Source organism: Hamadaea tsunoensis DSM 44101 (assembly GCF_000428945.1).
Taxonomy (GTDB): Bacteria; Actinomycetota; Actinomycetes; order Mycobacteriales; family Micromonosporaceae; genus Hamadaea; species Hamadaea tsunoensis.
Genome location: NZ_AUAX01000024.1, coordinates 57,672 through 114,432, shown reverse-complemented (window position 1 = coordinate 114,432; position 56,761 = coordinate 57,672). Strand labels below are relative to the sequence as shown.

At 71.0% G+C, this 56,761-nt stretch carries 52 protein-coding genes and 1 pseudogene (2 of these 53 only partly in view); 26 read left to right on the top strand and 27 right to left on the bottom strand.

What is annotated here, in order from left to right:
• Positions 1-326, top strand: partial view of a hypothetical protein gene (locus G401_RS56250; protein WP_157546534.1) — the 3' portion only. It extends 127 nt beyond the left edge of the window; 326 of the gene's 453 nt are visible here — the last part of the coding sequence; its start codon lies off the left edge, out of view; it ends in the stop codon at positions 324-326.
• Between the two features lie 348 nt (positions 327-674).
• Here the strand turns inward: G401_RS56250 and G401_RS0129695 are convergent, their stop codons facing one another.
• The 6 genes from G401_RS0129695 to G401_RS49335 all read right to left on the bottom strand — a co-directional run bounded on the left by G401_RS0129695 (position 675) and on the right by G401_RS49335 (position 5,761).
• On the bottom strand, positions 675-1,163 hold the full coding sequence (locus G401_RS0129695; RefSeq protein ID WP_027345345.1) for a phage tail protein: 489 nt from the start codon (positions 1,161-1,163) through the stop codon (positions 675-677).
• Between the two features lie 2 nt (positions 1,164-1,165).
• A complete protein-coding gene (locus G401_RS0129690) occupies positions 1,166-2,392 on the bottom strand; it encodes a phage tail sheath family protein (protein WP_027345344.1) in 1,227 nt (408 codons plus the stop codon).
• A 71-nt stretch (positions 2,393-2,463) separates the two neighbouring features.
• Positions 2,464-3,198, bottom strand: a complete 735-nt coding sequence (locus G401_RS0129685) for a carboxypeptidase-like regulatory domain-containing protein (RefSeq protein WP_245601886.1) — start codon at positions 3,196-3,198, stop codon at positions 2,464-2,466.
• Positions 3,195-3,824 (bottom strand): hypothetical protein, encoded by a 630-nt coding sequence (locus G401_RS0129680; RefSeq protein ID WP_027345342.1) that lies wholly within the window; start codon positions 3,822-3,824, stop codon positions 3,195-3,197. Before G401_RS0129680 ends, G401_RS0129685 begins: the two co-directional genes overlap by 4 nt.
• Positions 3,821-4,609, bottom strand: a complete 789-nt coding sequence (locus G401_RS49340; protein ID WP_245601885.1) for an LppM family (lipo)protein — start codon at positions 4,607-4,609, stop codon at positions 3,821-3,823. Before G401_RS49340 ends, G401_RS0129680 begins: the two co-directional genes overlap by 4 nt.
• A gap of 117 nt (positions 4,610-4,726) precedes the next feature.
• Positions 4,727-5,761: a YihY/virulence factor BrkB family protein gene (locus G401_RS49335; protein WP_245601884.1), complete on the bottom strand. Its 1,035-nt coding sequence runs from the start codon at positions 5,759-5,761 to the stop codon at positions 4,727-4,729.
• A 206-nt stretch (positions 5,762-5,967) separates the two neighbouring features.
• Here G401_RS49335 and G401_RS0129665 point away from each other — a divergent pair, with 206 nt between their 5' ends.
• A complete protein-coding gene (locus G401_RS0129665; RefSeq protein ID WP_027345341.1) occupies positions 5,968-7,317 on the top strand; it encodes an HNH endonuclease signature motif containing protein in 1,350 nt (449 codons plus the stop codon).
• A 172-nt stretch (positions 7,318-7,489) separates the two neighbouring features.
• On the opposite strand, the gene G401_RS0129660 is transcribed toward G401_RS0129665, so the two are convergent.
• On the bottom strand, positions 7,490-8,407 hold the full coding sequence (locus tag G401_RS0129660) for a LysR family transcriptional regulator (RefSeq protein ID WP_027345340.1): 918 nt from the start codon (positions 8,405-8,407) through the stop codon (positions 7,490-7,492).
• Between the two features lie 87 nt (positions 8,408-8,494).
• Between G401_RS0129660 and G401_RS0129655 the strand changes: the two genes are divergently transcribed.
• From G401_RS0129655 to G401_RS0129645, 3 genes are all read left to right on the top strand, one after another.
• Positions 8,495-9,436, top strand: coding sequence for an EamA family transporter (locus tag G401_RS0129655; RefSeq protein ID WP_245601883.1), 942 nt, complete (start codon positions 8,495-8,497; stop codon positions 9,434-9,436).
• Positions 9,433-10,224 (top strand): imidazole glycerol phosphate synthase subunit HisF, encoded by a 792-nt coding sequence (hisF, locus tag G401_RS0129650; RefSeq protein WP_027345338.1) that lies wholly within the window; start codon positions 9,433-9,435, stop codon positions 10,222-10,224. Before G401_RS0129655 ends, hisF begins: the two co-directional genes overlap by 4 nt.
• Positions 10,225-10,345: 121 nt before the next feature.
• Complete coding sequence (locus tag G401_RS0129645; protein WP_157546531.1) at positions 10,346-11,122, top strand: hypothetical protein; 777 nt, start codon at positions 10,346-10,348, stop codon at positions 11,120-11,122.
• 101 nt (positions 11,123-11,223) lie between these two features.
• Here G401_RS0129645 and yczE read toward each other — a convergent pair whose 3' ends face one another.
• Positions 11,224-11,862, bottom strand: a complete 639-nt coding sequence (yczE, locus tag G401_RS0129640; protein ID WP_034593536.1) for a membrane protein YczE — start codon at positions 11,860-11,862, stop codon at positions 11,224-11,226.
• A gap of 60 nt (positions 11,863-11,922) precedes the next feature.
• Between yczE and yczR the strand changes: the two genes are divergently transcribed.
• On the top strand, positions 11,923-13,398 hold the full coding sequence (gene yczR / locus G401_RS0129635) for a MocR-like transcription factor YczR (protein WP_027345335.1): 1,476 nt from the start codon (positions 11,923-11,925) through the stop codon (positions 13,396-13,398).
• Between the two features lie 103 nt (positions 13,399-13,501).
• Here yczR and G401_RS0129630 read toward each other — a convergent pair whose 3' ends face one another.
• Together G401_RS0129630 and G401_RS0129625 are read right to left on the bottom strand one after the other, a co-directional pair.
• Positions 13,502-15,340: an AMP-dependent synthetase/ligase gene (locus G401_RS0129630; RefSeq protein WP_027345334.1), complete on the bottom strand. Its 1,839-nt coding sequence runs from the start codon at positions 15,338-15,340 to the stop codon at positions 13,502-13,504.
• A gap of 139 nt (positions 15,341-15,479) precedes the next feature.
• Complete coding sequence (locus G401_RS0129625) at positions 15,480-16,109, bottom strand: TIGR03085 family metal-binding protein (RefSeq protein ID WP_027345333.1); 630 nt, start codon at positions 16,107-16,109, stop codon at positions 15,480-15,482.
• A 472-nt stretch (positions 16,110-16,581) separates the two neighbouring features.
• On the opposite strand from G401_RS0129625, the pseudogene G401_RS49330 reads away from it, so the two are divergent.
• Together G401_RS49330 and G401_RS0129615 are read left to right on the top strand one after the other, a co-directional pair.
• Positions 16,582-18,483: pseudogene (locus G401_RS49330) on the top strand (ABC transporter ATP-binding protein); the annotation flags it as partial.
• A gap of 80 nt (positions 18,484-18,563) precedes the next feature.
• Positions 18,564-20,360 (top strand): ABC transporter ATP-binding protein, encoded by a 1,797-nt coding sequence (locus G401_RS0129615; RefSeq protein ID WP_027345332.1) that lies wholly within the window; start codon positions 18,564-18,566, stop codon positions 20,358-20,360.
• A gap of 263 nt (positions 20,361-20,623) precedes the next feature.
• On the opposite strand, the gene G401_RS0129610 is transcribed toward G401_RS0129615, so the two are convergent.
• From G401_RS0129610 to rpsD, 5 genes are all read right to left on the bottom strand, one after another.
• Positions 20,624-21,790 (bottom strand): ROK family transcriptional regulator, encoded by a 1,167-nt coding sequence (locus G401_RS0129610; protein ID WP_027345331.1) that lies wholly within the window; start codon positions 21,788-21,790, stop codon positions 20,624-20,626.
• A 40-nt stretch (positions 21,791-21,830) separates the two neighbouring features.
• Positions 21,831-23,099, bottom strand: a complete 1,269-nt coding sequence (locus G401_RS0129605; RefSeq protein WP_034593535.1) for a sugar ABC transporter permease — start codon at positions 23,097-23,099, stop codon at positions 21,831-21,833.
• Positions 23,096-23,881: an ATP-binding cassette domain-containing protein gene (locus G401_RS0129600; protein WP_027345329.1), complete on the bottom strand. Its 786-nt coding sequence runs from the start codon at positions 23,879-23,881 to the stop codon at positions 23,096-23,098. Before G401_RS0129600 ends, G401_RS0129605 begins: the two co-directional genes overlap by 4 nt.
• A gap of 235 nt (positions 23,882-24,116) precedes the next feature.
• Entirely contained in the window at positions 24,117-25,208 is a 1,092-nt protein-coding gene (locus G401_RS0129595) for a sugar ABC transporter substrate-binding protein (RefSeq protein WP_027345328.1), read from the bottom strand.
• A gap of 378 nt (positions 25,209-25,586) precedes the next feature.
• On the bottom strand, positions 25,587-26,195 hold the full coding sequence (rpsD, locus tag G401_RS0129590) for a 30S ribosomal protein S4 (RefSeq protein WP_027345327.1): 609 nt from the start codon (positions 26,193-26,195) through the stop codon (positions 25,587-25,589).
• A gap of 260 nt (positions 26,196-26,455) precedes the next feature.
• Between rpsD and G401_RS49325 the strand changes: the two genes are divergently transcribed.
• Positions 26,456-26,977 carry a hypothetical protein gene (locus tag G401_RS49325; RefSeq protein WP_051367334.1) on the top strand — a complete coding sequence of 174 codons (522 nt, stop codon included), beginning with the start codon at positions 26,456-26,458 and terminating at the stop codon, positions 26,975-26,977.
• A 202-nt stretch (positions 26,978-27,179) separates the two neighbouring features.
• Here the strand turns inward: G401_RS49325 and G401_RS0129580 are convergent, their stop codons facing one another.
• From G401_RS0129580 to G401_RS0129570, 3 genes are all read right to left on the bottom strand, one after another.
• A complete protein-coding gene (locus G401_RS0129580; RefSeq protein WP_407636956.1) occupies positions 27,180-27,791 on the bottom strand; it encodes a TetR/AcrR family transcriptional regulator in 612 nt (203 codons plus the stop codon).
• A gap of 132 nt (positions 27,792-27,923) precedes the next feature.
• Positions 27,924-28,652: an ABC transporter permease gene (locus G401_RS0129575; protein ID WP_027345325.1), complete on the bottom strand. Its 729-nt coding sequence runs from the start codon at positions 28,650-28,652 to the stop codon at positions 27,924-27,926.
• Positions 28,649-29,389 (bottom strand): ABC transporter ATP-binding protein, encoded by a 741-nt coding sequence (locus G401_RS0129570; protein WP_027345324.1) that lies wholly within the window; start codon positions 29,387-29,389, stop codon positions 28,649-28,651. Before G401_RS0129570 ends, G401_RS0129575 begins: the two co-directional genes overlap by 4 nt.
• A 308-nt stretch (positions 29,390-29,697) precedes the next feature.
• Between G401_RS0129570 and hisI the strand changes: the two genes are divergently transcribed.
• Genes hisI through G401_RS53510 form a run of 3 tightly spaced genes read left to right on the top strand, consistent with a single transcriptional unit; the run spans position 29,698 to position 32,311 of the window.
• Complete coding sequence (hisI, locus tag G401_RS49320) at positions 29,698-30,261, top strand: phosphoribosyl-AMP cyclohydrolase (protein WP_084557753.1); 564 nt, start codon at positions 29,698-29,700, stop codon at positions 30,259-30,261.
• 14 nt (positions 30,262-30,275) lie between these two features.
• Positions 30,276-31,802, top strand: coding sequence for an anthranilate synthase component I (locus G401_RS0129560; protein ID WP_027345323.1), 1,527 nt, complete (start codon positions 30,276-30,278; stop codon positions 31,800-31,802).
• Positions 31,799-32,311, top strand: coding sequence for a Trp biosynthesis-associated membrane protein (locus G401_RS53510; protein ID WP_051367333.1), 513 nt, complete (start codon positions 31,799-31,801; stop codon positions 32,309-32,311). The genes G401_RS0129560 and G401_RS53510 overlap by 4 nt, the downstream gene beginning before the upstream one ends.
• A 95-nt stretch (positions 32,312-32,406) precedes the next feature.
• On the opposite strand, the gene G401_RS0129550 is transcribed toward G401_RS53510, so the two are convergent.
• Entirely contained in the window at positions 32,407-32,685 is a 279-nt protein-coding gene (locus G401_RS0129550; protein ID WP_051367332.1) for a hypothetical protein, read from the bottom strand.
• Between the two features lie 403 nt (positions 32,686-33,088).
• On the opposite strand from G401_RS0129550, the gene trpC reads away from it, so the two are divergent.
• The 5 genes from trpC to G401_RS0129525 all read left to right on the top strand — a co-directional run bounded on the left by trpC (position 33,089) and on the right by G401_RS0129525 (position 37,918).
• Positions 33,089-33,931 (top strand): indole-3-glycerol phosphate synthase TrpC, encoded by an 843-nt coding sequence (trpC, locus tag G401_RS0129545; RefSeq protein WP_051367331.1) that lies wholly within the window; start codon positions 33,089-33,091, stop codon positions 33,929-33,931.
• Between the two features lie 99 nt (positions 33,932-34,030).
• Positions 34,031-35,242 (top strand): tryptophan synthase subunit beta, encoded by a 1,212-nt coding sequence (gene trpB, locus G401_RS0129540; RefSeq protein WP_027345320.1) that lies wholly within the window; start codon positions 34,031-34,033, stop codon positions 35,240-35,242.
• 13 nt (positions 35,243-35,255) lie between these two features.
• Positions 35,256-36,044 (top strand): tryptophan synthase subunit alpha, encoded by a 789-nt coding sequence (gene trpA, locus G401_RS0129535; protein WP_027345319.1) that lies wholly within the window; start codon positions 35,256-35,258, stop codon positions 36,042-36,044.
• A 298-nt stretch (positions 36,045-36,342) separates the two neighbouring features.
• Positions 36,343-37,191, top strand: coding sequence for a phosphotransferase (locus G401_RS56245; protein WP_211240877.1), 849 nt, complete (start codon positions 36,343-36,345; stop codon positions 37,189-37,191).
• A gap of 166 nt (positions 37,192-37,357) precedes the next feature.
• Positions 37,358-37,918 carry a dihydrofolate reductase family protein gene (locus tag G401_RS0129525; RefSeq protein ID WP_027345317.1) on the top strand — a complete coding sequence of 187 codons (561 nt, stop codon included), beginning with the start codon at positions 37,358-37,360 and terminating at the stop codon, positions 37,916-37,918.
• 98 nt (positions 37,919-38,016) lie between these two features.
• Here the strand turns inward: G401_RS0129525 and G401_RS0129520 are convergent, their stop codons facing one another.
• Complete coding sequence (locus G401_RS0129520) at positions 38,017-39,456, bottom strand: HNH endonuclease signature motif containing protein (RefSeq protein WP_157546528.1); 1,440 nt, start codon at positions 39,454-39,456, stop codon at positions 38,017-38,019.
• 127 nt (positions 39,457-39,583) lie between these two features.
• The gene (locus G401_RS49300) at positions 39,584-40,033 is read right to left on the bottom strand and encodes a MarR family winged helix-turn-helix transcriptional regulator (protein WP_034593533.1); all 450 of its coding nucleotides are present in this window, start codon (positions 40,031-40,033) and stop codon (positions 39,584-39,586) included.
• Positions 40,034-40,122: 89 nt separating this feature from the next.
• On the opposite strand from G401_RS49300, the gene G401_RS0129510 reads away from it, so the two are divergent.
• On the top strand, positions 40,123-41,055 hold the full coding sequence (locus G401_RS0129510) for an NAD-dependent epimerase/dehydratase family protein (RefSeq protein ID WP_027345315.1): 933 nt from the start codon (positions 40,123-40,125) through the stop codon (positions 41,053-41,055).
• A 63-nt stretch (positions 41,056-41,118) separates the two neighbouring features.
• Here the strand turns inward: G401_RS0129510 and G401_RS0129505 are convergent, their stop codons facing one another.
• On the bottom strand, positions 41,119-41,580 hold the full coding sequence (locus tag G401_RS0129505) for a flavodoxin family protein (protein ID WP_027345314.1): 462 nt from the start codon (positions 41,578-41,580) through the stop codon (positions 41,119-41,121).
• 70 nt (positions 41,581-41,650) lie between these two features.
• Between G401_RS0129505 and lgt the strand changes: the two genes are divergently transcribed.
• From lgt to G401_RS0129485, 4 genes are all read left to right on the top strand, one after another.
• The gene (lgt, locus tag G401_RS0129500; protein WP_051367330.1) at positions 41,651-42,784 is read left to right on the top strand and encodes a prolipoprotein diacylglyceryl transferase; all 1,134 of its coding nucleotides are present in this window, start codon (positions 41,651-41,653) and stop codon (positions 42,782-42,784) included.
• An 8-nt stretch (positions 42,785-42,792) separates the two neighbouring features.
• On the top strand, positions 42,793-44,001 hold the full coding sequence (locus G401_RS0129495) for an FAD-dependent monooxygenase (RefSeq protein WP_027345312.1): 1,209 nt from the start codon (positions 42,793-42,795) through the stop codon (positions 43,999-44,001).
• Between the two features lie 363 nt (positions 44,002-44,364).
• Positions 44,365-48,990, top strand: coding sequence for a glutamate synthase large subunit (gene gltB / locus G401_RS0129490; protein ID WP_211240876.1), 4,626 nt, complete (start codon positions 44,365-44,367; stop codon positions 48,988-48,990).
• Positions 48,983-50,473: a glutamate synthase subunit beta gene (locus tag G401_RS0129485; RefSeq protein ID WP_027345310.1), complete on the top strand. Its 1,491-nt coding sequence runs from the start codon at positions 48,983-48,985 to the stop codon at positions 50,471-50,473. The genes gltB and G401_RS0129485 overlap by 8 nt, the downstream gene beginning before the upstream one ends.
• A 23-nt stretch (positions 50,474-50,496) precedes the next feature.
• Here G401_RS0129485 and G401_RS0129480 read toward each other — a convergent pair whose 3' ends face one another.
• Complete coding sequence (locus G401_RS0129480) at positions 50,497-50,679, bottom strand: hypothetical protein (protein ID WP_027345309.1); 183 nt, start codon at positions 50,677-50,679, stop codon at positions 50,497-50,499.
• Positions 50,680-51,060: 381 nt separating this feature from the next.
• Between G401_RS0129480 and G401_RS53500 the strand changes: the two genes are divergently transcribed.
• Positions 51,061-51,654 carry a TetR/AcrR family transcriptional regulator gene (locus G401_RS53500; RefSeq protein WP_051367329.1) on the top strand — a complete coding sequence of 198 codons (594 nt, stop codon included), beginning with the start codon at positions 51,061-51,063 and terminating at the stop codon, positions 51,652-51,654.
• A gap of 105 nt (positions 51,655-51,759) precedes the next feature.
• Complete coding sequence (locus G401_RS49290) at positions 51,760-52,122, top strand: hypothetical protein (protein ID WP_051367328.1); 363 nt, start codon at positions 51,760-51,762, stop codon at positions 52,120-52,122.
• On the opposite strand, the gene G401_RS0129465 is transcribed toward G401_RS49290, so the two are convergent.
• From G401_RS0129465 to G401_RS56890, 4 genes are read right to left on the bottom strand one after another with little or no spacing between them, the layout of a single operon-like run.
• Positions 52,094-53,191 (bottom strand): hypothetical protein, encoded by a 1,098-nt coding sequence (locus G401_RS0129465; RefSeq protein ID WP_211240875.1) that lies wholly within the window; start codon positions 53,189-53,191, stop codon positions 52,094-52,096. The genes G401_RS49290 and G401_RS0129465 overlap by 29 nt on opposite strands.
• Before the next feature lie 44 nt (positions 53,192-53,235).
• Positions 53,236-53,970, bottom strand: a complete 735-nt coding sequence (locus tag G401_RS0129460; protein WP_027345307.1) for a WXG100 family type VII secretion target — start codon at positions 53,968-53,970, stop codon at positions 53,236-53,238.
• A gap of 1 nt (position 53,971) precedes the next feature.
• Positions 53,972-54,301, bottom strand: coding sequence for a hypothetical protein (locus G401_RS0129455; RefSeq protein ID WP_027345306.1), 330 nt, complete (start codon positions 54,299-54,301; stop codon positions 53,972-53,974).
• Positions 54,276-54,875: a hypothetical protein gene (locus G401_RS56890; RefSeq protein ID WP_027345305.1), complete on the bottom strand. Its 600-nt coding sequence runs from the start codon at positions 54,873-54,875 to the stop codon at positions 54,276-54,278. Before G401_RS56890 ends, G401_RS0129455 begins: the two co-directional genes overlap by 26 nt.
• A 96-nt stretch (positions 54,876-54,971) precedes the next feature.
• Here G401_RS56890 and G401_RS56885 point away from each other — a divergent pair, with 96 nt between their 5' ends.
• Positions 54,972-55,346 carry a YbaB/EbfC family nucleoid-associated protein gene (locus G401_RS56885; RefSeq protein WP_211240874.1) on the top strand — a complete coding sequence of 125 codons (375 nt, stop codon included), beginning with the start codon at positions 54,972-54,974 and terminating at the stop codon, positions 55,344-55,346.
• A gap of 261 nt (positions 55,347-55,607) precedes the next feature.
• Positions 55,608-56,761, top strand: the 5' portion of a protein-coding gene (pyk, locus tag G401_RS0129440; protein WP_084557744.1) for a pyruvate kinase. The gene runs 280 nt beyond the window's last position; only the first 1,154 of its 1,434 coding nucleotides appear in the window; its start codon is at positions 55,608-55,610; its stop codon lies off the right edge, out of view.

Below are 56,761 nucleotides of genomic sequence, written 5' to 3'. Positions count from 1 at the left end.
CCAGGAGGGCGTGCACGATCGGGCGCCGGGGCCGCGCGGGCTCCGGCTGCGCTTCGAAGGGCGCGGCACTCGTCGGTGTACTCGTCGGTGTGGTCGCTGGTGTGGTCGTCGGTGTTGTCGAAGGCCCGGCCGGGCCCGGCGTCCGTGCGTGCTCGTCAGCCGCCGTCGTGACCACCGGTTCGGGCGCGAGGCGGACAGGCTGGAACCCGCTCGGCACCGTCCTCGGCTGCGCCGCTGCCGGTGCCGGCACCACAGGACCAGCACCCACCGGTCCACCATCCACAGGGGACGGCGTCGCCGGAGCCGGCCTGCCGCCGCTCTCCTGAGCGCTCGGCGCGACTTGAGCCGCCGGCGGCCGGTACGCCTCCGTGGCGGGGTAGGCGACCGGCTGCTCCGGTCGCGCGTACTCCTGTGTGTGGTCGTAGGTAGGTAGCTCGTGCCGGTCGGCGAGGTCGTGCAGGTAACCGGGCGCGTGCTCGGCGACCAGCCGGAGCCAGTGCTCGGGCGGGCCGCCGGGGCGGGAGCGCGCGGACGGCGCGGATCCCTCCCCGGCGGTCGCGACGCCGTCATCCGTGCCGGTATCGGTGTCCAGAATGGACGCCGCGCGCCGGGCGGTGCGGGCGGCCCAGCCGCGCAGCGCACCGGCCCAGCCACGGCGGCGCGCGCGCGGCAGGTCAGGCCGGGCTGGCGGCGGCCGGCGCGGCACTGCCGGACTCCAGTTCCAGGCTCTCGTACGCGAGCGTGATCGATTCGATGGCGATCTCGTGGGCGAGGGTGTTGAGGTGGGCGCCCCGCCACTGCATCGGCCAGGCGCTGATGACGTTCCAGCGCAGGACCTCGGCGGTGCCGGCGGCGTCGAGCAGGACGATCGAGATGTTGCGCCGGTTGACCGTCCCCTTGGCGGCGCTGCTGACCCAGTCCCACAGCTCGCGGGAGGCGGTGACGCCGAAGTGCAGCGTGATCGGGCTGTACTCGACCTGGCCGGGGATGGCCCGGATCCGGTCGTTGCCGGCCTCCCGGTAGTCCACCTTCCGGATGTTGATCTCCAGCCCGCTGACCTCGGTGAAGTGCCCGTTGGTCACGTTGTTGATGAGCAGCTTGAAGTTGTACGCCCGGTACGGGTCCACCGGTGCGCCCGGCTGCGGCGTGGCTGCGGTCGCCATGGTCAGCTCCCCATCGTCTCGGTCTCGGAACCGCCGGCCCACTGGCTCAGCTTGAACACCACGAACTCGGCGGGCTTGACGATCGCGACGCCGATGTGCGCCACGACCATGCCCGCGTCACGGACGTCGGTGGGATTGGTCTCCTCGTCGCACTTGACGAAGAACGCCTCCTCGGGCGTGCGGCCCATGAGGGCGCCGTCGCGCCAGACGCGGGTCAGGAACGCGCCGATGTCGCGGCGGATCGAGCGCCACAGCGAGAAGTCGTTCGGCTCGAACACCATCCACGTGGTGCCCAGCGAGATCGACTGCTCCAGGAAGTTGGTGGTACGCCGGACGTTGAGGTAGCGCCACGGGCTGGCCTCGGCGGCGAGCGTACGCGCGCCCCAGACCCGGATGCCCTCGCCGGAGAAGAACCGGATGCAGTTGACCCCTGCGGGGTTCAGCACGTCCTGCTCCGACCGGGTGATGAGGTAGCTCAGGTCGACGGCGCCCCGGACGGGCTCGTTGGCCGGCGCCTTGTGCACCCCGCGCAGCGCGTCCGTACGCGCCCAGATCCCGGCGATGTGCCCGGACGGCGGGGTGGACGTCAGCTCGCCGGTCAGCGGGTCGCGCACGACGATCCAGGGGTAGTAGAACGCGCCGTAGTCCGATTGCCGCGGCCGGTGGCCCGCGTCCGGGGCCGGCGCGGCCGGGCCGTCGGCCGGCGGCTTGCCGTCCGCGGCCGGCTTGGGCGGCTTGCCGGCCGTCTCCACTTTGGTCAGTGTGGAGACGTCGTCCAGGTCCGGGGCCGGGTCGAGGATCGCGACCATCGTGCGCGACCGCTCGGCGAGGGTCAGCAGGGCCTCGTGGGCGACCGTGTCGTGGAAGCCGGGGGCCGCGATGATGGCGATCTCGTCGACCGTCTCCAGCACGTCCAGGCCCGACCGCTTGCGGCCGGTACCCGAGATCTGGCCCTTCGCGCCGACGTTGACGACCCAGCAACGCGTACCGCCGTTGTCCAGGAAGCCGAAGACGGCCCGGGCGAGCGGGGTGCTCGGCAGGTTGTCGCCGTCGGCGAAGATCCGCAGGAACTCGGACCAGTTGTTGATCGCGACCGCCTCGTCCACGCGCGCCGCGGCGTCCGGTGCGATCCCGACGAACCCCGCCGTGCTGGTGCCCACCGCGCCGATGGGGCGTGCTCCGCTGGGCACCTCCTCGACGTAGATGCCGGGGGAGTAGTAGTTGGGCATGGGAACTCCTCGATCGTTTCGCGGCGGCGAGGTTCGCCGCCGGGCGGCCGCGGGGCCGCCGTTCGGCTGCGTTACCGGGTCGGCAGGTCGCAGGTGATGACGAGGTCTTTCTCGGCGGGGTCCACCGAGGCGAGCAGGACGCGCCCGCGACCGGTCAGGCGCAGCTGCACCGTCGCGGCCTCGGGTACGCCCGGGACCGCGAAGCGGCCCATGGCGTCGGTCAGCGTGGAAAGGGGCGTTCCGACGACCTCCACACGCATCGCGGCCAGCGGTTCGTCCCCCGGCCCGAGCACCCGCCCGGCCAGGGTCAGCCGGGCGATGGCGCGCAGCTGCAGCGGATGCCGGACCGGCGGCGCGGTCCGCTCCTCGTACGCGATCTGCACCGGCACGTCGACGAAGAACGCCGGCCGGGGCGGCACGCCCAGCGCCCGCCAGAGTGCCGTGTCCCCGGCCTCCAGCACGATCTGCGGCTCCCCGGCGGCCACCGCGGCGGCCAGCACCCGGTCGAGCAGGCCGAGCGCGCCCTCACCCGACGCCGTGAGCAGGTAGCGCACGCCGAACCGGTAGGGCTCGCGCGCGCCGGTGCCCCGGGTCTGCCGCTGCGTACGCAGATCCAGCGGGGTCAGCGTGAGGTGCTCGCCGGTGCTCTCCCCGGCGTCGGGCGCGCCCAGCCGGGCCGGCTGCCCGGCCGCTCTGCCCAGCCAGGCCAGCAGGTCGGCCGTGGCGGCCTCGATCGGCCCGTGCGGTGTCGGCCCGTGCGGTGTCGGCCCGTGCGGTGTCGGCCCGTGCAGTGTCGGCCCGGTCATCGGGGCGGCGTCCCTTGGATCCGGTACGCGATCGCCTCGTTCCACACGTGCGGGTAGACCCCGATCTCGAAGTACCGCCCGAGCCGGTTGATCGGCGCGGCCGCGTGGTCGTGGTAGATCAGCCAGATCGGCGCGACCGTGAACAGCGCGTAGTTGCCGGCGACGAGGGGCAGGTAGAGCGGTCCGAGCAGGCGCGCCTGGAACACGTGCACGTCCTCGTGGCGCTGGATCGTCGGGTCGGCGCCGGCGCAGACCGGTCCGATCGTGGTCGCGTAGCGGGGCGAGAAGTTGCGGTCCACACTGATCCGGCACGCCCCGGCGGACGTGGTCCGGTCCAGGGAGTGCCCGGCCACGAGCTGCGCGAGGAGGAACAGCTCACCGGCGACGGTGTTCGGCATGCTCCATGTGTGGTCCACGAGGAACATCCAGATACGCCGCGGGGGTGACGAACTTCCGCCGTCCGCGTACGCCCCGGACGAGGCGGCCGCCCACCCGTACAGGATGCCGAGCAGCAGCCCGATCCCGCCCAGGATCAGCGCGCCCGTCACGCCGGCGGCCAGCGCCCCCAGCACCACCCCGTACGCCGTGTGCACGAGCGCACTCGCCACACCCGCCCCGGTTCTCATGGCGCGGTCGGCGTCGCGGGCGTCGCCTCGGGCTCGGGTGCGACCGGGGCCTTGGGCTTGCGGATCAGGAACAGCACGACCGCGGCGACGATCGCGAGCAGCACGACTCCGCCGACGACGAGCAGCCACGGGAACCCGCCGCTGCCTCCACCGGCGGCGGCCGCGGAGGCGCTCGGCGCGACCGACGTACCCGCGCTCGGCGGCGTGTTGTCCGGCGCCTCGGCCGTGGCGTGCAGGTCGGCGGGCTTGTCCTGGTTGGCGTCGACCTTCCAGCTGACGGTCTGCCCGATCTCGGTGCCGTTGCTGTCGAGGATCCGGCCCGGGAAGGTCACCTGGATCTCGAAGGACATCAGCTTCATGAAGGTCTGCTGCTGCTGCGGGTTCGAGCTGGCGAACTTCGCCCCGTACAGCTTCGGGTCCAGCGGCAGCGTGAAGCGGTAGGTGCCGTTGTTCTTGACGAGTTTGATGCTCTCGCTGTTGAACTGGCTCAGCGGGGTGCGGTCGTACTTGATCCGCACGCCGTAGTACTTCGGGTCGGTGTTGTACACCGACTCGTCGCCGGGTGGCATCGCCGGGATGTTCTGGCGCAGGTCGGCGAAGCCCTGTTCGACTGTCTTGCCGCCGTTGGTCAGCAGGGTCCGCTCGGCGGTCAGCAGCAGCTCGCCGCTGACCGTGTCGTCGCTGTTGACCGTCAGACCCATGTTGAGCTGCATGCAGCCGGCGAGGATCATCGCCATCGCCGCGAGGGCGGTGGTGCTCAGGATTATTTTGAGCCTGCGCGTCATGGATGAATTCTGTGTGACGGCGATCTCGATTTACAGTCGGCGATCTGTCACAGGGCTGTCGCCGATCTTACGACAGGGCGTTCACCTTTGGGTGATGAAACCACTACGCGAAGAGCACTACGCTGTAGGGTTCTCCTTCGGGCGGCCCGCTGAGCCGCCCGCCGAGTCGCCCGCGGTATCGACCGGCGCCGTCACGTGATCATCTCCGAGCAGCTGCGGCTCGTTCTGTTTCGGCACGTCCCGCAGGGGAAGGTAGGGCTCGGCGCGCTCCGGCAGGCCCGCCGCGATGGCCCGCGCCCGACTCAGTTCGGCATCGAATTCCGCCCCCAAAAGGACGGCGACATTCGTCAGCCAAAGCCATACGAGGAATATGATCACGCCGCCGAGAGTGCCGTATGTCCGATCGTATGAATTGAAGTGTGCAATGTAGACGGCAAAGCCCACCGAAACGGCTATCCAGATGACGACCGCCAGGATGCTTCCCGGCGTGACCCACCGGAACCCGCCGGTACGCGCGTTCGGCGCCGCCCAGTACAGCAGCGCGAGCATCATCGTCACGCCGACGATCAGCACGGGCCACTTCGCGATCCCGAACACATGGATCGTCGTGTCCTTGATGCCGAGGACGCGCCCGGCGTAGTCCGCGACGCGCCCGGTGAACAGGACGGCCAGCGCGGACGCCGCGAGGAAGACGCCGGTGAGCGCGGTGATGGCCAACTGCACCGGAATGGTCTTCCACAGCGGCCGTCCCTCGGGCACGTCGAAGATCCGGTTGGCCGCCCGCATGAACGCCCCGACGTACGCCGTCGCCGACCAGAACGCCACCGCCAGGCCGGCGATCGCGACCGCGCCGGCCGTGCCGTGATGCTCGCGCAGGTTGTCCAGCGCGTCGGCGACGATCTCATGAGCCGGCCCCGGCGCGAAGGACCGCAGATTCGCCTCCACCTCGGCAGCGGTCGACCGGCCGAGCAACCCGACCCCGGCGACCAGGACGAGCAGCCCCGGAAAGATCGACAGGATGCCGTAGTAGGTCAGCGCGGCGGCCATGTCGGTGAGATCATCCTCGATGAACTCCTTCACCGTCCGGGTGAACACCCGCAGCCAGGCGCGCCCGGCGAGATCACGCGGATGCCGCGGAGCGCGCCGCAGCAACCTGACCAGTCTGTCCCGGTGGAGCCGTCCCGGCTCACGCGATCCCGCCATGGCCCAGTCTTACCCGGATGGGTTGCACTTCGTAACTCCCTGCGCGCTTTCGTGTCACGGCGTGTTGATCGCCGCTGTCCGTTGTGGACGTTGCGCGTACGGTGACTGTGGTCTGGCCTGGGGTTTTGTCGTATGGGCGGTCTAGTCTTCGGGGTGTGAGCGAGGCGTTGGGTGTGGTGGTGGAGGAGTTGTTGGATGCTCCTTTGTCGTCGTTGCCTGACGATGTCTTGCTGGCTGAGTTGTCGGCGGTGTTCACCGCGACGCAGCGGTTGACGGCCCGGGTGGTGGCGCAGGTGGGTGAGGCCGCGTCGCGGGGTCTTCCGGCTCGGCAGGGTGCTGCGAGTGTGCGGGTGTGGTTGGCGGATCTCTTGGCGGTGTCGGTGCCTACCGCTGCGGGGCTGGCGCGGTTGGCGCAGGCGTTGCCGGGTCAGCCGGTGGTGGCGGCGGGGTTGGCGTCGGGGTCGTTGAGTCTGGAGCAGGCGCAGAAGATCTCCTCGCTGGTGGCCGGGCTGCCGTCGGAGGTGGGTCCGGCGGGTAAGGCGCGGGCGCAGCAGGTGTTGTCGGATCTGGCGGTGTCGCAGCGGTTGCGGCCGGAGGTCCTGGATGCGCATCGGCGGGCGGTGTGGGAGGCGGTGTCGCCGGAGGTCGCGGAGGAGCGTCTGCGGCGGGACTTGGAGCGGGCGAATCGGTCGGCGTTGCAGCGGCGGGCGTTCACGCTGACCCCGCATGGTGAGGGCGAGTACCGGCTGTCGGGGATTTTGGACAGTGCCGCGGCGGCGTATGTGCGGGCGGCGGTCGACCCGATCAGCGCACCAGGTTCGCTCTTGGGACGGCGTCCGCCCCATCCAGACACCAGCACATCGGTGCCCGGGGCGTTTGGTGATGAGCTTTCCGACCGGCTCGCGGACGCGTGGGACGATGCCGGCCGTGATACCCGCACCGCTGCCGCTCGCCGTGCCGATGCGTTGACCTATCTGTGCGCGCAGGCGTTGGCTGACGGCAGCCTGCCGGAGTCCGGTGGTGAGCGTCCGCAGCTGGTGGTGACGTTGTCGTGGGAACAGCTACGCACCAAGTACGGCTACGGGATCCTGGACACCGGTGATCTGCTCACGCCCGAGACCGTGCGTCGGCTGGCCTGCGACGCGAAGATCATCCCCGCGGTCCTCGGTGCTGAAGGGCAGGTCCTCGATGTCGGCCGCGCCCGACGTCTCATCGACGGGTCGCTGCGGCGTGCGCTCGTGTTGCGGGACCGCGGTTGCGCCTGGCCAGGCTGTGACCGCCCGCCTCGCTGGTGTGAAGGCCACCATGTGCGCTCGTGGCAGGACGGCGGACCGACCAGCCTCGACAACGCCGTCCTCCTCTGCGGATATCACCACCGCGAAATCCACCGCGGGGCGTGGGAAGTCCGCATCAACCCCCACGACCGGCACCCGGACTTCATCCCGCCCAAGCATCTTGACCCGCTACAACGCGCCCGCCGCAACAACATCCACCGGCGAACATGAAGATCAGGATCGAAGGATCAAGGTCAGGTTCCTCTCGACGGTGAGACTTGCGCTCCCCGCCAGGACAGCAGCCTGCCCAGCCGGCGACCTGCCCAGCCGGCGACCTGCCCAGCCGGCGACCTGCCCAGCCGGCGACCTGCCCAGCCGGCGACCTGCCCAGCCGGCGACCTGCTTAGCTGTGTCCTGGGGTGGCTGCGCTCGGCGTCGATCGCTGCGACCAGGCCGAGCGCAGCGCCGCGATCGTCGCCCCCAGCGCCGGGCGTACCTCGTTGGCCTTGCGCCAGGTCACGATCACCCGGCGGGTGGGGATCGGGTCGATCGGGACGATCGCGGTGCCGGGAACCGTGTGGGTGCGGGCGAGCCGCGGGATCAGCGCCACCCCCAACCCCGCCGCCACCAGCGTCAGCTGCGTCTCGAACTCGCCGACCAGGAAATCCGGCCGTACGCCGGGCAGCACCCGCAGCAGCCAGTCGTGGCAGATGGTGCCGGGCGGGGCCGCGATCCAGCGTTCGCCGGCGGCGCGGGCGAGCGGCCCGGGCGGTGCCCCGTCCAGGCTGTGTCCACGGGGGACGATCAGGTCGGCGCCGTCGTCGCCCAACACGGTGTGCGCGATGCCGCCCGGCAGGTCGAGGCCGATCTCCGGCCAGTCGTCGACGACCGCGATGTCGATGCGGCCGCGGGTGACGGCGTCCAGCGCCTCGTAGGGGTCGAGTTCGAGGATGCCGGTGTCGAGTTGCGGGTGGGCCGCGGCCAGTTCGGCGAGCGCGGCCGGGAGCAGGCCCCGGCAGGCGGTCGCGAACGCGCCGATCGCGACCCGTCCCGACACCTCCTCGTGGTACGCGGTGAGCGCCGCTCGGGCCTCGTCGACGGCGGTGAGCACCCGGGCCGCGTGGTCGGCGAGGAGCCGGCCGGCCGGGGTGAGGCGTACGCCGCGGCCGTCTCGCTCGAGCAGCGTCGTCCCGGTCTCCCGGTCGAGCTTCGTCAGTTGCTGGGAGACGGCCGACGGGGTGCAGTGCAGCGCTTCCGAGGCCGCGAGGACGCTGCCGTAGGTGGCGAGGGCGTCGAGTGCGCGTAGCCGGCCGAGATCCATGCAGCAATGCTAAACCCACGGTGTAGAACAATGTGCTGGTGCTGAAGTGTCGCCCGGCCGCAGACTCGGCACATGCAAGCTCAGCTCATGCGATCGCGTTACGTCATGCGGCCTGGCGACCTGCTCCTCGCCACTCTCGTCGCCGCGATCTGGGGGTTCAACTTCATCGCGGTCCATGTCGGCCTCGACGACCTGCCGCCCTTGCTGTTCTGCGGGCTGCGGCTGCTGGCGGCGGCCCTCCCGCTGGCGTTCCTGCGCCGGGGCCCCGGGGTCGCCTGGCGGTGGGTCCTGCTCTCGGCGGCCTGCCTCGGCGTGCTGCACTTCTCGCTGTTCTTCTGGGGCATGGCCGAGGGGATGCCGGCCGGCCTCACCTCGCTGGTGCTCCAGAGCCAGGCGATCTTCACTCTGCTGCTGGCCGTGCCGCTGCTGCGGGAGCGTCCGGGCGTACGCCGGATCGCGGGGACGGCGCTCGCGCTGGCCGGGATGGTCCTCGTCGGCGCCACCCTGCACGCCGGTACGCCGGCCTTCGCGTTCGCGCTCGTCGTGGCCTCGGCCGCGTTCTGGGGACTGAACAACATCGTGCTGCGCCGGGCCGCCCCGCTGGACCCGCTGCGCTACACGATGTGGCTGGCCGCGCTGGCCGCCCTGCCGATGCTCGGGCTGTCCCTGGTGATCGAGGGGCCGTCGGCCGACCTCGCCGCCCTGCGGGGCTTCGACCTCACCGCGCTGGCGGCGCTCGCGTACACGAGCGGGATCTCGACGATCGTCGGCTTCGGGCTGTGGGGCCGGCTCATCCACCGCTACGGGGCCGGGACCGTGGCGCCGTTCTCGATGCTGGTGCCGTTCTTCGGGATGACCGCCGCCGTCCTCGTCCTGCACGAAGCGTTACGCCTGCCCGACGTCCTCGGCGGTGTCCTGGTGATCGGCGGCATCCTGTTCGGCGCGACCCGGGCCCGCAGCCGGACGATCTCGCCCCCCGGGATCGTGCGGCGGGTCGAAGAGCAGGCCACGGTATCTTCGGGGGCATGACGGTTGCCGTGCGGGTCATCCCTTGTCTGGACGTCGACGCCGGGCGCGTCGTCAAGGGCGTCAACTTCGAGGGTCTGCGGGACGCGGGCGACCCGGTCGAGCTGGCGGCCGCGTACGACGCGCAGGGGGCCGACGAGCTGACGTTCCTCGACGTCAGCGCCAGTGCCGAGGGCCGGGGCACCATGCTCGAGGTGGTACGCCGGACCGCCGAGACCGTGTTCATTCCGCTGACCGTCGGCGGCGGCGTGCGTACGGTGTCGGACGTGGACACGTTGCTGCGGGCCGGCGCGGACAAGGTCGGCGTGAACACCGCCGCGATCGCACGCCCCGGGCTCATCGGCGAGATCGCGGAGCGGTTCGGCCGCCAGGTGCTGGTCCTGTCCCTCGACGTACGGCGGACCGCACCCCTGGCCGGCGGGAGCCTGATGGCCCACGCGCCCAGCGGCTTCGAGGTCACGACGCACGGCGGCCGCAAGCCGGCCGGGATCGACGCGATCGACTGGGCCCGGCGTGCCGCAGAGCTGGGCGCGGGGGAGATCCTGCTCAACTCGATGGACGCGGACGGCACCAAGGGCGGTTTCGACCTGGAGCTGATCGCGGCCGTCCGGGCGGCCGTGGACATTCCCGTGATCGCCAGCGGCGGCGCCGGAACGGCCGGCGACTTCCCGCCCGCGATCGACGCCGGGGCCGACGCCGTGCTCGCCGCGAGCGTGTTCCACTTCGGCGAGGTGAGCATCGCCGAGGTCAAGGACGCCCTCGCCGAGGCCGGCCACCCCGTCCGCAGATAGCCGACCGTACTTCCGGGCCGCCCACAGCATTTCCTGGCCGACACAGCATTTCCTGGCCGACACAGCACTCCCGAGTGGGAACGAGCGGCGTGCACGAGCGTCAATGCGGTAGTTTCCCCTCGTGATGCCGCCCATCCCAGCACCGGCGCCGGCCGCCGGCCCCGCTCCGCGCGGGCTGCGGCCGATCACCCTGCTGTGGGTCCTGCTCGGCTCGCTGCCCCTGCTCATCGCCCTCGGCGGCGGGGGCGGCGCCTGGATCGCGCACCGGCAGAACCTCCGCGACGAGGCCCGCACCGCGGCCCAGTCCCAGCTTCTGCCCTCGTCCCCGGCCTCCGCCGATCCGTCGCCCCGATCCAGCGGTACGCCGGTGCCGGCGCCCAGCTGGCTGACCGGGCGTACCGAGCCGCGGCTGGTGGACGCCCAGGAGAAGCCGGTGCTCGGACCCGTGTACGCCGCCCGCGACGCGACCTACACGGCGGCGTTCCAGGGCTGGCCGTTCGCGTTCCGCGTACCGCCGGCGTGGAACTGCGTCGACGGCGTGACCCTGCCGACCGCGCCGGACGCGTACCGGAAGGTGTGCGTGGACGAGTCGGTTCCGGGCAGCAACCGCAGTGTCGTGCTCGCGCTGCAGCACTGCGTCAACAACTGCACGGCCGCGAAGCTGAAGACGCAGGCCCTGGCCTGGCTCGCGAAGTCCGGAAAGGTCACCCAGTTCGACAACCGCACCTGGTACGCGGTCACCAACCCCGCGGCCAACGGCGATTACCTGCTCGAACTCGTGCACCGGTTCGTGGTCGACGACCGCCAGTACATCGTGGCCGTGTACGCGACCGCGCCCTACGGCGACCGCGCGGTGATCCAGAAGATCGTCAACAGCATCGTCAGCCAGGCCGGCTGAGCTGCGGCCCGGCTGAGCAGCGGCCCGGCTGAGCTGCCGGCGGGCTGAGCTGCGGGCGGCCTGAGTTGCCGGCCGGCTGAGCTGCCGGCCGGCTCATGTGCTCAGGCCGGTTGGGGAATCGGCTCAGGCGCGCGGCGTACAGCGAAGACCGGCAGGAAGATCTGGGCCAGCGGCCCGATGGCGACCGCGAACAGGATGGTTCCGGCGCCGAACGTGCCGCCCAGCAGGAAGCCGAGCGCGACCACGGTGATCTCGATGAGCGTGCGGGCGAGCCGGATGGACAGGCCGCGGCGCGCGAGGCCGGTCATGAGGCCGTCGCGCGGGCCGGGACCGAACTGGGCGCCGATGTAGAGGCCGGTCGCCACCGCGCAGAGCAGCACCCCCACCACCATGTACGAGATCCGCGGCAGCATCGCGTGCGGTTCGGGCAGGAAGCGGGCGGTGAGGTCGACGGACGGCCCGATGATCAGCATGTTGGCGATGGTGCCGAGGCCCGGCCACTGGCGCAGCGGGATCCAGCAGATCAGTACCAGGCCGGCGACGATGACGACGATGGTGCCGACGGTGAGCCCGGTGTGCCGCGCGATGCCCTGGTCCAGGACGCTCCACGGCTGGTTGCCGAGCCGTGAGGCGATCATGAACTGGATGCTGGCGCCGTAGAGGAGCAGGCCGACGAGCAGCCGGGCGAGCCGGCTGGCGAGTTTGTAGCGAAACGGGAGTGGCTTGCCTTGCTCCGTCATGAGTGCCATTCTGAAGGCCACTTGAGGGCACGGCAAAAGCCAATTTCCGGGAGGTGGCCCATGACTGGCATGGTACGCGGAAGCCAATTGGCACGCCTGCTCGGTCAGTGGCACGCCCTGCCGGCCCGTCGCCGCAGCCCCGACTACCTGGCGCTGGCGGCGTCCGTGCGTGGCCTGCTCACCGACGGCCGACTGGCGCTGGGAATGCGGCTGCCCGCCGAGCGCGACCTCGCCGAGGCGCTGGGCATCTCGCGGACCACCGTCTCGGCCGCGTACCGGGAGCTGCGCGACTCCGGCCACCTGTCGAGCCGGCGCGGTTCGGGCAGCTGGACGACGCTGCCGGACGGGATGCGCGTCGGCGCGAGCGGCCTGTGGGGACCGCACGACGACCCCGACCTCATCGACCTGAGCTGCGCGGCCCCGCCGGCACCGGCCGAGCTGACCGAGGCCGCCCGGGCCGCCGTCGACGACCTGCCCGCGTACCTGGGGAAGGTCGGCTACTGGCCGTGCGGCCTGGACGTCCTGCGGGAAGCCGTCGCCGCCCGGTACGCCGCCCGCGGCCTGCCGACCCGCCCCGAGCAGATCGTCATCACCAACGGTACGCAGCACGCACTGGACCTGGTCAGCCGCTTGCTCCTGCACCCGGGCGCGCCGGTGCTCGTCGAGTCGCCGACCTACCCCGGCGCGCTGGCGGCCCTGGCCGGGGCGCGGGCGCGGATCGCGACACACGGGCTCGGGCGTACCGGGTGGGACGGCGAGCTCCTGGTGGACACGTTGCGCCAGACCCGGCCGCGGCTCGCGTACCTGATCCCGGAGTTCCAGAACCCGACCGGCCACCTCATGCCCGTACGCCTGCGCGAGCAGCTGCCCGCCGTCGCGCACTCGGCCGGCACCGACCTCGTCATCGACGAATCCTTTGTGGAACTGTCCCTGATGGGCCCCTTGGCCGACGGCTCGGACACGCCGATGCCGCCGCCGGTCGCCGCGTTCGACAAGCACAGCCGCGTCCTCACCATCGGCGGGCTGTCCAAGCCCTACTGGGGCGGCATGCGCATCGGCTGGATCCGGGCCGCCGCCCCGATCGTGCAGCGGCTGGCCGCCGTCCGGGTCGGCGTCGACATGGCCAGCCCCGTGCTCGACCAGCTGGTCGCGGTGCGGCTGCTCGCGTACGGGCCGGAGATCGTGGCACGGCGCCGGGCGGAGATGACCCGGCGGCGCGACGTCCTCCTCGCGGCCCTCGCCGACCGGCTCCCCGAATGGCGGGTCGTCGTACCGCAGGGCGGCCTGACGCTGTGGGCCGAACTCGACGCCCCCGTCTCCAGCGCACTCGCGCGAGCGGCCGAAGGGCTGGGCGTACGCCTCGCCCCCGGCCCCCGCTTCGGCGTCGACGGTACGCTCGAACGCTTCCTGCGCCTGCCGTTCACGCTGCCGGAGGCGCAGCTGATCGACGCGGTCGACCGGATGGCGGCGGCCCGCTTCGATCTGGACACGGCCCCGGCCCGGTCGCTCTACAGCGAGCAGGCCCTCATCGCCTGACCGCCCGTCACCGCCTGACCGCCCGTCACCGCCTGACCGCCCGTCACCGCCTGACCGCCCGTCACCGCCTGACCGCCCCTACCGCTGACGAGTCAGGGAGACGTCAGACCTCGGCCAGGGTTCCCGCGTACATCGCGTCGATCTCGGTTTTGAAGTTGGTCTCGACGACCCGGCGCTTCAGCTTCAGCGACGGCGTGACCTCGCCGTCCTCGATCGTGAGGTCGCGGGACAGGACGGTGAACTTCTTGATCGTCTCCCAGCGGTTGAGCTTCTGGTTGAGCTCCGCCACCGCCGCCTCGACGACGCCGCGCACGTGGTCGGACGCGGCGATCTCCGCGTACGACCGGCCTTCCAGGGCGCCGTTCGCGGCGAGCGCGGTGACGGCGTCCGGGTCGAGCGTGATCAGCATCGTGCAGTAGTTGCGGGCCTGGCCGATGACGATCACCTGCGAGGTGAGCGGGCACAGCGCCTTGAACAGGCCTTCGATGTGGCTCGGCGCGATGTACTTGCCACCGGACGTCTTGACCAGGTCCTTCTTGCGGTCCGTGATCTTCAGGTAGCCGTTGTCGAGTTCGCCGATGTCGCCGGTGCGGAAGTAGCCGTCCTCGGTGAACGCGGCGGCCGTCTCCTCGGGCTGGTTGTGGTAGCCGCGCATGATCGGGGCGCCGCGCAGCAGCACCTCGCCGTCGGTGTCGATTTTGATCTCGAGGTCGCCGAGGGCCGGGCCGACCGTGCCGATACGCAGTTCGCCGGGGCGGTTGACGCAGTTGCCCGCGCTCGACTCGGTGAGGCCGTAGCCTTCCGAGATCGGCAGTCCGGCGGCCGCGAAGAACTCCGCGATCGGGACCGAGAGCGGGGCCGAGCCGGAGACGAGGTAGCGGATCCGGCCGCCGAGGCGGGCCTGGAGCTTGCTGAAGACGAGCTTGTTCGCGATCGCGTACTTGGCGGCGAGGCCGGCGCCGACGGACTTGCCCGCCTGCTCCCGCGCGACCTTCTCCTTGCCGACGCCGACGGCCCACGCGAAGATCTTGGCCTTCGCCCCGCCGTCCTCCTGTACGCCGGTCACGACCCGGTTGTACACCTTCTCGAAGATGCGCGGGGCGGCCGCCATGAGGGTCGGCCGGACGACGCCGAGGTTCTCGCTGATCTTGTCGACACGTCCGTCCACATAGGTTTCCACGCCGACGTGGATGATCCCGCAGATGAGGGTCTTGCCGAAGGAGTGCGACAGCGGCAGCCAGAGGAACTGCAGATCCTCCGCCAGCAGTACGCCGACCTCGCCCTGCACGACGCCTTCCCAGACCCAGCCGCGGTGCAGCAGTTCGACGCCCTTGGGGCGGCCGGTCGTGCCGGACGTGTAGATCAGGGTGGCCAGGTGCTCGGGCTCGATCCGGCCGACGACGTCCTCGACGAAGTTCGGCTGCTCGGCGCGCAGCGCGGCGCCCGCGGCCTCCAGCTCGGCCAGGGTGAGCTGCGGCGGGGTGGCGTCCGGGTCGGCGGCGCCGTCGATGAGCACGACGTGCGTCACGGCCGGTACCGGCGCGGCGGCGAGCTTGCGCGCCTGGGCCGCGTTCTCGGCGATGAGCACCTTCGAGCCGGAGTCCGCGACGATGAAGCAGGCGTCCTCGGGCTCGGTCGTCGGGTATACCGTCGTGGTCGCGCCGCCCGCGCACATGATGCCGAGGTCCGCGATGATCCATTCGACGCGCGTACCGGCGAGGATGCCGACCCGGTCCTCGGGGCCGACGCCCAGCGTGGTCAGCCCGGCGGCGATGTTCTTGGCCTGCTCGCCGACCTCCGCCCAGGTGAGCCAGGTCTGCCCGCCGTCCGGGGCCGGCCCGCCGAAGGCCCGCTTGTGGGGCGTTGCGGCCACCCTGTGCAGGAACATCTCCGGAATCGACCGGTAGGGAACCTGAGTCGCGTTCGTTCCAGACGTGGTCATGCCGCACTGCCTTTCCACTACGTGACCCTGGCCACGTTTCCCTGGTGTTACCGAAGAGTAGCCGCAACTTCTTCTCAGGGCCATAGCCGATGCGCTCTTGAGCGATCAAGAGCGTCGGCCGCACCGGACCCCGAGAGCGTCAGACTCCCAGCTTCGCCCCCGACAGCCGGGTGATCATGTCACGGTCCCCGGTCAGTTCCACCCGGGCGTACGCCTGCCGGCCGCTGAAGAACATCGTCAGCTCGCCCGGATCGCCGGCGGCCGTCACGCGTGGACCGCCGCCGCCGACCGTCACGGTTCCGTGGCCGCCCGCGTCGAGGGTCACCGTGGCGGCCAGTTTGCGCAGGCCGAACCGGGCGGTCGTGCGTACCCGGCGCCACAGCGCGGCCTGCAGCCCGTCCGCGAGCGGCCGCGGGCTCCAACCCGGCTGGGCCCGCCGGACGTCTTCATGGTGGATGAACATCTCGCTCACGTTGACGAGCTCGTCGAGGAGGGGATTGCTGACGATGCTCCAGACCGGCGGCTTGCGGACATCGGCGAGTATGGTTGCGTACGCGCGGGCCGCCACCCGATCCTGCACGGTGCGCGTACGCCCGGAGAACCTCGGGACGGTGATGCCGATGGCCGCGTCGGGGCGGCGCTCGCGGACCACGATGTGCGCCGCGAGGTCGCGTGTCGTCCATCCGGTGCACAGCGTGGGCGCGTCGGGGCCGAGAGTGGCCAGGTCGTCGGCGAGGGCGAGCCGTTCGGCGCGCGCGTACGCGGTCATGCTCCGCATCCGGTCATCCCCAGATCGTAGTGCGCCGGGTGTGATCGCACCCACACTCGTTACCCGATGGCGGTTCCGGGCGGCGGTCGTGAAGGATGACCCGTAAGGATCATCGGTAAGGACGGACGACCAGCACACAACTTACTCAGCGCGTACGCGCGACTACCGGCTGAGTAACAGGGTGGCTGAGCGACGATCGACTGAGCGACGACCGGCCTGAACGACGACCGGACTGAACGACGACCGGACTGAACGACGACCGGGCAGAGCGACGACTGTTGGAACACGACGAACGGCTGGGCGGGCACGGGTGGCGGACGAAAGAACCGAAGCGCGGAACACGGCAGCGAAAGACACAGCAGCGAAAGTCACAGCAGCGAAAGACACAGCAGTAAGAGGCACAGCAGTAAGAGGCACGGCACCGAAAGACACGGCAGTAAGAGACACGGCACCGAAGAACCCGGCGGCGGAGATCACCGGCCGGGATGTCATCGGCCGCGGCCTGCGGGTTCTCGGCGTCGGCATCCGGGAGCAACCGAGGATCTTCGCGGTGGCGACCGCCGGCAGCATCGTGTTCGGCCTGCTGACGATCGGGACGGCGTACGTGACCGGGGCGGTCGTGGGGAAGGTCGTCGAGCCGGCGTTCGCCGACCACCGGTACAAGCTGGGCGCGCTGCTGCTCGGCGCGGGCGTGATCCTCGGCCTGAGCGCCCTGAAGGTGCTCGGCATCTTCGGCCGCCGGCTCGGCTCCGGCTTCATGCAGTTCAAGCTGCAGGCGATCTACCGGCAGCGGGTGACCCGCCGCTACATGGAGCTGCCGCCGTCGTGGCACGCGCAGCACTCCACCGGTTCGCTGCTGTCCAACGCCAACTCCGACGTCGAGGCCACCTGGTGGCCGATCGCGCCGCTGCCGTTCGCCATCGGCAGCATCGTGATGATGGTCGTCGCGGTGGGCGTCCTGTTCACCACCGACTGGGTACTCGCGCTGGTCGGCCTGGGCGTCTTCCCGTGCCTGTTCGCGCTGAACGTCGTCTACTCGCGCCGGATGGCCCCGCGCCAGGCCAAGGCGCAGGCGCTGCGCGCGGCGGTCAGCACCATCGCGCACGAGAGCTTCGACGGCGCCCTCGTCGTCAAGACCATGGGCCGCGAGCAGGCCGAGACCGACCGCTTCGCGGCCAAGACCGGCGAGCTGCGCGACGCCCTCATCCGCGTCGGGCGGCTGCGCGGCATCTTCGACCCGTCCCTGGACAGCCTGCCCAGCCTCGGCACGCTCGCCGTGCTGGTGGCCGGCGCGTGGCGGCTCCAGGCCGGCGCCATCGGGCTCGAGGAGCTCGTCTCGGTCACCCTCCTGTTCACCGTGATGGCCTTCCCGGTACGCGCGATCGGCTGGGTCCTGGGCGAGCTGCCCCGCTCGGTGGCCGGCTGGGACCGGGTGCAACGCGTCCTGACCGCGACCGGCGAGATGGCCTACGGCACCCGCGACGTCCCCGGCACCGGCCCGGTCGACCTCGAGTTCGACGGAGTCGAGTTCGCGTACGGGGAGGGGGAGCCGGTGCTGCGCGACGTGACCTTCACCGTGCCGGCCGGCAAGACGGTCGCCCTCGTCGGCCCGACCGGTTCCGGGAAGTCCACGATCGCCACGCTGGCCGCCCGCCTGCTCGACCCCACCTGCGCCGAGAACGGCAGCGGCACCGGCAGCGGCACCGGCACAGGCGGCAGTGGCAGCGGCGGCGGCACCGTCCGGATCGGCGGCGTACCCGCGACGGAGCTGTCGGCCGCCGACCTGGCCCGGACGGTCGCGCTCGTGCCGCAGCTCTCGTTCGCCTTCGACGACAGCGTCCGCGCCAACGTCACCCTGGACCGCTCCGCGGCCGGCGGCAGCGGGGCGATCTCGGACGAGGACGTCTGGGCGGCGCTGGGCACCGCCCAGGTGCGGCCGTTCGTCGAGCGCCTGCCGCAGCAGCTCGACACCGAACTCGGCGAGCGCGGCACCACGCTCTCCGGCGGCCAGCGCCAGCGCCTCGTCCTGGCCCGCGCGCTCGCCGGCGGGCCGCGGCTGCTCATCCTCGACGACGCCACCAGCGCCGTCGACCCCCGCGTGGAGGCCGCCATCCTCCGCTCGCTGCGCGACACCGCTTCGGGCAAGGGGGCGACGATCCTGGTCGTCGCGTACCGCCGCGCGACCATCGCCCTCGCCGACGAGGTCGTCTACCTCGAGCGCGGCCGCGTCGTCGCGCACGGCCCGCACCAGCACCTGCTCGACACCATTCCCGGGTACGCGAACCTCGTGACCGCGTACGAGAAGGCGGAGGCGGAGCGGGAACGCGAGCACGACTACGAGACGGACACAGCCCTGGAAGACACAGCCCTGGAAGACACAGCCGTGGAAGACACAGCTGTGGAGACGGACACAGCCGTGGCCGACGGCCCCGACGAACTGCTGGAGGTTTCCCGATGAGCACGGCCGACAGCACGGCCGGCGCCGTCACCACGGCCCCTCAGGGCACCTGGCAGACCCTGCGCCGGGGTCTCGCGCTCTCGCCGGAGCTGCGTACCGGGTTGCTCGGCACGCTGGTGCTGGCCATCCTGTCCATGGTCGGCCGGGTCGCCGTGCCGATCGCCATCCAGCAGGGCATCGACGACGGCATCCAGGCCGAGGGCGGCCCGGACCTGCGGCGGATCGCGCTCGGCGCGACGATCACCGTCGCCATCCTGGTCGTCACGACGGCCTGCGGCTACCTCATGATGCGGCGGCTGTTCACGGTCACCGAGACGGCCCTGGCGACGTTGCGCGTACGCACCTTCCGGCACATCCACGACCTGTCGATGCTGCACCAGCAGACGCAGCGGCGCGGCGTACTCGTCTCGCGGGTGACGTCCGATGTGGACTCGATCACGCAGTTCCTCCAGTGGGGCGGCGTGATCCTGCTCGTCAACTCCGGCCAGATCCTGGTGACCACGGCCGTCATGGCGTACTACTCGTGGAAGCTGACCCTGGTCGTGCTGCTGGCGTTCGTGCCGTCGGCCGTGCTGATCAAGAAGTTCCAGCCGATGCTGTCCGTCCTGTACGGCGAGGTGCGCAAGCGGGTCGGCTTCCTCTACGGGGCCGTCTCCGAGGCCGTCGTCGGCTCCGCCGTCATCCGCGCGTACGGCGTGGGTGAGCGTACGCAGGCCAAGTTGGACGACACGATCGGCAGCTACCAGAAGGCGCAGCGCCGGGCCCTGCGGATGAGCGTCACGAGCTTCTCCACCGGCGAGCTGGCGGCGGGCCTGGCGCTGTCCGCGGTGATCGTGGTGGGTGTGCTGCTCGGGGTGGACCGGCAGCTGGAGCTGGGCGAGCTGATCGCGTTCCTGTTCCTGGTGACCCTGTTCATCCAGCCGGTGCAGATCGCGACCGAGGTGCTCAACGAGGCGCAGAACGCCGTGTCGGGCTGGCGTCGCGTGCTCGACGTGCTCGACGAGCAGCCCGACGTGGCCGACCCGGCGCACGAGGGCGTGGACCTGCCCGGCGGCGCGCTCGACCTGACCTTCGAGCACGTGAGCTTCAACTACCCGGGCGGGCCGCGTGTGCTGCACGACGTGCACCTGGAGATCCCGGCGAAGACGAAGGTGGCCGTCGTCGGCGAGACCGGCTCGGGCAAGACCACGTTCGCGAAGCTGCTCACCCGCCTGATGGACCCGAGCGAGGGCCGCGTCCTGCTGTCCGGAGTGGACCTCGCGACCGTACGCTTCGAGTCGCTGCGCTCCCACGTCGTGATGGTGCCGCAGGACGGGTTCCTGTTCGACGACACGATCGCGGCCAACGTACGCTTCGCCCGCCCGCTGCTGACCGACGACGAGCTCCAGCAGGCGTTCACCGACCTCGGCCTCGCCGACTGGCTGGCCGGGATGCCGGCCGGCCTGCACACGCCGGTGGGGGAGCGGGGCGAGGCGCTCAGCGTCGGCGAACGGCAGCTCGTCGCGCTGGCGCGGGCGTACGTCGCCGATCCGGACCTGCTGGTGCTGGACGAGGCCACCTCGGCCGTCGACCCCGCCACCGAGGTACGCCTCCAGCACACGCTCGACGCGGTGACCCGCGGCCGCACGACGGTCGCCATCGCGCACCGGCTGTCCACGGCCCAGGCGGCCGACGAGGTGATCGTGGTGGACAAGGGGGTCGTCGTCCAACGCGGACCGCACGACGAACTGGTCCGCGACCCCGACTCCATCTACGCCCGCCTCTATGCTTCATGGCTCGAACAGACGAGATAGTTCTCTTCAAGGCCTTTTGTCGCGGTCTTTGTCGCGGCTGTCCACCGATACACATATTGGACAGTCGCGACAAAAGCCGGGATCGACCGGGCGAACGGGCGAACGGGCGAAACCGTGACCGGACCGCGGTGAAGGATGCGTCGCCCCACCGTGCTGGCAGTGGAGTCCCCGGAGCGCAGCGATAGGGGCGCAACGGTCTCCCGCGGGAGGAGCGGAGGCGAGATCGACGAACCCGGGACAAGATGCTTATAAAGATCTTGAATTCAGCCCAAGGGGTCGGCGAGGAGCTGCTCGAAGGCGAGTTCGGCGGCTCCGAGCAGCGGCGCGTCGTCGCCGAGCTGCGGTGTACGCAGGCGGACGTGCTCGCGGCAGGCGGCCAGCGCGTTGTGGTTCAGCCGGCTGCGGACCTGCGCGGCGGCGGCCAGGTAGACGTCGCGGAGCGTGCCGCCGAAGATGACGAGTTCCGGGTTGAAGATGTTGACGAGGTTGGCGACGCCGAATCCGAGCCAGTCGCCGACGTGCCGCACGGCCGCCTGGGCCTCCGCGTCACCGCGGACGGCCGCGTCGACTACGGCGAGGACGGCTTCCCGCCCGCTCTGCCCGGTACGCCCGGACAGGCGGAGCAGCGCCTCCTCGCCGACCTCGGTCTCCCAGCAGCCGCGCGAGCCGCAGCCGCAGGGCCGGCCGTTCGGGTGCACCACCATGTGGCCCACCTCGCCGCCGTAGCCGCCGTGCCCGGTCACGCGCCGGCCGCCGGCGATGATCCCGGCGCCGATGCCGACGTCGCTGTACACGTAGATGATGTTCGAGCAGTCGACGCCCGCGCCGCGGGTGTGCTCGGCCAGCGCGGAGAGGTCCGCGACGTTGCCGACGACCACGCTCGGCAGCAGGTCCGGCAGTTCTTCCTGCAGGGCGATGCCGACCGGCTGGTCCAGCCAGCCGAGATGCGGACCGAGGCGTACCATGCCGTCCTCGCGGCGGACCAGCCCGCACACGGAGATGCCCGCGCCGAAGCAGCGGGCATCGGTGTCCACCTTGGATTCCATGGACTGGATGAAGCTCCGCAGCGGCGGTACCACGTCACCGCTCGGCCGGGTCGACTCGCGCCGGTCCAGGATCACGCCGCCGAGTCCCACCCGGGCGGCCGTGATCCGGTCGACGCCGATGTTCGCCGCGTACACGTAGACCTGTTCGGACGAAGCGCGTACCACGAGCGAAGGACGGCCGGCCCGGCCGGTCTCGCGAGGAGCCTCCTCGGAGACCAGGCCGGTGGCGGTGAGATCGGACGTGAGCGCGCCGATGGTGGAGCGGTTGAGACCGAGCTCGGAGGTGAGCTCCGCCCGCGAGATCTGGCCGCGCATGTGCACCAGGCGCAGCAACGCACCCAGATTCTGCCGCCGGATCTCCTCCTGGCTCGGCCCCGCCCGCATCAGCTTCCTCTCCCCGCAGCCCGTTCGTCCGTGCGCTTCCTCAGTTCGTACGCTTGCGCAGCAAGGCGTCCACGCCCGCCGCCAGCAGCAGTACCGAACCGGTGAAAACGTACTTGACCCACGACTGCTGCCCCATGAGGCCCAGACCGTTGACGATCACCGCGACGACGGTACCGCCGAGGACCGGGTCCACGACACGGCCCCGGCCGCCGAAGAGGCTCGTCCCGCCGATGACGGCGGCGCCGACCGCGTACAGGAGCACATTGGAACCACCGGTGTTGGGGTCCACGGAGCGGGCCTGGCTCGCGGCGATGATGCCGCCGATGGCCGCCATGCTGGAGCAGATGACGAACGCGGAGATGCGGATCCGGTCGACCCGGATGCCGGCGCGGCGGGCCGCCTCGACGTTGCCGCCGACGGCGTAGATGTGCCGGCCGAAGGGGGTGCGGCGCAGGATGAGCGTCCACAGCACCAGCAGGACCGCGATGATCACGACGACGATCGGCATGCCCTTGTTCGAGCCGAACAGCAGCGGGTTGCGGCTGCGCTCCTCGTTCAGGATCGTGACGAACACCGCGAGCAGCGCGGCCAGGCCGACGATCTTCAGCGCGACCACCGCGAACGGCGCGTGCGGCAGGCCGCGCGAGCGTCGCTTGTAGACCTTCACCAGCTCGACGGCCGCGAACACGGCCACGACCAGCGCCGCGAAGGCCCAGCCGAGCAGCGGGCTCAGGTAGCCGTTCTCGATCGAGATGATGACCGACTGGCTGTCGCGGATCGAGATGTTCGTGCCCTCTTTGAGGAGCTTCAGCACGACGCCCTGGAAGGCGAGGAACGCCGCCAGGGTCACCACGAACGAGGGGATGCGGACCTTCGCGACCAGGAAGCCGAGCAGCAGGCCGATCGCGACGCCGACGACGATCGCGATGCCGACGCCGGCGTACCAGGGCCAGCCTTCGTTGGTGAGCAGGATGGCCAGTACCGCGGCGCAGACGCCCGACGTGAAGCCGGCGCTGAGGTCGATCTCGCCGAGCAGCAGGACGAAGACCAGGCCCATGCCGATCGCGATCATCGGCGCGCTCTGCTGGAGCAGGTTCGCGATGTTGATCGGCGTCAGGAAGGACGGCCGCGCGATGGCGAAGAACGTGCACAGCACGATCAGCCCGCCGACCGCCGGCAGCGCGCCCATGTCGCCGCCGGCCACCTTGCGCCAGTAGTTGGCGGCGTAGTCGAGCACGGCGTTGCGGCGCTCGGGGGCCTCGACGACCGGCGCGGTGTCCGGCGTACGGGCGATGTTCTCAGTGGTCATAGTGCTTCCTCCGGCTGGAGACCCAGCGAGCCGGACCGGCCGGCCGTGATGAGTTCCACGACCTGCGCGTGGGTGACGTCGGTGGCGCGCACCTGCGCGGCCATCCGGCCGAGGTAGAGCGCGGCGATGCGGTCCGAGACGGCGAAGACGTCGTTCATGTTGTGGGAGATGAGGACGACGGCGAGGCCGTTGTCGGCGAGCCGCCGGACGAGCTCCAGCACCTGGGCGGTCTGCGCGACGCCGAGCGCGGCGGTCGGCTCGTCGAGGATCACCAGGCGGCTGTTCCACAGCACGGCCTTGGCGATCGCGACGGTCTGGCGCTGGCCGCCGGACAGGCTGGAGACGAGCTGGCGGACCGACTTCACGGTCCGTACGGACAGCCCGGCCAGCGTCTTCGCGGCGAGCTCCTCCATGGCCGGCTCGTCGAGGATGAGCCCGCTGCGCTTCTCCCGGCCCAGGAACATGTTCTGGACGATGTCCAGGTTGTCGCAGAGCGCGAGGTCCTGGTACACGATCTCGATGCCGTTGTGCGCCGCGTCCCGGGGACCGTGGATGTTGACCTTCTGGCCGTCGATGTGGGTCTCACCGTTGTCGGTGGAGTAGATCCCGCCGATGCATTTGACGAGGGTGGACTTACCGGCGCCGTTGTCACCCACCAGCGCGGTCACCTCGCCGGCCCGGACGGTGAAGTCGACGTCGCGCAGCACGTGCACGGGGCCGAAGCTCTTGTTGATGCCCCGCAGCTCCAGCAGCGGCGGGGCGGCGGTGTCGCCTGGTGTCACGGTGTTTCTCCTTGAGAGGTCGTACGGAGAAGTCGTACGCGGAGTCCTTACGCAGAGCGGTTCTTCGGACCGGCGGCCGCCCCGCCCGCACCGCGGCTCGCCGGCGTCCCAGGTGGAACGCGGGCGAGCCGCGGTGTCGATGTGCTGCCCGGCCGGGCCGGGGGACGTGCCCGCTACGGTGGGGCGCCGTCCCGGCCGGGTTCGCTGCGGTGAGGCTGGCTCAGGCGGAGCCTGGTCAGCTGATGCCGGCCTCGGTGCACTTCGCCGCGAACTCCGCGGTGCACAGGTCGGCCTTGGTGACGAAGCCGTCGGCGACGACGTCCTTGACCGTCGCGAAGGTGATCGCCTTCGGGGTCAGCAGCACGGACGGAACGGTCTTCTGGGTGGTCGGGTCGGTCACCGTCACGCCGGTGTCCTTCTTCTCACCCTTGGCGAGCGAGATGGCCAGCGCCGAAGCGGCGTCCGCCTCCTGCTTGATCGCCTTGTAGACCGTCATGCACTGGTCGCCGGCGAGGATGTTCTGCAGACCCTGAACGGTCGCGTCCTGGCCGGTCACCGGGACCTTGCCGTTCAGCTTGTTCTTCTTCAGGATCGCGATCGCCGCGTTGCCGAGGCCGTCGTTGGCGGCGAGCACGCCGTCGATCTTGCCGTTGGCCTGGGTCAGCATCTGCTCGAACAGAACGCCGCCCTGCGCGTTGTCCCAGTCCGGAACCGACTGGTCCGGGCCCTTGGTGTACTCCTTGGAGTCGTACTTGGGCTTGAGGACCGAGTCGTAGCCGTTCTTGAACAGGGTCGCGTTGTTGTCGGTCGGCGAGCCGTTGAGCTCGGCGATGACCGGGTTCTTCACGCCCTTCGTGGTGAGGCAGTCCACCAGGCCCTGGCCCTGCAGCTTGCCCACGGCCTCGTTGTCGAACGAGACGTAGTAGGACGCGTTGCCGCCGAGGGTGAGGCGGTCGTAGTCGATGGTCGCGACGCCCTGGGCGCGCGCCTTGTCGATGACGGCCTTGCCCGTGCCGGAGTCCAGGTTCACCGTGAGCAGGACGGTCGCGCCGTTGGTGATCATCTGGTCGGCGATCGTCTGGAACGCGCTCTTGTCACCCTGAGCGTTCTGGATGTCGTAGTCGACGCCGGCCGCCTTGAAGGCGTCCTCGAGGTACTTGTGGTCGGCCGTCTCCCACCGGTTGGAGGACTTGCTGTCGGGGAGGATGACGCCGATCTTCGGCTTCTTCGGGGTGTTCGAGCCGGTGTCGGTCTTGTCGCTGCAAGCGGCAAGGCTGCCGACGGCGATGAAGCCGACGGCGGCGACGGCAAGGAAACTCCTGCGCATCTTTGCTCAGATTCCTCTCGGGGGGTGCCCGCGGGGGACGCGCCTCGCGGGGTGCCTCGTCGAGCGGGTCGGACGAGGCGGGGTGCGTACGCCGGCGGAGCGCCAAGGGGCTTGCGTTCCGTCCGGCGGGCGCGGGGTCAGGGGTGGCCGCACCGGCCTCCGGAAGCCGGTGCGGCCGACGTGAAGCCGGCCACACGAAGGTTTTGTTGTGTCCGGCAACGTATGCCGCTGCGGAGGGTTCACGCAAGTCCACGGTTTGTTGCCGCCGATAACAATTCAGTTACGTGCACTTAACCGCACGAAAACAAGGGGCCCGCGCGATCTTGCGCGGGCCCCGTGGGGACTTCGTATACTTCGTTATATATGAATGACTGAGTATCAGCGTGAGTAGAACTCGACGACCAACTGTTCGTCGCACACGACCGGGATCTCCGTACGCTCCGGCGCCCGCAGCAGGGTCGCCGTCAATCCACCGATGTCCACGGAGAGATACGGCGCCGTCCGCGCTCCGACATGCGCACCGGCGGCCGCGATCTGGAACGGCGGCTTGGCGCGGCTGGCGTCGCGTACGCCGATGCGCTGATAGGGCTGCACGCGATAGCTCGGGATGTCGACCTTCCGCCCGTCGACGGTGATGTGCCCGTGGCTGACCGCCTGGCGGGCCTGGTAGATCGTGCGGGCGAGGCCGGCCCGCAGCACGAGCGCGTCCAGTCTCGTCTCCAGCAGGGCGACCAGCACGTCACCGGTCTTGCCGGCCGACCGGTGCGCGGCGTCGAAGGCCCGCCGCAGCTGGGTCTCGCTGACGTTGTACTGGGCCTTGAGGCGCTGCTTCTCCAGCAGGCGTACCTGGTAGTCGCTGGGCTTGCGGCGGGCCCGGCCGTGTACGCCCGGCGGGAAGGGTCGGCGCTCGAAGTACTTCACGCACTTGGGGGTCAGCGGTATGCCGAGCGCGCGGGAACGCTTCGCCTTCGGCCGCGATTGATTCACTGGTTCCTCCTGCTCATGGGGTCTGTTCATGGGTCTGTTCATGGGGTCTGCTCATGGGGCGCCGTCGGAGCACTCCTGGGGTGCCGGCCGAGATCGGGGCTGGCTTCCCGCCGCCTGTTCGGGTTAGGCTGACCTTAGCAAGGGTAGCCTAACTTAAGTAGTCGCAGGATTTCTGGAGGTATGCGATGCGGGACTCCGCGATGGAGGGCTCTGCCATGGGGGAATCTGCGATGGGGGACTCCGTGATGGGGGGCTCTGCGATGCCGGACGGAACCTCAGCCCGCCTCACTCCCGCCGGCTTGCGCCCGGCCCCGATCGCGCCCGCGGTCCTCGCGCGTACGCTCGCGCAGGGGCGGCTGCTCGGGGTGGCCCAGATCGCGTGGGCGACGGGCCCGTTCCGCGTACGCCACGCCACCGACGCGAACGGCAACCCGATGCTGTTGTGCCGCACGGGTTCCGGCCTGGCCCAGGCGCTCATGCCGCGTACCGGCGCAACCGGGACGGGGGCCGCTGCCGTGGACGATGTCGCCGTGGTGGTGTGCGTGGAAGCGGTCGACGAGCGGGTCCGAGTGTGGATCTCCGGCTGGGCGCATCCCATTCACGGGATCGCGCTCAAGCAGGCGGCCATCGAGTTCGCCGAGGTCAACCCGCTCGGCGATCTGCTCGACGTCGGCGGCGCCTTCGAACTGCACCACCTCGACGTGGCGGAGGTCCGGCTGGAACGGGACGGCGAACTGATCGACGTTGACGTCGACGCGTACGCGGCCGCGGTACCGCTCTGAAGGCTGCCGGTTCTGAGGGCTGCCGGTTCTGAGAGCTGCCGGTTCTGAGAGCTGCCGGTTCTGAGAGCTGCCGGTTCTGAAAGCTGCCGTTCTGAGAAGCGGTCGCAGGGTGCCGAAGCTTGTTCAGGCTGTTTCAGGGCTGGTGAAATTCAGGGTGCCGGTGAAATTCGAGGTGCTGGTGAATTCAGGGTGCCGGCGAAATTCAGGGTGCCGGTGAATTCATGGGGCCGGTGAAATAGCGCTGGATCGTCGGGCCCATCGCGGCGATGAGCAACTCCGGTGCGGCACTCGCTATGGGCTCCAGCTTGATGATGTAGCGGGTCATCGCCAACCCGGCGATCTGCGAGGCCACCAAAGCGCCCCGCAGCGGTGCCTCGGCAGGGTCGACGCCCAGCTCCCGCGTGATGCGCCGGAGCAGCTGGGTGACGAGGAACTCCCGCAGCAGCCGTGCTGTCCACTCGCTACTGACGGCCGATCGGACCAGCGCCGTGCCCGCCGATCCGAAAGGCGAGTCCCACATCTTCAGGAACATGCGGATCAGGTTCTCGCCGGCGTTGTCGGGGCCGCCGCCGACGACCACGGGAATGATTTCGGCGGGATCCACGGGAATCCGCATCGCCGCGAGGAACAACTGTTCCTTGGTGCCGAAATAGTGGTGGACGAGGGCCGGGTCGACGGCCGCGGCCGTGGCGATCGCGCGTACGGTCGCGCCGTCGAAACCCTTCTCCGCGAACGCGTCGCGGGCGGCGGACAGGATCGTCTCCCGGGTGTCCGGTGTGCCCGGTCGCCGTCCCGTCCGGCCGTTCTTCCGCATGGACATAGTCTTTCAGAAGCGCCTTCCGTGCCTGCGGACGCTGTGCTTGCCGAGATTGAGCCCGCCGACGCTGTGCTTGCCGACAGCGTGCCTGCCGACGCTGTGCCCGCTGCTAGCCGGGGCTGTGCCCGCTCATGCCGTCCGGCGGCGGAGGGTCAGGGACGCCGCGACCAGGGCCAGGACCACCGCTCCCGCGACGATGCCCAGGTCGCGCCACATCGTGGCGGTCGCGTCGGTGTACTTGCCGACCTCCTGAAGCGCCTCGACGGCGTACGTGAGGGGCAGAACGTCGCTGATCGCCTGCAGCCAGCCCGCCATCTGGTCCCGCGCGACGAACAGCCCGCACAGGAGGATCTGCGGGATCGCGATCACCGGCATGAACTGCACCGCCTGGAATTCCGTACGCGCGAACGCGCTCGCCAGCAGCCCCAGGGCGACCCCGAGGACGGCGTTCGTGACGGCGATCAGCACGACCAGCGCCGGATTGCCCTGTGTGGACAGTCCCAGCAGCCAGTACGCGACTCCGCTGGCGATCGACGCCTGGATCGCGGCGGCGACCCCGAACGCGATGCCGTACCCGAACAGCAGGTCCGTACGCTTCAACGGCGTCGTGAGCAGGCGTTCGAGCGTACCGGTGGTGCGTTCGCGGAGCATGGCGATGCTGGTCACGAGGAACATGATGATGAAGGGGAAGATCCCCAGCATGATCAGTGCGATGTGGTCGAACAGCTGCTCCTGGCCGTCGTACATGAAGTAGAGCAGCGTCAGCAGCAGGACCGGGACCACCACGAGGAGCCCGACCGTACGCCGGTCGTGGCGCAGCTGGCCGAGGATGCGCCGGGTGGTGTGCGCGAGGATCATTCCCCCGCCTCCTTCGTGGCCAGGGCGGCGTCGTCCTCACCGCGGTCGCGGATGAGCCGCAGGAAGGCCGCGTCGAGGTCGTCGGTGCCGGCGGCCGCCTTCACCGCGGCCGGGGTGTCGTCGGCGATGAGCGCGCCCTGCCTGATCAGCAGTAGCCGGTCGCACCGGTTGGCCTCGTCCATCACATGGCTGGACACGAGGACCGTCGTGCCGGCGGCGGCCGCCGCCCGGAACTGCCCCCAGAGCTCGTCGCGCAGCACGGGATCCTGGCCGACCGTCGGCTCGTCGAGGACGAGCACCTCCGGCTTGCCCACCAGCGCACAGGCCAGCGAGGCGCGGCTGCGCTGGCCGCCGGACAGGTCGGCGACCAGCTGCCGGGCCGCGTCACCGAGGCCGACGTCGCGCACGACCTGGTCGGCGTGCGCCGCCTCCAGTCCGTAGAGAGCGGCGAAGTAGCGGGCGTTCTCGCGTACGGTCAGATCCGCGTAGATGCTCGGGGCCTGCGTGAGGTAACCGATCTTCTTGCGCAGCTCGGCGGAGCCGGCGGCGCTGCCCAGGACGGTGACCGTGCCGCCCTTGACCTTCTGTACGCCGACGACGGCGCGCATGAGCGTGGTCTTGCCGGAGCCGCTGGGGCCGAGCAGCCCGGTGACGCTGCCGGTCGGCACGGAGCAGGAGAACCCGTCGAGGACGGTACGCCTACCCCGCACGACCACGAGGTCTTTGACCTCGATCATCGTTCCTCCCAGATCGATGGGTGGGTGTAGCCAGTTCGGTGGGGGGTGAATTTCATTGCGTGTTGAATTCAACGCTAGATGAGTTCTTGGCGGCCGTCAACGGCGGGTCGGCGACAGGCCCGCTGGGCACGGATCAGACCGGAAGCAAACCGGGATTCAGGCGGGGATTCAGACTGGATTCAGGTCAGGACTCAGATCAAGAATCAGGTCAGCTGCCTAGGAAGCTTTACGGGGAGTGACAGGACGTACGTCCCAACTCCGGACCCCTTGCTTCGTGATCCGATCACCGGGCGGGGACAATCGACCGCATGACCCAGGAAGTCGTGCGTCAGGACGGTGCTCCGCAGGCCGGTCCTCCGCAGAGCAGCCCTCCGCAGAGCAGTGTCGCGCGGGGCAGTGCTCCGGGAGCCGGTGGTCGGGGGACCGGTGTGAGCTCGCTCGATCCCGCGATCGCCGCGCGGCTCAAGCGGGACGAACACGGGCTCGTGGCGGCCGTCGTTCAGCGGCACGGCACCGGCGAGGTGCTCATGCTCGCCTGGATGGACGACGAGGCCCTGGCGCGTACGCTGGCCACCGGCCGGGCCACCTACTGGTCCCGGAGCCGCGGCGAGTACTGGGTCAAAGGCGAGACGTCCGGTCACGCGCAGTACGTCCGCGGCGTGGCGATCGACTGCGACGGGGACGCCCTGCTGGTCAGCGTCGACCAGGTCGGCGCCGCCTGCCACACGGGCGAACCGACCTGCTTCTACACCGATCTGCCAGTAACAGATCTGCCAGTAACAGATCTGCCAGTAACCGACCTGCCAGTAACAGAACTGCCCGTGACTGAGCTGCCAGGGGCTGAGCTGCCCGCCACTGAGCCGTCCGCATGATCAATGGAGTTCGCATGATCAACGGGAGTGTCACCCCCGACCTCGACGGCTTCGTCGAGCGCGCCCGTGGCCGCAGGGTCGTGCCCGTCGCCCGGCGCCTGCTGGCCGACGGCGAGACCCCGGTCGGCGTCTACCAGAAGCTCGGCGGCGGCCCCGGCACGTTCCTGCTGGAGTCGGCCGAGCCGGCCGCCGGTGCGGCGTGGTCGCGGTACAGCTTCATCGGCGTACGCTCGCTCGCGACCTTGACCGAGCGTGACGGTCAGGCGGTCTGGCTGGGTACGCCGCCCGAGGACCTGCCGGCCGGCGGTGATCCGCTGACGGTGCTGCGCGAAACCCTGCGCCTGCTGTCCCACGCGGAGGACGCGGACGGCGGTGATCCCCTCCCGCCGTTGAGCGGTGGCCTCGTCGGCTATCTCGGCTACGATTTCGTACGCCGGCTCGAACGTCTTCCCGTGCTCGCGGAGGACGATCTCCGGCTGCCCGAGCTGGGCATGATGATCGCGACCGATCTGGTGGTGCTCGACCACTACGCGGGCGCGGCGATCCTGATCGCGAACGCCGTCCTGCCCTCGGATCCGTCCGAAGAGGACATCGCGGCCGGGTACCACCACGCGGTCGGCCGGCTGGACGCGATGACGAGCGCGCTGTCGCGGCCGACGCCGCCGCTGGTCTCGACGATCCAGAACCCGGGCCCGGTGATCCTCGCCAGCCGTACGCCCGAGGGCGGCTACCCGAAGGCGGTCGAGGCGGCCAAGGAGGCGATCCGGGCCGGCGAGTGCTTCCAGATCGTCGTGGCGCAGCGGTTCGAAGCCGAGTGCGAGGCGGACGCCCTGGACGTGTACCGCGTACTGCGGACGACGAATCCGAGCCCGTACATGTACCTGCTCCGGTACGACGGGTTCGACATCGTCGGCTCCAGCCCGGAGGCGCATCTCAAGGTGACCGCCGACCGCCAGGCGCTCCTGCACCCCATCGCCGGTACGCGTCCCCGCGGCCGCGACGGCGAGCACGACGCGCAGCTCGCGGCCGAGCTGATCGAGGACCCGAAGGAGCGCGCCGAGCACGTCATGCTGGTCGACCTCGGGCGTAACGACCTCGGCCGGGTCAGCCGCCCGGGCACGGTCGAAGTGCCGGAGTTCGCCGCGATCGAGCGCTACAGCCATGTCATGCACATCGTCTCCACCGTGGTCGCCGAGCTGCGCGACGAGCACACCGCCTTCGACGCCCTCTGCGCGACCTTCCCGGCCGGCACGCTCTCCGGCGCGCCCAAGGTCCGCGCGATGGAGATCATCGAGGAGCTCGAACCCACCCGCCGCGGCCTCTACGGCGGTACCGTCGGCTACCTCGGCTTCGCCGGGGATCTCGACATGGCCATCGCCATCAGGACCGCACTCATCCGCGGGCGGAAGGCGTACGTGCAGGCGGGCGCCGGGATCGTCGCCGACTCCGACCCGGCGGCCGAGGAACAAGAGACGAGGAACAAGGCGATGGCCGTGCTGTCCGCGATCGCCGCCGCCCAGACGCTGCGGGCGGCGCGATGAGAACCCGATCCCTGCTGTTCTGCCTGGTCGGCGCCGTGGCGGCCTGGCTGGTGGGCCAGCCGCTCGACACGTGGGTCCGGCCCGTCGCGCTGGTCGCCCTCGCCGGCACCGGCGCGCTCCTCGCCCTGCGCGGCCTGCGTTCCGCGGCCGCCGTCCTCGTCGTCCTCGCCGGTCTCACCCTGCTCGCCGGCGGTGTGACGGGATTCGGAACCTCCGCGTGGCGCGCCGTGATCGTGCTCGCCGGCGGCCTCGCGGTGGTCGTCGGCGGTTCGCTCGCGCTGGTCACGGGTCGTTCGTGGCCATCCATGAGTACGCGTTACGAGCGCACCGGTTCCGAGGACGACTCCGTTGCCGGTGCGCCCGCTTCCGGTGAGCCCGTTGGTGAGCCCATTGCCGGTGAGAACGGCAGAGACAGCGCCGCGGCCGGGGTGCGGTCCACGGCTCCGGCGCCGACCTCGAAGGACGTCTGGGACGCGCTGGACCGGGGCGAGGATCCGACCGCCCGCTGACCGGTCTGCTGCGGGCCACCCAGCAGCGCCTTACACAGCGGCGGTCCGCTCAGCCGCGGTCCGCTCGGCAGCGGGTCACCCAGCAGCCGGTTCGCTCAGCGGTGTGCGCGGAGGCGGGCGCGCAGGTCGGCGCGGGCCGCCGCGCGGTCACGGTCGGCGCACACGGCCGCCCAGGCGTTACCTTGCGCGGTGCTGCGGTTCTCCTCGGCGACGAGCGCACGCTCCAACCGGGAGAGGACCCGCGCGCCGAACATGATCAGTGCACGCGGAACGGCCGTGATGTCGCCGTCGAGCGCGGCCTGGTTTCCCGCGGGCGTTTCCGGGGAAGGGGATGCGCTGACGGAGACCGGACGTTCGGCGGTCGCGGTGGACATGACGGCCTCCTCTGGACTCGACCCATCATTCTGCTCGGCAGGTTCGAAGATCGCATGTCGCCAGGCCGACTTGTGCCCGCCGTCTCGTGCGTTCCCGATCACTGTGGGCTGGGCAACTGTGGGCTGGGCAACTGTGGCTGGGTAACTGCCATCGTTCCGGCTCCGCGTTTCCCGGCGGTGTCTACCCTTTTACGGAGACCGAAAACGTGCTGCGAAATCTGCTGCGAAGTCAGCCGCGTAATCAGCTGCGAAACCGGCCGCGCAACCGCCGTCGATGCCCCGAGGCGTCCGCGGTGGGGCATCGTGCCTGCGTAGGGGGCCCGGCATTATGCACCATTCCACTCGGTGGCGGGTCCCATACCCCGGAGGTTGGGTCCGAAATCTCTCCGCCTAGCATCCACCCATGGCACCTGGAGATGGGAAAACGCAGGTGACGGGGAGTGTTCTCGACGAGATCGTCGCCGGCGTGCGTGAGGACGTCGAGGCACGTCAGAACGCTGTTCCGCTGGAGGAGGTGCGCCGTCGCGCCGAAGCGGCCCCGCCGCCGCTGGACGCGTACGAGGCCCTGCGCCGGCCCGGCGTGGGCGTGATCGCGGAGGTCAAGCGGTCCTCGCCCTCGAAGGGTGCGCTCGCCGACATCCCCGATCCGGCCGAGCTCGCCGGCGAGTACGCGGCGGGTGGTGCGCGCTGCGTCAGCGTGCTCACCGAGGGCCGCTGGTTCGGCGGTTCGCTGGACGACCTGGCCGCCGTCCGCGCCAAGATCGAGATCCCGGTCCTGCGCAAGGACTTCATCGTGTCGGCGTACCAGGTGCACGAGGCGCGGGCGTACGGGGCCGATCTGGTCCTGCTGATCGTCGCCGCCCTCGACCAGAAGGTGCTCACCGGTCTGCTCGACCGCATCGAGTCGCTGGGCATGACCGCCCTCGTCGAGGTGCACACCGAGGAAGAGGCCGACCGCGCCCTCGAGGCCGGCGCCCGCGTCATCGGCGTCAACGCGCGCGATCTGCGTACCCTCGAAGTTGATCGGTCGGTGTTCGAGCGGATCGCGCCCGGCCTGCCCAACCAGGTCGTGAAGATCGCGGAGTCGGGCGTACGCGGGCCGCTGGATCTGATCCGGTACGCGAGTGCCGGCGCCGACGCCGTCCTCGTGGGGGAGGGTCTCGTGACCCAGAAGAGCCCGCGTGACGCGGTGGCGGAGCTGGTGAACGCGGGCAACCACCCGGCCACGCCGCGCCCCGCGCGGTAGTTCTGGTGATTCCCCCGGAACGGTGATTCTCCAGCACGGTGAATCCTCAGCACGGTGATTCTCCAGCACGGTGATTCTTCAAGACCCAGGGAGGCAGCCATGGAGGCGGACGCGAAGGGCCACTTCGGCGTCTTCGGCGGCCGGTACGTGCCGGAGGCGCTGATCGCCGCCCTGGACGAGCTGGACGCCCATTTCCGTAAGGCGATGGGGGACCCCGAGTTCACCGGCGAGTTCCAGCGCATGCTGCGCGACTACGCCGGGACGCCCTCGATGCTCTACGACGCCACGCGGCTGTCGGCCGAGGCGGGTGCGCGGATCCTGCTGAAGCGGGAAGACCTGAACCACACCGGCGCCCACAAGGTACGCAACGTGCTCGGCCAGGCGCTGCTGACGAAGCGTATGGGCAAGGGCCGGGTGATCGCCGAGACCGGTGCCGGCCAGCACGGCGTGGCGAGCGCGACGGCCGCGGCGTACCTCGACCTGGAATGCGTCGTCTACATGGGCGAGGTCGACACCGAACGGCAGGCGCTCAACGTCGCCCGCATGAAGATGCTGGGCGCGACCGTCATTCCCGTGAAGCACGGTTCCCGGACACTCAAGGACGCCATCAACGAGGCGCTGCGCGACTGGGTGACCAACGTCGACAACACGCACTACCTGCTCGGCACGGCCGCCGGACCGCACCCGTTCCCGACGATGGTCCGCGATTTCGTCAGCGGCATCGGCTTCGAGGCGCGCGAGCAGTGCCGGGAGAAGACCGGGGCGCTCCCGGACGCCGTGGCGGCCTGCATCGGCGGCGGGTCCAACGCGATCGGCCTGTTCCACGCGTTCGTCCCCGACGACTCGGTACGCATCTACGGCTTCGAGGCGGGCGGCGACGGCTTCGACACCGGCCGGCACGCGTCCAGCATCACGGCCGGCCAGACCGGTGTGTTGCACGGTGCGCGTACCTATCTGCTGCAGGACGAGGACGGCCAGACGATCGAATCGCACTCGATCTCCGCCGGCCTCGACTACCCGGCGGTCGGTCCGGAGCACGCGTACCTGAACGACATCGGGCGGGTCACCTACGAGCCGGTCACGGACGCCGAGGCGATGGACGCGTTCGCGCTGCTGTGCCGCACCGAGGGCATCATCCCGGCGATCGAGAGCGCGCACGCCCTGGCGGGTGCCCTGCGCATCGTCCCGGCGCTGCGGGCCGACCTCGTCCGGGAACCCACGATCATCGTCAACCTGTCCGGCCGCGGCGACAAGGACATGCACACCGCCGGCGCGTACTTCGGCCTGTTCGAGAAGGGCAGCACGGTATGAAGGGCAGCACGGTATGAGCTCGTCCGGCACGCTTTTTGACCGGGCGCTGGGGGAGGGACGGCCGGCGCTGGTCGGCTACCTGCCGGCCGGCTACCCGAACGTCGCGGGCGGCATCGACGCCATCAAGGTGATGATCGACGCCGGCGTCGACCTGGTCGAGGTCGGCCTGCCGTACTCCGACCCCGTGATGGACGGGCCGGTCATCCAGCGGGCCACGGAAACGGCGTTGGCGCAAGGCGTACGCACGAAGGACGTGCTGGCGACGGTCGAAGCCGTCGCGGGCCGCGTGCCGGTCGTGGTGATGACCTACTGGAATCCCGTGGACCGGTACGGCGTCGACGCCTTCGCGCGGGACCTCGCGGCAGCGGGTGGCGCGGGCCTGATCACGCCGGACCTGATCCCGGACGAGGCGGACGAGTGGCTCGCCGCGTCGGACGACCACAAACTGGACCGGATCTTCCTGGTGTCGCCGTCGTCGACCGACGAGCGCATCGCGATGACGGTGGCCCACTGTCGCGGATTCGTCTACGCGACCGCGGTGATGGGCGTGACCGGGGCACGCGACAACGTGTCCGACCTGGCACCGGCCCTGGTAGCCCGCGTGCAGGCGACCGGCTCCGCGGTCCCGGTCGGCGTCGGCCTCGGCGTACGCGACGGGCAGCAGGCCGCGACGGTCGGCGCGTACGCGGACGGCGTCATCGTCGGCAGCGCGCTCGTCCAAGCGGTCGGCGACGACCCGTCGCTGGCCACGCTGCGGAACCTCGTCACGGACCTGGCGGGCGGGGTCCGCCGGGCGTGCTGAGCGCATGGCGACCCGAGTCCCGGACGACCTCCACGACCGGTACGCGGCCTGGCGGTGGGAGAAAGTCTACGAGTGGATCCCCGGCCGGCCGACGTTCCGCCTGACGCCTCCTGATCCGTCCAGCGCGGACGGCCACCGGAGCGGTCGGCTCAGCGGCGGTCAGCTCAGCGGTAGTCAGCTCAGCGGTAGTCAGCAGGCCGGTAGCCAGCTCAGCGGTGGTCAGCAGGCCGGCGGTCGGCTCGGTGGTAGCCAGCTCGCGGACGGTGATCTCGGGGTTCGGTACCTCAAGGTGCAGCCGGTGGGGACGGGGCTGCCCGACGAGGCGACCCGGCTGCGATGGGCGGCCGACCGCGTACGCGCACCGCGTCTGATCGAATACGGCAGCGACGGCTTTCAGGACTGGCTGATGACCGCCGAGCTGTCGGGAGCCGGCGCGGCCGAGCATCCGCTGCGTACCAGCGACCCGGTACGCCTCGCGACAGTGTTCGCTCAAGGGCTGCGCGCGTTCCACGACGCGTTCGACGTGGACGATTGCCCGTTCGACTTCCGCCTTCCGACGGCGCTGCGAGCGGCTGGTGACCGGGTGGCGGCCGCTGAACGATTGTCTGCTGCCCGAGCGGCTGCTGCTGATCGGGCTGCGGCTGATCGGGTAGCTGCTGATCGGGTAGCTGCTGATCGGTTAGTAGCGAACGCGAACACCACCGATGCCGTCGCCGAGCGGGAAGCAACCGAGAGGGAAGCAGCCGAGCGAGAAGCCGCCGAGACAGAAGCCGCTGCGAAGGCCGGTGCGGATGAGCCGCGCGCGTTGCTGGAACGTGCGCGGGTCCTGGCCGAGGAGATCACGGGTCTGTCGGCGGACGCCTGGGACACGGGCGAGGACCTGGTGGTCTGCCACGGCGACTATTGCCTGCCCAACGCGTTCCTCGAAGACGGCTCGCCCGACGGCACGGCCGTCACGGGCTACATCGATCTGGGCGGGCTGGCCGTCGCCGACCGCTGGTACGACCTTGCCGTCGCGCTTCGCAGCCTCGAGCAGCCGTACAACCTTGGTCCCGGTTACGGAGCCGTGTTCCTCGACGCGTACGGCGCGAAAATGGACGAGCGGAAGAACGAGCTCTACCTGATCTTGTACGACCTCACGTTCTGACAGCGATCCCACGTTCCGACAGCGATCCCACGTTCTGAAGGCGATCCCACGTTCTGAAGGCGATGTCCTCGCTAAGGTCGGCATTGCGTGCGGAAATCGGCCGCCCGGAGGCCGGCATCGCCGACGGATCAGCGCGCATGCATCAGTCGAGAGTGAGGAGACGTCAGTGGGTAAGACCGTTTATTACACGGCCACCAGCGCCGACGGCTTCATCGCGGACGCCGGCAATTCGCTGGACTGGCTGTTTCCGGTGGAGCACACCGATCCCGACGGCTTCGCCACGTTCTTCGGCGCGGTCGGTGCGATGTGCATGGGCGCGACCACCTACGAATGGGTACTCGATCACGAGAACCTGCTGGCGGAGCCGGAGAAGTGGCGTGGGTACTACGGCGACACCCCGGCCTGGGTCTTCACTCATCGTGACCTCCCTGCGATCCCCGGGATGGACATCAGGTTCGTGTCGGGTGACGTCGTACCGGTTCACGCCGCGATGACCGAGGCCGCCGCGGGGAAGGACCTGTGGATCGTCGGCGGCGGGGAGCTGGTCGGCCGGTTCGCGGACGCGTACCTGCTCGACGAGATCATTCTTGGGGTGACACCGGTGTTCCTCGGCGGCGGCGCTCCGCTGTTGCCGCGACGGCTGCTGTCCGACCGCGTACGTCTCGTGGACGTGAAACCGGACGGGCAGATGGCCGTGCTGACCTACTCGGTGGCACGCGAGCACTGACCACCGCCCCGAGCCGCCTGCAGACGCCGGTAAGCGGACGCCGGTAAGCGGATGCCGGTAAGCGGGTGTCTGCAAGTGGATGTCTGTGCGCGCAGCCCTCATGTCCGCCGGTGGATGACGTTGCGGCGGGGCCGTTGCTGCGGATCCAGGTGCCGTGGCGGCACGAACTCCGGGTAGCCGTCGGGCGCCATGCGTACCTTCCAGGCGCCGTTCCTCCCGGCGGTACGGTGGATCTCGCGATGGTGGAAGCCGCACAGCAGCACGGAGTTGTCCAGAGCTGTCGGTCCGCCGTCCGCCCAGGCCACGATGTGGTGGCCGTCGCACCAGCGGGGTGGTCGATCACAGCCGGGGAAGGCGCAGCCGCCGTCGCGTACGCACAGCGCGCGGCGGAGCGGTCCGTCGATCAGGCGGCGGGCGCGGCCGACGTCGAGGACCTGGCCGGCGCCGCCGAGCACCATCGGGATGATCGTGGCATCGCAGGCCAGTCGCCGGACGGTCTCCGGGGTGAGCCGGTCGCCGGTGTCGAGGAGGCCGTGGCCGAGCTGGTCGCGGAGCTGCTGCCAGCTGAGCGTCACGGCGAGGTGCGGCCGCTCGCCGCCGGAAACGGGCAGCTCGCCGTCGTCGAGGGCACGCTTGCACAGGAAGGTCAGCGCGTCGGCGCGCCGAGCCGCCGCGGACCGCCGATCGCGCACGGCGTCGTCCACGGCCTCAGCACCACCCGCAAGCCCCGCGGCCTCGGCACTGCCGTTGGCAAGCCCTGAGCCCCCTGAGCCCCCTGAGCCCACAGCATCGCCACCCGCATGCCCCGCGCCCGAAGCTCCGCCAGCCGAAGACTCAGGAGAAAAAGGCCCCACAGACGAAGCCCGCGAGCCCGGCGCGCTGAGCGCGTCGATCGCCGCCCGGACGTACGCGGCGGAATCCGAGTCCAGCAGTCCGCGTACGCGGTAGCCGCCGAACTCGTCGGGCACCAGCGTGAACGCTCGGCGGGCGTACGCCGTCCGGTCGGCTCGTTCGAGGTCTTCGCGTTCCTTCTTCTCGGCCAGTTCCGGCGCGACCATTTCCAGCAGCGCCGCCCGGTGCCTGGCGAGCACTTCGGGGCGGGCCTTGTCCTCCTGGGCGATGCGGGTCAGCACCTCTTCCGCTCGGGCTTTGCCGGCCGGGCCGACGGCCGCGGGCAGCGCGGCGACCGTACGCGCGATCACCTGCGCCTGCTCGACGTTGACCGCTCCGGCTGCGAGGGCTTCGGCGAGGCGGGGCCGGGCCGGGAGCTCCGCCGCCAACCGGGTCAGACCGGTAGCCTCGCCGATCGACATGGCGAACCTGGTGGCCAGCCACATCCGCGTGCTCGCGGCGGCCTGGTCGGCCGGGATGCCGCGATGGTGCGCCTGCTGGATCTGCGCGAGGAACCGGGCGGACAGCCGCTGCACGCAGGCGAACACGTCGTCCATCTCCGCGAGCAGCGCACTGTCCGAAATGGACAGCAGCGGTGCGTCCAGCGCATCCGCCACCGCCGCCTTCAGTGCGCCACCCGTCCCCACGCGAGGAAGATAGCCCGCCCCACCGACAGAACTCAGACAAGACGCAGAGAACAAAACAGCAGGTCGTACGCATGTTACCGCCCGCTTTCATCTATACGCGTACGGCAACTCGGGCGCGGAGCGACCGTCAGTCCGAAGTGGATGATGCATCGACCGACATGCGTACGATGATCTTCTCGAGGGCGCTCACGAGATGCCGTCGCTCGTCGGCGCTGAGCGTCGCGGTCGCGTACGCCGCCAGTTCCGCGCGAGCCAGCTGGACCGGCTGCTCCGCGGCGACCCCCTTCGGCGTGAGGTGCAGCCGGACGAGACGCCGGTCCGCCGGGTCGCGGCGCCGTTCGAGCAGGCCGGCCGCTTCCATCCGGCCGGCCGTGTTGACCACGGTCGGTGTGCTGAAGCCGAGCCGCCCGGCCACTTCGCCGGGAGTGAGCCCGTCCTGCGCCCAGAGCGCTTCGAGGATCAGGTTCTGCCCGATGCGTACGCCATGGCGGCTCATCGCGTCGTCGGAGGCGGCGCGCAGCATCTTCTGCGCCCGGGTGATCAGCCGGAGAACGTCGGGTACGCCGTCGGTAGCCATGCGGGGTAGTCTACTCATTAGCACGCTAACGATCGAGTGAACCAACGGCATGAGTAGACCAACGGCACCGAACGAAAGGCACGACAGACATGATTCTCGTGACGGGCGGCCTCGGGTTCATCGGCTCCCACACAGGCCGAGCGCTCGTCGACCAAGGAGCCGCCCCGGTCCTCGTCGGCCGCGACCCCAGCCGAGCAGTGACGACCAGCCGAGCAGCGACCGGCCTCCAGACGATCGTGGAGGGCGCGGCGGTCGCGGCGATGGACTGCACCGATCCGGCCAGCGTCCGGGCGGTCGGCGAGCGGTACGAGATCACCGAGATCGTCCATCTCGCGAGCGCGCCGATGGGCTCCGGGAGCGCGTACGAGCAGGTGAAGGGGAGTCTCCTCGGGCTCATGACGATGATCGAGGCGGCTCGGCGCTGGGGTGTGCGGCGGATGGTCGTGGCCAGCACGATCGGCGTCTACGGCGGCGTCGAGGCCGGGGCGGCCGGCGTCCTCGGCGAGGACCTGCTGCTGCCACTGGCGAGCGGGCACGCCATCCCGGCCGCGAAGAAGGCCGCCGAGATCGTGTCCGGCGTCGTCGACGACGTCGAGATCGTCTGCGCGCGGATCGGCGCCGTCTGGGGCCCGCTCGGCCGCGAACGGTCACCCTTCTTCGCCGCGCCGCAACTCGTCCACGCCGCCGCCCGACAGGCAGCAGCCCCCCATGCTCCCACCACCATCCAGGCGTACGCGAACGACGGGCTCGACATGCTCTATGCACGCGACTGCGGCCGGGCGCTCGCCGGGCTCGTCCGCGCGGATCGGCTGCGCCACCGGGCGTACAACGTGGGAAGCGGCAGGAGCACGACGAACGGCGAGGTCGCGGCGCTGCTGGGGGTGACGCTGCCGGCCGGGGGCGCGGCCGCGGCGCCGCTGGACGTGACGCGGCTGCGCGCGGACACGGGGTTCGTGCCGGAGTGGAGCCTGGAGCGCGCGGTGACCGACTACCGCGACTGGCTGTCCGCCCACGAGCGCTGAGCTGCCGGCACCTGAAGGCTGAGCTGCCGGCAGCTGAAGAAAGGGCGCCTGAAGAAAGGCAGATCAGGGGGACCGCTGGGCCGCCGCGTAGGCGCAGAGGGCGCCGAGGTCCCAGCAGGCCTCGCGGTCCGCGGCCCCGGGGGCGCCGATGACGCTGACCGCCGGGCGGGCGGCGACCCACGACAGGCCGGCGGCGATGGACTCCACCGCGCGGACCGCGCCCGTCGTGTCGTTGTTGCCGTGGACGTAGACGCCGTACGCGAGGCCGGTCGTGTCGGTCAGGCACGGGTAGTAGACCGTGTCGAAGAAGTGCTTGAGCGCGCCGGACATGTAGCCGATGTTGGCCGGCGTGCCCAGCAGCACGGCGTCCGCGCCGAGAACGTCGACGGCGGTGGCGGTCAGCGCGGGGCGGGTGACGACCTCGACCCCGCCGGTCTCGGGGGCGCGCGCGCCGTCGAGCGCCGCCTCCAGCAACTCCTGCAACGCGGGGGACGTGGTGTGGTGGACGACCAGAAGCCGGGCCATGCGACAGAGGTTAGCGCTTGTCAAGATCATAGCTAGGTATTTCGTCGGGCGGCAGGTAGCGTCTACGCCCGTGAACCTCGCCATCGCTGGGGCGGCCGAAGCCCTGTCCGCGGTACCGCGGGCGGCCCTGCCCGTGCAGATCCCGAGCCCGTCGACGGCCGTGTGGCATCTCGGCCCGCTGCCGATCCGGGCGTACGCGCTCTGCATCATCCTGGGCATCGTCGCCGCCTGTGTGATCACCGACCGGCGGATGCGGACGCGGGGCGCCCCACCGTGGGCGGTGCTGGACATCGCGGTCTTCGCGGTGCCGTTCGGCATCATCGGCGGCCGGATCTACCACGTGATCACGTCGCCGCAGCAGTACTTCGGCGAGGGCGGGCACCCGATCGAGGCGCTCTACATCTGGCGCGGCGGCCTGGGCATCTGGGGCGCGATCGCGCTCGGCGCGCTCGGCGCGTGGCTGGCCTGCAAGCAGATGGGCCTGCCGTTCGCGCTGGTCGCCGACAGCATGGCCGTCGGCCTGCCGGTGGCGCAGGCGATCGGCCGGCTCGGCAACTGGTTCAACAACGAGCTCTACGGCGGCGTGACGAAGTCCGTCCTCGGCCTGCAGATCCACCCGATGGACCCGCGGAATCCGGGCCACGCGGAGCTCGGCCCCGACGGCAAGGCGCTCACGCTGCCCGACCTCTACCAGCCGACGTTCCTCTACGAGCTGGTCTGGGATCTGCTCGTCGCGCTGCTGGTGGTGCTGGCCGACCGCAGGTTCAAGCTCGGCCGGGGGCGCGCGTTCGCGCTGTACGTGATGGCGTACACGGCGGGTCGCGGGGTCATCGAGACGATGCGTACCGACCCGGCCAACCACTTCGGCGGGCTCCGGCTCAACGTGTGGACCTCGATCGTGGTGTTCCTGGCCGCGCTCGCGTACTTCCTGCTGAAGCCGGGCCCGCGCGAGTACGTCATCCCGAACGCCGACGGAGTCAAGGGCTACCAGGTCGTCACCGAGGCGCAGTACGCGGCGTTCGCCGCCGACGGCACCCGGCCCGAGGGCACCGCCCCGGAGGCGCCCGCCGCATCGGGCGACGGTGACGGCAATGGGGACGGCGCCGGCGACGGCGACGCGGACGGCGATGCCGCGCAGAGCGGTCCGGCGGGCGAATCCGCACAGGCGGACACGGCGAAGGCTGAGAAGGCGGAGAAGGGCTGAGGTTCCCCATGGGGCAGGCGGTGGTGGTCGGAGCCGGCGTCGGCGGCCTCGCCGCGGCCGGGGCGCTCGCTCGCAACGGGTGGCGGGTCACGCTGCTCGAACAGGGTGATCGGCTGCGTGCCGACCCGGCCGCGCTGCTGATCTGGCCCAACGGCGTACGCGCGCTGCGGTCGCTCGGGCTGGCCGACGGGCTGGACTCGATCGCGACGGCTGTTCCGCAGGGCGGCGTACGCCGGTCGGACGGCAGCTGGCTCGTCCAGCCCGGTGCCGCCGCCGCGCTCTCGCCCCGGGTGTCCCCGGTCGTGGTGCACCGGGAAGACCTGCACGACGCCTTGATCGCCCGGTTGACGGCCACGCTGGACGTCCGGACGGGCATCACGGTCACCCAGGTCCGGACCGCGCCCGGGGAGCGCCCGGCGGTCACCGACGGGCGCAGCAGCTGGGAGGCCGACCTGGTCATCGGGGCCGACGGCGTCCAGTCGGCGGTACGCCGCGCGATCGCACCCGAGGCGGCCGTGGTCTCCAGCGGGTACGCGGCCTGGCGGGCCGTGATCCCGTGGTACCGGGCGCCGATGCTGGGGCCGGACGTCACGCTCGGGGCCGAGATCCTCGGCGGCGAGTACCGGTTCGTGGCGGCCTCGCTGGGCGACCGCGGTTCGGCCGGCGCGTCCAGCCGGGGCGGCATCTACTGGCAGGCGACCGTCGCCGGGGCGGCCCGGCCCGAAGCGCCCGCGACCCAGCTGGCCCTGCTGCGGCGGTGGTTCGAGCGGTGGCCGGCGCCGGTGTCGGAGCTGCTGGCCGCGACCGAGCCGGGCGACCTCGTCCAGCACGACGGCCGCGAGATCAGCCCGGTGCTGACCGAGTTCGGCCTGGCCGCCGGGACGGGCGGGGTGATCCTCGCCGGTGACGCCGCCCACGGGATGGCCCACCACCTGGCCCAGGGCGCCTGCCTCGCCTTCGAGGACGTGGCGACGCTGGTCACCCTGGCCAACGGCACGCAGCCGGGCGACGGGCTGCGGGCGGCCGTGCACGCGTACTCGCGGGCCCGCGTACCGCGCAGCGCGGCCGTGGCCCGCCAGACGCGCCGGGTCGGTGCCGTTCTCGCCCCCCGCGGCCGCCTCGGTACGCGGGCCCGGGACGCGGCGTTCGGCGTACTGTCCACACGCGTGCTCGATCGTGCCCGCGGCGAAGCGGTGAACTGGTTCCCGCCCAAATAGGCGGTTCCCGCACGGGTGTCAGAACGGACCTGTCGGAAATCTCCCCTATCTCACCAGGTGGACGTGTGATCTATCTGTGTCTGGCGGAATGACGGGGGAGTTAACGTAGACTCACTTTCACTCCGCGTCAGAACCGGGTAACGAAAACCGAGTAATACTTGCGGCAAGGCTGGTCCCGCGACCGGCCGCCGGTCAGGCCCCACAGGGCGGACCGGGTTGCCGACCCGGCGGAGAACCCCCAGGGCCGATGTCGTCCCGATGCCCACATCAGCGAGCTGACCGGCAGCGCCTGTAACTGCAAGCCTGTGCAACCCAGGCCGGCCGGATTCCCACCCTCGCAAACGACGACGACAGGAGGCCGATGTGGCGTACCCGTCCCCCCGCGCAAGCGAGCAGCAGCCGCGCCCTTCGACCCTGCCCGGCATGAGCCTGCCGGCGCCGCAGGGTTTGTACGACCCTGCCAACGAGAAGGACGCCTGCGGTGTCGCGTTCGTCGCGGACGTGCACGGCCGCCGCAGCCATGACGTCGTCGAGAAGGGCCTGGCCGCGCTCGTACGCCTGGACCACCGCGGCGCCCGCGGCGCGGAGCCGGAGACGGGCGACGGCGCGGGCATCCTGCTGCAGCTGCCGGACGCCTTCTACCGGGCGATCCTGGCCGAGGAGGGCGCGGGATTCGAGCTGCCGCCCGCCGGCGAGTACGCGACGGGCCTGGTGTTCCTGCCGACCAACGGGGCCGACGAGGCGCGGGCGCTGACCGTCCTGGAGAAGTACGCGCTCGTCGAGGGCGCGGAGATCCTGGGCTGGCGCGAGCTGCCGGTGCGGCCGCGGGGCCTCGGCGCGACCGCGGAGCGGGCCCGGCCGCGCATCCGCCAGGTCTTCATGGCCGCCCACCGGTTGAGCGACGGTACGCCGCTGAGCGGGATGGACCTCGACCGCGTGATGTTCTGCGTCCGCAAGCAGACCGAGCGGGAGACCCGTGAGCGGGGCGTGCCGACGTACTTCCCGTCGCTGTCCGGCCGGACCGTCGTGTACAAGGGCATGCTCACGCCCGACCAGCTGAACACGTTCTTCCCGGACCTGCACGACGAGCGGGTCGACAGCGCGATCGCGCTGGTGCACTCCCGGTTCTCGACGAACACCTTCCCGAGCTGGCCGCTGGCGCATCCGTACCGGTTCATCGCCCACAACGGTGAGATCAACACGATCCGGGGCAACAAGAACTGGATGCAGGCGCGCGAGTCGCTGCTGGCCAGCCCGCTCATCCCGGGCAACATCCGGCGGCTGTTCCCGATCGCCACGCCGGACGCCTCGGACTCGGCGAGCTTCGACGAGGTCCTCGAGCTGCTGCACATGGCCGGCCGCAGCCTGCCGCACGCCGTGCTCATGATGATCCCGGAGGCGTGGGAGAACGACGCCTCCCTCGCGGCCACCCCGGAGGGCGCGGCGCGCAAGGCGTTCTACCGCTTCCACGCGAGCCTGATGGAGCCGTGGGACGGCCCCGCCGACGTGGCGTTCAGCGACGGCACCGTGGTCGGCGCCGTGCTCGACCGCAACGGCCTGCGCCCCGGGCGCTGGTCGCTGACCTCCGACGGCCTCGTCGTGTTCGGCAGCGAGTCGGGCATGCTCGACCTCGACCCGGCGACCGTCGTGGCCAAGGGCCGTTCGCAGCCCGGCCGGATGTTCCTCGTGGACACGGCCTCGGGCCGGGTCGTCGGGGACGACGAGATCAAGAGCGAGCTCGCCGCCGCGGCCCCGTACGCCGAGTGGCTGCACGCCGGCCTCATCCACCTGGAGTCGCTGCCGGAGCGGGACCACCAGGTCTACACGCACGACTCGGTGCAGCGCCGCCAGCAGACCTTCGGCTACACCGAGGAGGAGCTCAAGATCCTCGTCGGGCCGATGGCCCGGTCCGGTGCGGAGCCGCTCGGCTCGATGGGCACCGACACGCCCGTCTCCGCGCTGTCGCAGCGCCCGCGGCTGCTCTACGACTACTTCCAGCAGATCTTCGCGCAGGTCACCAACCCGCCGCTGGACGCGATCCGCGAGGAGATGGTGACCAGCCTGTCGCTGACGATCGGCCCCGAGGGCAACCTGCTCGACCCGGGCCCGGCCAGCTGCCGGCAGATCGTGCTGCCGTCGCCGGTCATCGACAACGACGAGCTGGCCAAGATCCTGTCGATCGACGAGGACGGCGACATGCCCGGCTACCAGGCCGTGCGGGTCTCCGGCCTGTACCCGCTGCGCGACGGCGAGCAGGGGCTCAAGGCCCGGCTCACCGAGATCTGCCGGCACGTCTCCGAGGCGATCGAGGACGGCGTCCGGATCCTGGTGCTGTCCGACCGCGACTCCACCGCCGACCTCGCCCCGATCCCGTCGCTGCTGCTGACGGCCGCGGTGCACCAGCACCTCATCCGGGAGCAGACGCGTACGCAGGTGGCGCTGATCATCGAGTCCGGCGACTGCCGGGAGGTGCACCACGCCGCCGTGCTCATCGGGTACGGGGCGGCCGCGGTGAACCCGTATCTCGCCTTCGAGAGCGCCGAAGACCTCATCCGCGAGGGCGCGCTGCCCGGGGTCACCCCGGAGAAGGCCGTCCGCAACTACGTGAAGGCGCTGAACAAGGGCGTACTGAAGATCATGTCCAAGATGGGCATCTCGACGGTCTCGTCCTACTGCGGCGCCCAGGTCTTCGAGGCGGTCGGCCTCGACCTGCGGCTCGTCGACCGCTACTTCACCAGCACCAAGTCGCTCATCGGCGGCATCGGGCTGGCCGGCATCCACGCCGAGGTGGCCGTGCGGCACGCGGTCGCGTACCCGCAGAACGCGGCGGAGCAGGCCCACCGGCGACTGGAGGTCGGCGGCGAGTACCAGTGGCGCCGCGAGGGCGAGGTGCACCTGTTCAACCCGGAGACGGTCTTCCTGCTCCAGCACGCCACCCGCTCGGGCCAGGAGAAGGTCTTCCGCGAGTACACCGGCAAGGTCAACGCGCTGTCGGCGAAGGGCGCGTCGCTGCGCGGCCTGTTCTCCTTCAAGGCCGCGGCCGAGCCGATCCCGGTCGAGGAGGTCGAGTCGGTCGCGGAGATCGTCCGGCGGTTCGCGACCGGCGCGATGAGCTACGGCTCGATCTCGGCCGAGGCGCACGAGACGCTCGCGATCGCGATGAACAGGCTCGGCGGCAAGTCGAACACGGGCGAGGGCGGCGAGGACGTCGAGCGCCTCTACGACCCGCAGCGCCGCTCGGCGGTCAAGCAGATCGCCTCCGGCCGGTTCGGCGTCACGACCGAGTACCTGGTCAACGCCGACGACCTGCAGATCAAGATGGCGCAGGGCGCGAAGCCCGGCGAGGGCGGGCAGCTGCCCGGCAACAAGGTGTGGCCGTGGATCGCCAAGACCCGGCACGCCACCGCCGGGGTCGGTCTCATCTCGCCGCCCCCGCACCACGACATCTACTCCATCGAAGACCTCGCGCAGCTCGTCTTCGACCTCAAGAGCGTCAACCCGGCCTCGCGCGTACACGTGAAGCTGGTCAGTGAGACCGGCGTGGGCACCGTCGCCGCGGGCGTCGCGAAGCTCAAGGCCGATGTCATCCTCATCTCGGGCCACGACGGCGGCACCGGCGCGTCGCCCCTCAACAGCCTCAAGCACGCGGGTACGCCGTGGGAGCTCGGCCTGGCCGAGACGCAGCAGACGCTGCTGCTCAACGGCCTGCGCGACCGGGTGACGGTGCAGGTGGACGGCCAGCTCAAGACCGGCCGCGACGTCGTGGTGGCGGCGCTGCTCGGCGCCGAGGAGTTCGGCTTCGCGACCGCGCCGCTGGTCGTGTCGGGCTGCATCATGATGCGCGTCTGCCACCTGGACACCTGTCCGGTCGGCATCGCGACGCAGAACCCGCGGTTGCGCGAGCGCTACGCGGGCGAGCCGGAGTTCGTCGAGAACTTCTTCCGCTTCCTCGCCCAGGAGGTACGCGAGCTCCTGGCGAGCCTGGGCCTGCGCAGCATCGACGAGGCCGTCGGCCGGGCCGACCTGCTGGACTTCGTGCCGGCGGTCGACCACTGGAAGGGCCAGGGCGTCGACCTGACCGGCGTGCTGTACCAGCCCGAGATCCCGGCCGGCGCCGCGCTGCGCCGGACCCGCGCCCAGGACCACCAGCTGGAGAAGTCGCTCGACAACGAGCTGCTCGTGCTGGCCGCCCCGGCGCTGGAGAACGGCACGAAGGTGACCGCGGCGATCGGCGTACGCAACGAGCACCGCAGTGTCGGCGCCATGCTGGGCGGCGAGGTGGCCCGGCGGTACCGGGGCCGGGGCCTGCCCGACGACACGATCTCGATCACGCTCACCGGTACGGCGGGGCAGTCGTTCGGCGCGTTCGTGCCGCGCGGCGTGACGCTGCGGCTCTACGGCGACGCCAACGACTACGTCGGCAAGGGGCTGTCGGGCGGCCGCCTGATCGTCCGGCCGCACGCCACGGCGCCGTACGCGGCCGAGGCCAACGTCATCGCCGGCAACACCGTCCTCTATGGAGCGACGTCCGGCGAGGTCTTCCTGCGGGGGCAGGCCGGCCAGCGGTTCGCCGTACGCAACTCGGGCGCCACGGCGGTCGTCGAGGGCGTCGGCGACCACGGCTGCGAGTACATGACCGGCGGCACGGTCGTCGTGCTCGGCCCGACCGGGCGCAACTTCGCGGCCGGCATGAGCGGTGGTACGGCGTACGTGCTGGACCTGGAGCCGGAGCTGGTCAACCGGGAGCTGGTCGACCTGGACCCGGTGGGATCCGAGGACAGCTTCCAGCTGCGCGCACTCGTCGAGAACCACTACGCGGAGACCGGTTCGGCCGTGGCGGAGAAGCTGCTCGCGGACTGGTCCGAGGCCGTCAGCCGGTTCACGGCGGTCGTCCCGCGCGACTACAAGAAGGTTCTGGAAGTCATGCGGACCGCCGAGGCAGCCGGCCGTGACGTCGACGCGGCGGTCATGGAGGTGTCCCGTGCCTGATCCGAGTGGATTCCTGCGCTTCGGCCGGCGGCTGCCGGACCGGCGCCCGGTCCCGGTACGCATCCTCGACTGGAACGAGGTCTACCCGCCGGCCGGCGACAACCTGGTACGCGAGCAGGCGACCCGGTGCATGGACTGCGGCATCCCGTTCTGCCACGACGGCTGCCCGCTCGGCAACCGGATCCCGGACTGGAACGACCTCGTGCGTACGGGATCGTGGGCGTCGGCGGTCGAGTCCCTGCACGCCACGAACAACTTCCCGGAGTTCACCGGGCGGCTGTGCCCGGCGCCGTGCGAGGCCGCGTGCGTCCTCGGCATCGGCGACGACCCGGTGGCGATCAAGCAGGTCGAGGTGTCCATCATCGACCACGCGTTCGCCGACGGGCTCGTCACGCCGCAGCCGGCACCCGAGCCGTCCGGCCGGTCCGTGGCCGTGGTCGGCTCCGGCCCCGCCGGGCTCGCCGCCGCCCAGCAGCTGGCCCGGGCCGGTCACGCCGTGACCGTGTTCGAGCGCGACGACCGCCCCGGCGGCCTGCTGCGCTACGGCATTCCGGACTTCAAGCTGGAGAAGCGGCACGTCGACCGCCGGGTCGAGCAGCTCGTCGCGGAGGGCGTCGTCTTCCGCACCGGGGTGGACGTCGGCGTCGACGTCACCGCCGACCAGCTGCGGGCCGGTTTCGACGCGGTCCTGCTGGCCACCGGCGCGCTCGCCGGCCGGGACACCCCGCAGACCGAGGGCCGGCAGCTGCGCGGCATCCACCTCGCGATGGACCACCTGGTGCAGTCCAACCGTTTCGTCGCCGGCGAGTTCGTCACAGGCGAGGTCACCGCTCCGGAGATCACCGCCGAGGGCAAGCACGTCGTCATCATCGGCGGCGGCGACACCGGCGCGGACTGCCTCGGCGTCGCCCACCGCCAGAACGCCGTGTCGGTCACCCAGCTCGACCGCTACCCGCTGCCGCCCGGCGTACGCGACGAGGGCCGGGACCCGTGGCCGACCTGGCCCTGGGTCCTGCGCAACTACGCGGCCCACGAGGAGGGCGGCGACCGCGTCTTCTCGGTGGCCGTCCAGCGCTTCGTCGACGACGGCACCGGCGCGGTACGCGCGATCGTCCTCGCCGATGTCGTGGTCGAGCGGGTGAACGGCCGCGGTGTCGTGACGCAGGTGCCCGGCTCCGAGCGGGAGATCCCGGCGGACCTGGTGCTGCTCGCGATCGGCTTCGAGGGGACCGACGCGCTGCCCGCCCTCGCCCAGCTCGGGCTGGAGCGCAGCGACCGCGGCACGGTCGAGGCCGACGAGAACTGGCAGACGGGCACGCCCGGCGTCTTCGTCGCGGGCGACGCGCACAAGGGCGCCTCGCTCATCGTCTGGGCGATCGCCGAGGGGCGGTCGGCCGCGGCGGCGATCCACGCGTACCTGGGCGGAACGGGAACCCTGCCCGCCCCGGTACGCCCGTCGTCCCGCCCGCTCGCCGCGATCTGAGCGGGCCCCTGCTCACTGTGCGATCATGACTCATTGATCATGATCACGGTCCTTCCCGGGGAGTGGCGGCCGGCCGCGAGGTCGGCGTAGGCCGCCACTGCCCCGGTCGGCGTGCGGGTACGCGTGACCGGGTCCGGTATCGTCCCGTCGACGACCAGTCCCGCCAGGGTCGGCAAGGTCCCGGAGATCAGGTGGGTCGTGCCCATGACCGTCTCGACGGCCAGGTCGCCTGGGCGAGGGCGGCGGGATCATGGCCGGGATAGACCTCGGTGGCGCCCCGGCCCCGGACGTGCTCGCCAGGTCCAGCACTAGCCCCAGCCCCAGCCCTCGACCCAGCCCCCGGCTCGGCAGCGACTTCAGCTCCGGCTTCGGCTCCGACTTCGGCTCCGGCTCCGACTTCGGCTCCGGCTCCGGCGGTCGTGTCCGCCGAGGTCGCGAGAATGGTCAGGCCGGGGCGGCGGGCCGGCAGCGGGAGCCGCGCGTACGGCCGCCCTGGCCTCGGCCGTCATCCGGGAGGCGCGTTCTTGATCGTCGGCCTTCCCGGGGATCCCTTTGACGATCTGACAAATCAAGCATAGATTGTCAGTATGTCCAGCACGGTGGCGGCCGACGAACGCAGGGAGCGGATCCTGACCGCGGCGCTCGGCGTCTTCGGGCGCTACGGATTCCGGCGTACCTCGATGGATCAGATAGCCCAGGCGGCCGGATTCTCCCGCCCGGCGGTCTACCAGTACTTCGGCGGCAAGGAGGCCGTGTTCCGGGCCCTCGGCGAGCGCCTCGCGGCCGAGGTCGTGGCGGCGGCCGCCCGAGCCCGGCACGACCGTGGCCCCGTCGCCGACCGCCTGTACGCGGCTCTCGCCCCGAAACTCGACCTCGTCGCGACATCGATCCAGCCGGAGTTCCGTGCGGAACTGTTCGCCGAGGCCAAGGAGGTCGTCGGCGATCTCGTGGCCGACTTCCACGACCGGCACCTGGCCGAGGTCGAGGGCCTGCTCGCCGAGGCCGCCGACGGGCTGCCCGGGGTGGGGACCGTGATCTCCGCGCGGGACGCCGCCCTCGTCCTGGTCGACGGGCTGCCGGGGATCGGCCAGGAACCGGTGCCACCGGACGAGGTCCGCCGCCGGCTGCGTCAACTGATCGACCTGGTGACGCGCGGGCTGCGTGACGTCGGCCCCGCGTGATGCCGGCCCCGGCGATCCCAGCCCCGCATGATGTCAGCCCACGACAGTCAGCCCACGAGCAGTCAGCCCGCCGGCGTCCTGGCCGGCTGACAGGAGAGTGACCACATGGGACAGACGATCACGCTCGCGTTCCTCGCCGGGGTGTTCGGCGCGAACGGCGTACCGCACTTCGTCCGGGGGATCACGCGCGAGACGTATCCGAGCGCGTTCGGCTACGGGCCGGTCGTGAACCTGGTCGCCGGGTGGCTGATGTTCGTCCTCGCCGCCGTCGCGGGCTACTTCGCCCATCCGGCGACGCATCCGCTGCCGGCCGTCGCGGCGATCGCGGCCGGGGTCCTGGCGATGGGCCTCTTCCACGCCGGGCCGGGCGCGTTCGGCCGCAAGCCGCCCGTCGGTGCCGCGCCGGAGGCCGGGGAAGCGACGGCGCCGGGCGGCCCGGTCAGCGCGCCGCGGCCGAGTTCGCGCTGACCATCAGCGTCGACACGTTGACCGCTTCGAAGTCCGAGCCGGTCAGCCCGCCCAGGGCGTGCAGGGCGTCGTTGTCCCAGTGGGAGTCCGGCGTGCCGGAGATGTACCAGGGCGAGCCGTTGTCCGCGACGATCAGGCCGTACTTCTTCATCGCCTCGGCCACGATCCGCGCCTGCTTCGGCAGCTTCGAGACGTCGACGCCCGCCTTCAGCCGCAGCCGCAGGCCCATCGGCGGCAGGGCGGCGTCGGCGGACTGGCCGGCCGCGTGCCGGGCCGGCCACACATAGGACGTACGCGATCTCGGCACCGTCACCCGGATCGCGTGGTCGATGTGGCCGGACGCGACCTCGGAGTAGCGGACGAGCCCGGCGAAGATCGACAGCCCGGCCGCGTCGGCGGAGGTCCACCCGGCCGGGCGCAGCCGGTCCGAGCGGAGGTCGAAGACCGCACCGGAACCGGCGTGCCAGCCGTCGGACCGGTGCTCGGCGGCGAACAGCTCGTAGACCTTGCAGGCCACCGGATCGTGCAGGACGACGTGCCGGTCCCCGTCCGCCTGCGGGCCGCCCTCGATCGCCGCGCCCGCCGGGATCGGATACGGGCCCTTGTCGCTCTCGCCGGCGTACGCGAACCGGACAGTGGAGCTCTTCTGTCCAGCCGGGACGGTCGTGACGGGGATGCCGATCGGGCCGCCGTCCCACGTGCCGCTGCCGAAGTCGGCGTGTACGCCGGATGCCGTCCCGATCGAGGCGATGTACCGCGCGGAGGCGGGGTCGGCGGGCAGCCGGGAGACGTCGGCGCGCCAGATGTTGTCCGCGGGAAAGCCGTCGCAGGAACCCTGTCCTGGGCCGGCACCGGTGGAGGCACTGGGTGCGGCAGTGGCCGCCGCCCCGATCCCCGCCGACGCGGAAGTACTCGGCCCGGCAGTGCTCGAGCCGGCGGCATCAGGTCCCGCAGCGTTCGGGCCCGCAGCGTTCGGGCCCACGGCATCGGGACCGGCTGCGGTCGGAGCGGTGGACCCGCAGGCGGCGACCGCCAGCGCCAGCACGAGTGCCGACATACGTGCCGCCACGCGTACTGACATTCCCATCACGCATCTCACAGCGCAGCAGGATGTCACAAAAGCGCCGGCCGATCCACGGCTGCCTTGATCACCCAGTTCGAGGCGATCGCCTGGTATCCCTCCCCGGTGGCGAGGCTCGACCGGGCCCATTTGCCGATCCCCATGGCCTTGATCTTCGTCAGCGGGTACGCCTGGGCGAAGTCGCTCATCTTCCGCAGGAACGCCTCGGCCGCCCGGAGCAGCCCGGCGAGCTTGGCGGCGATGGTGGCGCACCGGCTCGCGGCGGCGGCCGACGCGCTCCAGCCGGCGCTGGTGCCGGCGGCGACGGACGCGCCGAGCGTGGCCCACGAGGACGCGAGGGCGACGAGGATCGTGGCGATCAGCCAGGCGACGAGCTCCTTGATGATGCGCACGACCAGCTCCTCGGCCTGCTCGGCGCCGGTGGCGGTCTGCTCCAGCAGGTCGGCCGTCTGCTGGAAGTGCCCGACGATCTGCTCGAGGCTGGTGGCGAGCTGGTCGAGTTCGCGGTTGAACGCCTCGGAGGCGGGGCCCTCCCACGAGGCCATCAGCTTCGCCCGCGCGCCGACCTCCACCCCGACGAGATCGTGGACCTCGTCGGCCGCCTTGCGCCAGGCCTGCGCCTTGTCGCGCAGCGCGGCCGGGTCGCCGGTGACCGCGTCGAGCGGGTCGGCGAGGAACTCGACGATGGGCTGGATGACGTGCAGCGCGGCCCCCGCCGGGGACAGCCATTCGGCGATGCGCTCGACGCCGGGTTCGGAGCGGGGCATCTCAGTCACCTCCGCCGAATCGCGCCGCGGCGGCCTGGTCGGCATCGCGGTACGCCGACCGGATCGACTCCATCGCCTCGGCCAGCGCGTCGAAGACGTCCCGCCCGTCGCGCAGCGCGTTCAGCCCCTCGTCGCAGCGTTCGGCGTACCGGTCGTGCAGCCCGTGCGCCTCCTGGAGCAGGCCGAAACTGCCGGCGGTGACGTCCGTGTCGGCCAGCACCTGCCGGGCGCGCTCGAAACCTTCCGAGATGTCCTGCGCCGCCTGGTGGTACGCGGTCAGCGCCCGCAGGGCGACCTTGGTGGTGTCAACCTTGGTCGTGTCGGTCGTCACGGGTCCTCCCGTCGCTTGTCCTCGTGTTCGGTTGTCCACCCAGCGCGGCCAGCACTGTGGACGATTGCCTGCGGAGCAGGTTCACGGCGACCGCGGAGCCGTCGGCGCAGGACACGACGATCCGCCCGCGGCGCAGCAGCCCCCGTGGCGCCGGCCGGGCCCCCGTCACCGCGGTACGCGCGACCCAGCCGACGACGGAGAACTCGTAGTGCCCCGGCGCCTGGCGCTGGTGCTCGACGAGTTCGCCGCGTGCGACGATCACGCGCCGGTCCGTGACCACCAGCTTGGCCCACGACGCCTCGGTGATGAGTTCGTGCAGCGTCGCCGCGGTCGAACCGGCCGGACCGTCGACGGCCCTGCCGAAGCCGGCCAGGCGCAGCAGTTGCGTGTGCCCGCCGAGCAGGCCCAGCGTCAGGACCCGGGTGGCGGCGGCGCCGAGTTCCGCGCGCGCGTCGACGGGACCGGTGGCACCGGGATCGATACGGGTGATGACGGCGGCCGCCCCGAGTTCCTCGCCCGGACCCAGGACGCCCGCGGCGTCACGGGCGATCGTGTCGGTCGATGCGTCAGGCACATCGGGAATCCTGGCACGGTTCGGCGGCACTGGCTATGGTCTGTCTTCGAGCTGTGGACAACTCCCGGCGGGGAGGGGGAAACGCGGATGGATGAAGTGAAGAACCTGGATGACTTGGCCGCCTATGCCCTGCATCAGGTCGAGCGGTTGCGCGCGCTGCAGGCCCGGCTGGCCGACCTCAGCTGCGAGGGGCGGTCACCCGACGGACTGGTCGTGGCGCGTACGGGGGCCGGCGGGCGGGTGCTCGACCTGCGCCTGGATCCCCGGGCGCTCGGCGGCGGGGCGGAGCGCCTCGGCCGGTCCGTCCGCTCCGCGATCACCGCCGCCCAGAACGCGTACGCGCAGGAGGCCGGCAAGCTGATGGCCACGGAGCTGCCGCCGCCCGGCGACGAGGAGTACGAGCGGGGCGTGGCGCGGATCGACGAGCTGACCGAGCGCCTGAACGAGATGACCCGCCGCCTGGAACGCTGAGCCGCAGAAAAGCTGAGCCGCAGAAAGAGCTGAGCCGCAGGAAACGCAGAAATCGCTGAGCCGGCTGGGAAAGCAGTGCTGCCGGGAAAGCCTCTAAGATGGCACGAAGTGCGCCGCCGGGCGGGAACCGGCGGACCGGGCCGATGCCGCTCACCGGGCGGTTCGGCGGGGCGGACAACTATAAAGATCCCAGGTTAACGTGGGTTAAAGGCTGTAGCCCGGCTGTCATGGTCCCAGTGGAAAGCGCTAGGCTCGGTCACCGTGACACGCCGCGCGAAAATAGTCTGTACCCTCGGCCCCGCTACCAGCAGCCCGGAGCGGCTCAAGGGCCTCATCGACGCGGGCATGAACGTGGCCCGCCTCAACTTCAGCCACGGCGACCACGCCGACCACGAGGCCGTCTACGAGCAGGTGCGCCGGCAGGCGCGGGCGGCGGGCGTGGCGGTGGCGATCCTCGCCGACCTCCAGGGCCCGAAGATCCGGCTCGGCCGGTTCGTCGACGGCCCGCACGAGTGGCGTACCGGTGACACCGTCACCATCACCAGCGACGACATCGAGGGCACCAAGGACCGGGTGTCGTGCACCTACAAGCGGCTGCCCGAAGAGGTGAAGGCGGGTGACCGCCTGCTCATCGACGACGGCAAGGTCGCCGTCGAGGTCATCGGCGTGGATGGCCACGACATCAAGTGCCGGGTCGTCGAAGGCGGCATGGTCAGCAACAACAAGGGCGTCTCGCTGCCGAACGTGGCCGTCTCGGTGCCCGCGCTCTCCGAGAAGGACGCCGAGGACCTGCGGTTCGCGCTGCGCCTGGGCGTCGACTGGATCGCGCTGTCGTTCGTGCGCTCGCCCGACGACATCAAGCTCGTCCACGAGATCATGGCCGAGGAGAACGTCTACCGGCCGGTCATCGCCAAGGTCGAGAAGCCCGAGGCGGTCGCCCGCCTGGAGGAGATCGTCAACGCGTTCGACGCGGTGATGGTCGCCCGTGGCGACCTCGGCGTCGAGATGCCGCTGGACCAGGTCCCGATCGTGCAGAAGCGGGCCGTCCAGCTCTGCCGGGAGTACGCGAAGCCGGTCATCGTCGCGACGCAGATGCTCGACTCGATGATCGAGAACTCGCGGCCGACCCGCGCGGAGGCGTCCGACGTCGCCAACGCGGTGCTCGACGGCGCCGACGCGGTCATGCTGTCCGGCGAGACGAGCGTCGGCAAGTTCCCGGTGCTGACCGTCGCCACGATGGCCAAGATCATCGAGACCACCGAGGAGGCGCTGCCGCTCGGCGTACCGCGGCTGCAGCACGACCCGCGTACCCGCGGCGGTGCCCTGACGGTCGCGGCGGCGAACATCGCCTCGGCCGTCGGCGCCAAGGCGCTGGTCGCCTTCACGCAGACCGGCGACACCGTCCGGCGCCTCGC

Bases quoted from the DNA above. Each gene is read 5' to 3' on its own strand.
- G401_RS0129695 (WP_027345345.1), bottom strand. From the start codon at position 1,163: ATGGCGACCGCAGCCACGCCGCAGCCGGGCGCACCGGTGGACCCGTAC.
- G401_RS0129690 (WP_027345344.1), bottom strand. From the start codon at position 2,392: ATGCCCAACTACTACTCCCCCGGCATCTACGTCGAGGAGGTGCCCAGC.
- G401_RS0129685 (WP_245601886.1), bottom strand. From the start codon at position 3,198: ATGACCGGGCCGACACTGCACGGGCCGACACCGCACGGGCCGACACCG.
- G401_RS0129680 (WP_027345342.1), bottom strand. From the start codon at position 3,824: ATGAGAACCGGGGCGGGTGTGGCGAGTGCGCTCGTGCACACGGCGTAC.
- G401_RS49340 (WP_245601885.1), bottom strand. From the start codon at position 4,609: ATGACGCGCAGGCTCAAAATAATCCTGAGCACCACCGCCCTCGCGGCG.
- G401_RS0129660 (WP_027345340.1), bottom strand. From the start codon at position 8,407: ATGGATCTCGGCCGGCTACGCGCACTCGACGCCCTCGCCACCTACGGC.
- G401_RS0129655 (WP_245601883.1), top strand. From the start codon at position 8,495: ATGCGATCGCGTTACGTCATGCGGCCTGGCGACCTGCTCCTCGCCACT.
- hisF (WP_027345338.1), top strand. From the start codon at position 9,433: ATGACGGTTGCCGTGCGGGTCATCCCTTGTCTGGACGTCGACGCCGGG.
- yczE (WP_034593536.1), bottom strand. From the start codon at position 11,862: ATGACGGAGCAAGGCAAGCCACTCCCGTTTCGCTACAAACTCGCCAGC.
- yczR (WP_027345335.1), top strand. From the start codon at position 11,923: ATGACTGGCATGGTACGCGGAAGCCAATTGGCACGCCTGCTCGGTCAG.
- G401_RS0129630 (WP_027345334.1), bottom strand. From the start codon at position 15,340: ATGACCACGTCTGGAACGAACGCGACTCAGGTTCCCTACCGGTCGATT.
- G401_RS0129625 (WP_027345333.1), bottom strand. From the start codon at position 16,109: ATGACCGCGTACGCGCGCGCCGAACGGCTCGCCCTCGCCGACGACCTG.
- G401_RS0129615 (WP_027345332.1), top strand. From the start codon at position 18,564: ATGAGCACGGCCGACAGCACGGCCGGCGCCGTCACCACGGCCCCTCAG.
- G401_RS0129610 (WP_027345331.1), bottom strand. From the start codon at position 21,790: ATGCGGGCGGGGCCGAGCCAGGAGGAGATCCGGCGGCAGAATCTGGGT.
- G401_RS0129605 (WP_034593535.1), bottom strand. From the start codon at position 23,099: ATGACCACTGAGAACATCGCCCGTACGCCGGACACCGCGCCGGTCGTC.
- G401_RS0129595 (WP_027345328.1), bottom strand. From the start codon at position 25,208: ATGCGCAGGAGTTTCCTTGCCGTCGCCGCCGTCGGCTTCATCGCCGTC.
- G401_RS49325 (WP_051367334.1), top strand. From the start codon at position 26,456: ATGCCGGACGGAACCTCAGCCCGCCTCACTCCCGCCGGCTTGCGCCCG.
- G401_RS0129580 (WP_407636956.1), bottom strand. From the start codon at position 27,791: ATGCGGAAGAACGGCCGGACGGGACGGCGACCGGGCACACCGGACACC.
- G401_RS0129575 (WP_027345325.1), bottom strand. From the start codon at position 28,652: ATGATCCTCGCGCACACCACCCGGCGCATCCTCGGCCAGCTGCGCCAC.
- G401_RS0129570 (WP_027345324.1), bottom strand. From the start codon at position 29,389: ATGATCGAGGTCAAAGACCTCGTGGTCGTGCGGGGTAGGCGTACCGTC.
- hisI (WP_084557753.1), top strand. From the start codon at position 29,698: ATGACCCAGGAAGTCGTGCGTCAGGACGGTGCTCCGCAGGCCGGTCCT.
- G401_RS0129560 (WP_027345323.1), top strand. From the start codon at position 30,276: ATGATCAACGGGAGTGTCACCCCCGACCTCGACGGCTTCGTCGAGCGC.
- G401_RS53510 (WP_051367333.1), top strand. From the start codon at position 31,799: ATGAGAACCCGATCCCTGCTGTTCTGCCTGGTCGGCGCCGTGGCGGCC.
- G401_RS0129550 (WP_051367332.1), bottom strand. From the start codon at position 32,685: ATGTCCACCGCGACCGCCGAACGTCCGGTCTCCGTCAGCGCATCCCCT.
- trpC (WP_051367331.1), top strand. From the start codon at position 33,089: ATGGCACCTGGAGATGGGAAAACGCAGGTGACGGGGAGTGTTCTCGAC.
- trpB (WP_027345320.1), top strand. From the start codon at position 34,031: ATGGAGGCGGACGCGAAGGGCCACTTCGGCGTCTTCGGCGGCCGGTAC.
- trpA (WP_027345319.1), top strand. From the start codon at position 35,256: ATGAGCTCGTCCGGCACGCTTTTTGACCGGGCGCTGGGGGAGGGACGG.
- G401_RS49300 (WP_034593533.1), bottom strand. From the start codon at position 40,033: ATGGCTACCGACGGCGTACCCGACGTTCTCCGGCTGATCACCCGGGCG.
- G401_RS0129510 (WP_027345315.1), top strand. From the start codon at position 40,123: ATGATTCTCGTGACGGGCGGCCTCGGGTTCATCGGCTCCCACACAGGC.
- G401_RS0129505 (WP_027345314.1), bottom strand. From the start codon at position 41,580: ATGGCCCGGCTTCTGGTCGTCCACCACACCACGTCCCCCGCGTTGCAG.
- G401_RS0129495 (WP_027345312.1), top strand. From the start codon at position 42,793: ATGGGGCAGGCGGTGGTGGTCGGAGCCGGCGTCGGCGGCCTCGCCGCG.
- G401_RS0129480 (WP_027345309.1), bottom strand. From the start codon at position 50,679: ATGGGCACGACCCACCTGATCTCCGGGACCTTGCCGACCCTGGCGGGA.
- G401_RS53500 (WP_051367329.1), top strand. From the start codon at position 51,061: ATGTCCAGCACGGTGGCGGCCGACGAACGCAGGGAGCGGATCCTGACC.
- G401_RS49290 (WP_051367328.1), top strand. From the start codon at position 51,760: ATGGGACAGACGATCACGCTCGCGTTCCTCGCCGGGGTGTTCGGCGCG.
- G401_RS0129460 (WP_027345307.1), bottom strand. From the start codon at position 53,970: ATGCCCCGCTCCGAACCCGGCGTCGAGCGCATCGCCGAATGGCTGTCC.